Genomic DNA, 57,671 nt, shown 5'->3' on the forward strand with positions numbered 1-57,671 from the left:
GTATGCAGATGCGAGTTGATGAATCAATTGGATCACGAGATTGGAAAGAAATTAGTGAAGTATTACAACCACTTGTTACTACTGACTCGATTCTTTGCTCAGATGGTGCAAATGCTTATAAGAGCTTTACTAAAGAGAATGATTTAACTCACTACAGAATGATCGCTAGCAAAAATCAGCGAGTTATTGGTAAGCAGTTTCATATACAAAATGTGAATAATTATATGATGCGGTTACACACTATGAGCAAGCCTGAGTCAGATTAAATCATTAGGTAAACTAATCCAAAATCACATTAATTAGATGTGAATGAGTATTTGATCTAACAAGCTTTGGGGCATTTTCGGAGCTAGAAAATGCCCCGTGTAAAAATTCAACCTGAGAAGTTCTTGGACCAAGACGTGTTTGCGAGGTCGGCGTCAGCTAATGACTCACCGACCTAATGACTCACCGAAGTCGAAAACAAATTAATAATCACCACTCCAGCCAGAATCAAAGCAATACCGATGACTGCGTAGATATCGAGCTTTTGTCCGTAGACAAGCCAAGACAATGCTGCGACTAGCACTATCCCTGCCCCACACCAAATCGCATACGCCACGCCTAAAGAGATGGTTTGCACTGTGAGAGACAATAGATAGAAAGCACAACCGTAACCAATTAATACTGCGACACTCGTGGGCAAAGAAGTAAACTGCTGCGTTTTAGGTAATAGAGAAGTGGCAACAACTTCAAGCACAATGGCAAGCGATAGCATTACAGGCGCTGGGAGAGAAAAAAGCATGTTCAAACCTACAACGAGAAAATAGGCGGCAAGCTTATGCTCCATTTATTTCCAACAAATGTCCCTTCTACTTAGTTACTGTTTAGAGTTTCGTTAGATTCTCTTAGCAATACCTTTCCCTTCAAACTCACAAATTATTACAAATAGGTAATAATCATTTTCTATTTAAGGGGATTATCAAAACCTGTGACCGCACCTATACTGGCTCCAACAAAACGAGAGAGCGGAAGCAATTAAGCTCGACTACGCTTAACGGGTTGAACCAAATTGCAAAGTTATCTGCTGTACTGACATATAAAGGAAGCATCCAATGACTATCGAAATCAAACCTGGTCAAACTCATATCCAATCTAAAGCAATGGTTGCTTGGAAGGCAGGTGAGCCGCTAAAGCGTGAAACGGTTGACGTTGAACTGCCAAAGGCTGGCGAAGTACTTGTTCGTATCGTTGCTACTGGTGTTTGTCACACTGACGCATTCACTCTTTCAGGTGACGATCCAGAAGGTATCTTCCCTTCTATTCTTGGTCACGAAGGTGGCGGTATCGTTGAAATGGTTGGCGAGGGCGTAACAAGCGTTGAAGTTGGTGACCACGTTATCCCACTTTACACTGCTGAGTGTGGCGAATGTAAATTCTGTAAGTCTGGTAAAACTAACCTTTGCCAAGCGGTTCGCGAAACTCAAGGTAAAGGCCTAATGCCAGATGGCACAAGCCGTTTCTCTATCAACGGTGAGCCAATTTTCCACTACATGGGTTGTTCTACTTTCTCTGAGTACACTGTACTTCCAGAAATTTCGCTAGCGAAAGTAAACAAAGAAGCACCTCTTGAGGAAGTTTGTCTTCTAGGCTGTGGTGTAACCACAGGTATGGGTGCGGTACTAAACACAGCTAAAGTTGAAAAAGGCGACACAGTTGCTGTATTCGGTTTAGGCGGTATCGGTCTTTCTGCAATCATCGGTGCTCGTATGGCGGGTGCAAGCAAAATCATCGGTGTTGATATCAACGAGAGCAAATTCGAGTTAGCAAAACAACTTGGCGCGACTGACTGTATTAACCCAATGAAATTCGACAAGCCAATCCAAGACGTTATCGTTGAGATGACAGACGGCGGTGTTGATTACTCATTCGAGTGTATCGGTAATGTAAACGTGATGCGTCAAGCGCTTGAGTGTTGTCACAAAGGTTGGGGCGAATCTGTAATCATCGGTGTTGCAGGCGCGGGTCAAGAGATCTCAACTCGTCCATTCCAACTAGTAACAGGTCGTGTATGGCGTGGTTCTGCTTTCGGTGGTGTTAAAGGCCGCTCTGAGCTTCCAGAAATCGTAAACCGTTACATGGCGGGTGAGTTTGGTCTTCAAGAGTTCATTACTCACACAATGAGCCTTGACGAAGTAAACGACGCATTCGACCTAATGCACAAAGGTGAATCTATCCGTACTGTTTTACACATGGACAGATAATCCTCCTTGGTCTCGGCACCTAGGTGTCGAGACCACAGTTCTGACTTAAAAATCAGAGCGAAACTGTCTTCACTACCTCCTGCCCGGTGGGTGGTGAAACCTCTAGCTTAAGTTACAGAAAATCAAATACATTAATTCCGAAACCATCAACCTAACGGAGCACAATAAATGACAATCGAAAACATTAGCCAAGCAAAGGTTGCTGGTGGTTGGCACAAACAATACACCCACTTTTCTGCAACGCTTGACTGCGATATGCGTTTCGCGATTTTCTTGCCACCAAATGCAAGCAAAGAAAACCCAGTTCCTGTTTTGTATTGGTTATCAGGCCTAACCTGTACCGATGAAAACTTCATGCAAAAAGCCGGCGCATTTAAAGCTGCAGCAGAGCAAGGCATCGCTATTGTTGCACCAGATACAAGCCCACGAGGTGAGAACGTTGCTGACAATGAAAGCTACGACTTAGGCCAAGGTGCAGGCTTCTACGTGAATGCTACTCAAGCGCCATGGGATAACCATTACCACATGTACGATTACGTGGTAACAGAGCTTCCTGCACTGATTGAGTCTTTCTTCCCGGTGACATCAGTGAAATCAATTTCTGGTCACAGCATGGGTGGACACGGTGCCCTTACGATTGGCATCAAGAACGAAGATAGCTACCGTTCTATCTCCGCATTTAGCCCGATCAGTAACCCAATGCAATGCCCTTGGGGCCAAAAAGCATTCAACCAATATCTAGGCTTAGACATTGAAGAGTGGAAACAGTACGACGCCTCTGAGCTTCTAAAAACGAAAAGCACTAAGCTGCCAATGTTGGTTGACCAAGGCGAAGCGGACAACTTCCTAATTGAACAGCTGAAACCTGAACAGTTAGTTGAAGCCGCGAAAGTAAACAATGCCAATTTAGAGATACGTATGCAGCCTGGTTACGACCACAGCTACTACTTCATCTCTAGCTTTATTGACGAGCACATTGAGTTCCACGCTGCTTACCTAAACAAGTAGTCACACCTATTTAGCCCGCACCTTGCAAAAGCGTGAGGTGCGGGCTTTTTTGTGCCTGCAATATGAGCTAATCCGCGATTAGCACCAATGACCACTTTCAAACACTCTTGCTATACCAACACAAACAATACAAAGATAAAGGTACGAATATGAGCTGGTTTTTCTTGATGATGGGCGTAATGGCCGAAGCACTTTCTCACGTTGCACTTAAAGCCACCGATGGATTTAGCTTGTCTAAACCAGTCCCAGCTTTACTGGTTATCTCAGGTCACTTAGCGGCATTTTTATTCTTAAGCCAAGCCATGAAAGAGATGCCGGTTGGTGTAGTGCACTCTTTATGGGCTGGATTAGCAATTTTGACGGTAAGCTTAATCTCGAGCTTCGTTTACAGCCAACATCTAGACACAAAAGTTTGGATTGGCATGGGGCTTGTTGCCGCAGGCGTGATGTTGATCAACCTATCACAAGGCCACGCGCACTAATTTGCCCAGGCGCTTTTAAATAGAAAACGTCTGAAACGTAAATTATGAACAGTGCGTCAATTCTTTCAAATTTCCTAAAAGAGTGATGCCGCTTTCACTTATACTTACTCTTACAATCGACAAGTCAAACCTGTTACCATAGCACCTTCAACATCACCTATTTTAAAGGTTGCCATGAAAGCAATTAAGACTCTATTTCTACTGATGATTTTAGCTTGCGGTCTATTCACGGCTTGGTTGTTTATTTCAATCCCCGCGACGATAGATAAGCAAACACTTGATGTTCCATTGACGGAACCGTTCAAACTTGTGGCGTACCGTAGTAATCCAAATGATGCGAGTAAGCCATATACTTATCACTACTACGTGATTTCAGATGCTGTTGATATCGATGATATGGACCCGTTTTTGATTACGACAGACCAGTTTGTAAAACTTGGCGAGTTCGACGAAAACACGTTTAAGCTAACGGTAAATGGTAAGATCGAGAGTTACACAAACGATTTGTGGATCAAAAAAACGGACGGTACGCTTCAGCACTGGTATGTCAGCGTTGATGCGAACTACGTCCGTTAACTAGCTACTTGTTTAGCCTTTTTAAAACTGCGCTCTGGCGTCCAAGCCGAGCGCAATGTGCTCCTAGAGAACAATACGTATTCAATCTATGACGTTTGCTCACTTGCTCAAATATTGATTAAACTCAGTCATTGTACGCATCACTCCAGTGGCGATAATGAGTCGATTTCAACACTGCAAATAAGCTAGACAATGCAATCACTATTCCGAGCACCAAAGCACTACTATATCCACTAACCCCTGCTAAACTTGTGGCTAAAGAAGAAAAGACTATCTCTCCAAAAGTCTGTGTTCCCTGAAAGAAAGCAATGTTTGTTGCAGGCTGCAAAGTCTGCTGAGAAAAACGCATTGAATATGTATAGGTGCTTACCGCAATAAAACCCATCCCCAAACCTACAATGACAGATGTTAACCACACACACCATACACCCAAAAGCCAATCTTCGGCGATCGCTATCCAAAGAAAACCACCGAACATAACCAACTGTAAGCCGAACAGCAATGTTGAGCGATATCCGCAACGCTTTATAAGGTTGCTAGCAATGAAACAACCTACAAGCATTACTAGCAAATGACCAACTCCTGTTAGCATTCCTACTTGCGACATAGACCAAGATAAGTCAACCAAGATAAATTTTGACAGCGCCATTGTGATGACTCCACACAAAGTGGCGCACGAACATAGTACCAACGTTGAAGTCGCTCTTGGGGCTTTGAAAAACTTGAGAAGGGATGCTTTTGCTGTTGTACTGCTGTGCTTCACTTTCGGCTCTTGCCAAGTGATAATTGGTATTAGACATACACACACTATTGCGGCCAATAGTAGTAAAGTCACCCGATACCCTACATATTCAAAGGCAACCATTGCAAACGGACCCGCAATTAACATCCCGATAATAATTCCTGAAACCTGAATCGCATTCACTAAACCGAGTTGTGACTTCTCTGTATGATCTGCTGCTAAACCATCGGTCGCAATATCTTGTGTCGCTCCCACAATGGAAATGATCGCGAGTAATAGTGTTACTATGGTCAAGGTCTGTTCAGTAACGTTAATCATCGCTAATGTTATCAGTGTCATTACCATCACCAATTGCATAGGTATGATCCATGACTTTCTTCGCCCAAGAGAGCCTAGCCAATTATTTTCCACTAATGGCGCCCACAAAAATTTAATGGCCCAAAAAATGCCAGCGAGCGGTACCATTGAGATCAATTCTAGTGGTAAACCGAGTGTTTTTAATAGTGTAGGAATAGCATGGAATGTTAAACCAATAGGAATACCCTGAACAAAATACAGACTACAAATAATGACAAAAAAGACATTGCTTTGTTTAGATTTAAAATTCTCACTCTCACCTTTAATATTGCAGCTTTCCATAAAAGTCCTTAATTTCATTTCTGTTCAATAGGTAAATTAGTGTATGGTTTTCTGAGAAAATAAATTATGCTTTACATATAAAGAAAAGTAAATGATAATTATTTGCAACAAGTGATCTAATCATAATCTTAAAGAAATGGAAAATTTATCATCAGAATTTATTAATGACTTCAAATTTTTTAATTTTGATTATCAAGGTAAATCTTTAGATATAATGAAAATTAGTTTTTCTCCAGATAAATTTAGGGAAAACTTATTTTTTCACTTTGATATTGAATATCCAAATTCAGTCAGAGAGTCCGTACCCAAAAGAAAGAGGGAGTTTTTGGCAGGTCGGATATGCACCAAGTACTTGATAAAAAGGAATTTGGGTTACGCAATCGATGTTCCAATCTCCGCAGATCGTTCGCCAAAATGGCCTTGTGGATTAACAGGTTCAATATCTCATACCGATAATAGTGCTATTGCAATAGTGGGTAAAAAAGAACACTCAGACGACAACCTTTCATTTGGTATCGATATCCAGACTTTAATGTCTCAGCAACAGAGCAAAAGCATCCAACCACTTATTGCTGACATAACAGAATTATTGCTATTGAAGAAGCTTAATTACTCTAATGAATATTGCACTACATTGTTATTTTCGGCTAAAGAGAGCATATACAAAGCTATATACCCACATATTATGGAAATAGTCAATTTTGATGCTGTTAATTTAGTCAATATTAATCATCACAAATCAATCCTGACCTTTTCTACGTCCACGAACCTTAACAAAAACTTTAACATCAACAAAATTATCACGTGCAACTATCGCTATGACACCAAGAGAAATGAGATCACAACGCTATGCTTGTATAAACCAAGAAACTAAAAGCTGGCAAAACGTTATCTTGCCAGCTTTCTCTCAACAACAAAAAGCTATGAAATAAAGTGCCAACTTTGAGCTTGCTGTTGAAGGTTCCAAAGCTCATTATAAAGAAGTTTATTTTGCAGCAAAGTGTCGTGCCCCCCTTGCTCAACGATCTTCCCTGAGTCTAAAACAACAATATGATCAGCGTATTGAACTGTTGATAACTTATGAGCTATTACAAGTACGGTTTTATTCTGAACTAAAGCTTGCATTGCAACCTGGATATCTCGCTCATTTTCAGGGTCTAGAGAGGCTGTGGCTTCATCTAAGATAACAAGTGGCGCATCTTTAAGAAGTGCACGAGCAATTGAAAGTCTCTGTTTTTCACCGCCTGATAAGTGTACACCACCAGCACCAATCTCGGTATCAAGCCCCTTTTCCATCTCTGACACTAAATTTTTGAGTTTCGCGAGCTCTATAACACGCCACAATTCATCATCTGTCGCACCTGGTTTAGCAACACGAAGGTTATTCGCCAGTGTGTCATTAAAAATATAATTCAATTGAAACACAATACTGACATGCTGAAGCCAATGCTCAACTTGCATACTTGCAATATCAACCTGACTTCCTTGTTCTCCTATTGAGATTGAGCCTGAATCAAGCTGCCAAAAACGAGCTATCAATGACGCAATTGTCGATTTACCTGAGCCTGATGGGCCGACAAGTGCGGTTACTTTATTGTGAGGGAGCGTTAGGTTTAAACTATCAAAAAGCGGATCTTTTGAACCCGGATAAGTGAAACTCACATCATTAAAGGTGATCGCCATATTTGAAATCTGCGGTCGGCCTTGACCATGTGGCATAGTAGGTAATGACAACACTTCATCAACTCGGTTTACAGCCAGATCTAAATAATTTAGCTCAGCCAAAAACATTGACATGTTAAGTAATGGCCTGAAAAAACGGACTGCTGCAATCAAAAATAATAATACTTCCGGTAAAGCTATTGTACGCTCTAACCAAGCCCAAGTAAGTACAACCAGCAACACAATTAAGCCTGACTCCACCAGTACATTAAAGCTGTATACCGGCCATACAGCAGCCTTCTCAGCTTTTAAGGCTTGATTACGTGTTGATGTTAAAACATCATTTAAACGTGAAAAAGCTTTCCCCATCATGCTATGTGACTTGAGTTCCTTTAAGCCATTCATATACTCCATTACGGCATCATTCAGTTGATGCATCAAATGCTGCATGTGACTCTGCCACTTCCTAGCGTAAGCTCGCGTTAGTAAGTAAGCGAAACAAGCTAATGGCAAGGTTGACATCATGGCCAGCCCCATTCGCCAATCTTTAGCTATCAAGCCTAAGGCAAAAAAGCACAATACTGAACCAGTGGCTATAATTGGTGCATACAAATGAGTAAAAATCCGCTCAATCATATCAATGTCTTTTAGTAAGGTGTTATTAACACTGCCAAAATCAGAACGCTGGAAAAAACCCATTGGCATTTTCCGTAAATGGTCACCTAAACGCTGACGAATTTGCTTTCCTGCATCAAAACCAATAAGAGAAATGTTCACGTGAATGACTCGTGCCAATAGGGCCCGTATGATCATCATGACAGCACATCCGATCACCAACAAAAATTGATGCTGTATATCTGGCTTATCGGCTAACATATCCAGCAGAATATAATAAAGAAAGCCATAGGGAGCAGAAGCAAAGAAAGCATCAAGCACTGTCAGAAATACAGTTCGATTTAAACCTTTCAGAGACGTACCGGTTAAACGCTTTAAGGTATTTATTCTCAACATGACTCTACACCCTCTGACACTGTCATAGTCTCTTGACCCTTTGATGATTGCCCAAAGTGCCAAGCTTTAGTTTCTTGGTGTGCTTCCCACATGGACTGATATAGCTCGCAGCCTTCTAGCAATTCACCATGTGTACCTTCTGACACTTTTTTACCTTTATCCATAACAATAATTTTATCGACATGAGTAAGCGTATTTAAACGATGCGCAATAACTAATACTGTTTTGCCTCGCATTAAACTTGAAATTGCTTGCTGGATGCGAACTTCATTGCGCGCATCAGCATAAGCCGTTGCTTCATCAAGGATCAAAATAGGCGAATCTTTAGCTATAGCCCGAGCAATCGCAATTCTTTGAGCTTGCCCACCACTTAAACTCCCTTGATCAACTATCGTCTCGTAGCCTTCTGGTAATGACAAAATAAACTCGTGAGCACAAGCTGCTTTCGCTGCATTAACTATGTCTTCATCGGAAAGCTCATCATTACCCATGCGAATGTTTTCTTTGATAGTCTGCTCAAAAATATAAACATCCTGAAAAACAAAACTAACAAGCGACATCAACTGATCAAATGGAAAATCTGTTATCAACTTATTACCGATAGTGATCTCACCACTCTGGTATTCAAAAAATCGAGGAATCAACTGAGCCGCTGTTGTTTTACCCGCGCCAGATGGCCCTACAATAGCGGTAATTTTTCCTTGCAAAGCAGTAAAAGAAACATCATCGACAGTACTTTTAATCGCTTTATTATGTCGAAACGTTACATGATCAAAAGTGATACCTGTATGTGCTATAGTTTGCTGTTGAGAGCCCTCACTCTGAGGAGTTATTTCACAGAAGTATTTTATCTTTTCAACTCCTTTTAGCATCTCACTGAACATACCACCAAATTGAATAAGGTTGTAAAGAGGTTCCATCAACCCCACGCCCAGTAATATAAAAATAAATAATGTCGATAGCGTTAAATCACCTTGAGCGTATAACCATACACTAACAGGTAATAAAAAAAGCAAACCAAGATCAAGCGATAACTTAAATAAAGATGCTGGCGTTTTTGTATCTAATAACCAATTCGTCACCAGTTTATGATGCTCATTCACTGCATCTCGATATTTTTGATGCGAATCGACCGTCATGTTAAACGCTTTTACTACAGGTATAGATGCTACAAAATCGACAACACTAATATGCAAATTGGAAACGACTTTATGGTACTCATCTACTCTAACGTTGAAGCCTTTGAACATAAGAGCTTGTAAAACCAAAGCGATAGGTAAAGGTAAGAGAGCTATAAGTGCCAATCGCCAATCGATATATAACAAGAGCAGTGAAGCAACTAAAGGGCTCACAATCGCAGCAGCCATATCTGGTAAATGATGGGCAATAAAAGTCTCAATTCTGTCGACATCATCTGAAATAATTTTTTTCATTGATGCCGCAGCTTGTTTATTACTTTCACCTAATGATAACTGCCCTACGCTATCAATAATTTGTTGGCGTATTTCAAATAATAGTTGAAAAGCGGCTTTGTGCGACAATAATCCAGATGCTAGTTGCAACAGCATTTTCATCACTAATGCAATCGTAGCAAGTAAAACTAATTGCCAGACAATATAGGAGTCAGCAATAGCATCATTGATAAACCCATCAACCAAATGATAAATAATAAAATATGGTACTACCGTAAGTAAAGAATAAACAACGGCTAATACCATAGACGATAAAAGCTTACGGCGTTGGTTTGCAACCAATTGAATTAACCAAGAAAACGGCGTTCCTTTCATTTTTTTGCCTATATAAAGAAATAAAAAACAAAAGCGTAAAATTTCACCTTACGCCCCCAATAAAGAACTAAGACATTTTATTTTTAAGGTAGTCAAACAATGTAGGGCAGAGGTTATTAAGGTAAAAATGCCCACCAGAGAAACGCTGAAAATCAAACTCCCCCGTAGTTGCTAATGACCAATCTAGAATTTCACTTTCTGTTACTTCTGTATCTCCCTCACCCAGCAAAGCACTAAGAGGACAAGAAAGTGTTGGTAAAGAGTCTCGTTGATAGCTTTCTATTGCCTCAAAATCAGCACGAATAATGGGTAGCATTAACTTTCTAAGGGCTGGGTTATCAAACACAACCTCTGATGTTCCCCCCAACCCCATGATTTTGTTAACCAAAGCATCATCACTTTGCTTATGGTAATTGGTCCCTCTACTTTTATGCGGTGGAATTCGTCCTGAAGCAAAGAAATGCGCCAATTTACGACCCTGCTGCTCCCAGCGTATTGCGGTTTCAAACGCCAAAGCGGCACCCATACTGTGCCCAAAAAAGGAGGTGGGGCGATGAGGCAAAAAAGATAAACTTTGCGCAACCTCATCAGCACACTGATGTAAGCAAGTCTTGAGTTTTTCTGATAGTCGATGACCACGACCTGAGAGTTGCACTGCATATACAGCGGTATGCTCATCAATATGGTCACGCCACGGCATGAAATATTCCGCATTCCCTCCAGCAAAGTGAAAACAGATTAGCTGCCTACGTGTGCCTGGTTTGATGAGTTTCAATTGCTTATGCATTTTCACTCTCCTGATGATATTCAACCAACCAACCTTCAATAGAAGGGCTCGTTAACATTGGCTCTTGCGCCGAAATGACTTCAGGATTCCCAATGCACCCCATTAAAGATCGCCATACTGATGCTTGTCCTAGTAAGAACTGTGCTGATGCAGGGGTTGGTGATTCAATATTACTTACCATGCTATGTAATGCTGTTCTGATTGCCTCTGGCCAGTGTTCGTCAATAATTTCTTCTAAGCTTGGCATTTCTTTGTATAGAAACTCGCAAGAAGCGGGCTGATAAAACTCTGGCGCTTGTTGTTTATCGAGCAACTCTCTCATCCCATTTTCCTCAGGGGTTCGAGGTATATGAAAAGCTCTATTCCATAGCACTGGGCCATGTGTGTTAACTAACACCAAATTGCCACTCGGTAACCCCACAGTAATGCGATGCATAATGTGGAAATGGTTATCAGGGTCGCCTGGATCCAACTGGTTCTGAATCTTCAAGATGAGCGGAATCCCAGCAAAAACACCGTGAATTACTTGATAAGGCGGTAATAGCTCCGACTTTAATTTTCTCACCTCAGACCAATCAACATTAGAATGGAACTCAAATGGCGTAACCCCTCCTAATGCCTGTCCCAACATATCGAGCAAGCCGCAAATCACTTGTACTCCACAGGTCGCTTCAATAAAGCAAGGCTGCTGAGTTTCACGCGCTTTCTTTAAGTACTCAACAAAGTGGCGAACAGCTGGCACATTAGGATAATGAGTATTAATTTGGTAATGACATCCGTTTTTCCTCGCTAACTTTAAGCATTCCACGACATCTTTTTCATAAACGGGATGCTCTTGCAGAACATGTATGCCTTTTTCTAATAATGCGCGGGCAAGTTGTGACCCAGCCCCCCCTACAATTGCAGAACGAACAACAACACATGCAATATCAATATCTTGAGGTAATTCTGACACCTCACGATATAAAGGCACACCATACTCCTTAGCTATTGTTAAGGATCGTTCACTTCCTCTTGCTAAAATTCCGGCAAGTTCAAACCCTGGGAATTGGCGTTTAAATGCGGAAAGGTATACCTGACCAAAAAGCGTTCCACATACAACAACACGATATGTTTTCATCACAAAGCTCCCTCTTCAAACGCCAATTCATAATTAGGCTCAATCGAGAGGTCCCAATGACTAAACATATTTTGTTCGTGCAAAAACGAGATTAAATGACCTGTTTCAACTATTTCAGAAAGCCAAAACACCCCATTATTTAAATGAGATGATGATTGCGTTAACAATTGGTGCGCAGTAAAAGCGGCGACCATTCCCGTCATTCGATAGCCATCATTAAACTTACAACGAAGCGTTAAATTAACTGGCTGTTGAGCAATCCAACCTTGCACATCCATTACGCAATATTGCTGAGTACCATACTTCTGAACCATGGATTGACTCAGACTAACTAACGCTGCAGTTTGCTCCTTAGCACTTTCATTTGCTGACATTAATAACTGTCGATCAGCGACTAAATTAAAGGCCGCGAAGTTAGATATTGAAAGTGTGTTAGCGACGCGTTGATGCTCAGCACTCAAATAAGGTAATGCGGTAAATTCTTTTCCCTCAGGTAGTGGTTGATACCCCTCTCTTGTCCCCTCTCTCACCTTTATATCATCTCTAATTACCACCCCGCTAAAAGCATCATTACTCCCTAAGCTTGCAATAAAATCTATCGCAGACGTTGATGTAAATGCTTCAATACCCCCTACATAAAGCTCGATACTGTGCAGTTCTTGTAGCTTTTCTTTGGCAATAAAAGGAAGCAACGAGGTAAAACCGGGAACAAAACCTGCTCCAAAAACACAGCTAACTGGTAAGTCTCGACCCTGCAACTGCTGCTGAACGTGACCGAAAACATCCTGCTCCCCCCCTACATCGACATATAAGGTATGAGTGTCTATTGCAACGCGAGCTATATTGTCTCGAATCGCCGACGCAGGCCCTGCTGCATTTATGATCAAATCATGATGATGGCAAACAGCTGCCACCTCCTTCTGATCATACAAATCAACAATCCTATAATGTGTTAAGTCAGGACGTGGCTGCCGTCCTATTCGCGTAACTTGATAACCAAGCGCACAAAGCGCTTGGTCTATATGTTGTCCCACTTCACCACAAGCTCCGAAGATGGCGACTCTATTCATGCTTTCCTCCTTGCATAGCAACTGTGTTTAAGTGCTTAGCTAGAGGTAATACTTGAGATGATTGCATACAGGTGAAGTGATCACCTTCAAGTGAAATAACATCAATGTCACCAACACTATATTGCAGCCAAAAGTCATGCATATCGGCTTTAAGCGTGGGCAGTAAATAAGTTTCATCTTGCTGACAAGCGAAAGTGAAATCACCACTATAAAAAGATGGTTCATAATGAGTCACAGCCTGCAAACTGTGATGGAACACTGGATAGAGCTGAGAAATATCTCCTACTTTTGCCGTTTGCTGATTTGATTGGATATCAAGTACTGTTTGGAAATAAGCGATACGCTGTGCTTCATTTGCTTTTGCGTAACTCGCATAATTTAGTGAGAGTTTATCAAAGCCGAGCTGTTTAGCTTTAGCCACTACATCTTCAATATTAATTTGATTAGGCTTAGTGGCTAATAAAGCCAAATAAGTTTGCTCAAGCTGAAGTAAATCAATACCGCTCCAAGGGTTTGGTACATTCAGTTCTTTAGCAAGAGCGACATCCGTCATCATAGGGTCATTTACTTTGTACGGAATTTGATAACTACTTGCGATCGTCAATGATGCGAACGGAGAGCCACATTCCATCGCTTGTCTTGCCAGCTCAAAAGCAATTAACCCCCCCATACAAAAACCAAAAAGATGGCATTTAGACAAGTCAAAATTATCTTCCAATAAGGCTTTGTATTGATCAGCTAATTCAACGATCAAATGTTCACTTGGAATGGTTAAATATTGCTGTCTATCCTGAACACTAATGCCATAAACTGGCGCTGTAAGTTGCTCTACGAGTGCTAAGCAAGGCATTACAGTGCCGCTACCATCATGAAGAATAATGATAGGTGCGCCGTCACCTTCTTTAATACGCTGCAAAGCCGTTGAACTATCTTCAATCGCACTGCAGTGCTGCTGAATTGGCGTTTGTTTTCGTAAGAAGATCGCAAGCTCTTTAATAGTGGGGGTTTGCAATACCTGGCGAAGTGTCCCTTCCCAGGGAACAAATTCTTCACCTAATTCTTGGCGGATCCTACTCACCCACTGCGTTATCAATAATGAGTCACCACCCGCACCAAAGAAATCATCATTTGGCCCCATATTAGGGTTACCAATCACATCCCGACATGACGATAGTAATAACGTCTCAAGTTGATCAAGGTCTTCTGATACCTCGTTTTGTAGAGTCTCTTGATGGCCTATAATTTCAGGTAACGCCTTTCTATCTATTTTACCGTTATTTGTAAGCGGAAAACGGTCTAAGACAGCCAATTGTGCAGGTACCATATAACTAGGTAACTCTTTACTAAGCTGTTCTAAGATTTCAGTCTTATCACATTCATGCTTCTGACCATTGAATTGGGCCAGCATAAAACTTTGACCTAATTGATATAAGGCTTCTTGATTATTAGGGAACGCAAATAACTGCTCAGCCCCTACATCCGACATTGCGTTTAACCAACGTTCCTGAGGCATAAATGGAGAATTTAATGCTAAACGTTCATCATTATGAGCGGTCAAGCCATGTTTGAATTCCATTGAAGTCATAAGTTGGTAATTATCTCTTGTCGCCTCAATTACAAGTAACCAAGCCCCTGGCTTCATTAACTCACGTAAGTGATTTAACCCTTCACGCGCAACAACTGCGTTGTGTAACACATTAGAAGAAACAACCAGATCATACTGACCGCAATCAAAACCTTGCTCTAACGCAGGTTGATTGAAATCGTATAAGCGATAATCAACAAAATCATAATCTTGATAACGAAGCTTAGCTTCATTGAGGAAAAATGATGAAACATCAGTAAAGGTATACTCGACATTATGTGCTGCTAGAGCCGGAATAAGCTCGTTACTTGTACCACCAACGCCAGCACCAATCTCTAGGATACGAATTGGCTGAGCACGTTCAGCTAAATGCTTTACTTTACTTAACGCCGCTGTGATCAACATTTTATTCATCATTTTGCTGATCAAGTTATTTTGATAAGTTGATGTCGCGACATCTAACTTGCCATCAGGAAACAACAAATCGAGAGGATCGGCCTTATCTCGCAGTAACTCAGGCAAACATTGACTACTTCGCTCAAGGTAGTTAACTAAGCCTTTATCACCATCCAAACACTCCAGTGCTTCGTAACATCCTTTCCAACATAACGAGATATCATCTTCGCTCACTTGCTGTAGTAAAGCGTATGTTTCTCCATCATGTCGTGCTAGCTGATTTTCAATAAGCGCTTTTAGCCATCGACTTAATAATTGTTTATGACGAGGCGCATAATTACCATCAGCAATCATGTCATCGATGTTTTTCTGTTGATCTTCACCTAATCCTCCACTTGATTGCAATGCTTGAACCATATGGAGCAAAGCGACTCTATCTAAATAATAAACAAAGTCTGTTACCGACTTCTCTGGCACTGTTTGCCGAATAGCTTCTGCCGTCAAAGTTAACTCGGTTTCCGTCTCTGCAAATTGATGCGAGAACAAAGTACTTTTTGCATCATTTTGGTAAATAGCCGGCTCAATGTAAGCTTGAAGGTGATAATTATGCTTATCTCCTCGCGCTAAGACGACAGCTTGAGATACTGATGATTGACGCTCAAGCGCTGATTCTATTTCACCAAGCTCAACTCGATATCCTCGTACTTTTACTTGGTTGTCATCACGACCAACAAACACGATCACACCATCATCTCGGTAATAAGCTCGGTCACCCGTTCGATACCAAGGTGTTCCGGTATTCGCATCTTGGAAGAAATGGGCAGCCGTTTTCTCTTCATCTTGCCAGTACCCGAGCGCTACCCCGCTACCGCCAATACACAGTTCACCAGCAACCCAGTCAGGGCAGGCCATACCTTTATCATCCAGTACAGCAAACATCTGATTTGATAACGGAGTACCGTAAGGAATAGAAGTGTAATAATCAAAGGTAGGATCAATTGGGAAATATATAGACCAAATAGCGGCCTCTGTCGCGCCACCTAAGCTGTATAGTCGGGCGTCAGGTATCAAGGTAGCAATTGCTTTAGGTAATGCGACCGGAATCCAATCACCAGACATCATTACGCATTTAATACTATCCAGCGTAGGTAGTGATTCGTCGGCTAAATATCGCGTTAACATTGTCATCTGCGCAGGTACAGAGTTCCAAACACTGACGTTATGTTCTCGAATTTGACGAGTCCATTCTGCTGGGTTTTGGATATCTTTCTCGCAAGGTAACACCAATGTAGCACCACAAGCTAAGGTACCAAAGATGTCATAAACGGAGAGATCAAAACTTAGTTTAGCCAATCCAAACACCACATCGCTTGCTGTAATTTCAAAGCGACGATTGATATCGACCACAGTATTCACAGCCGCTTGATGACTTACCATGACACCTTTGGGGCTTCCTGTACTACCAGAGGTATAAATAATGTAAGCCAGTCGTTCAGATGACTGAGTTATCTCTGTACTGCCAATGTTATGAACACGACCTTGTAGCGCTTGCGCATCACAAATATTGACGGCCTCAAACCCATCGTCTGCTAGCTGTTGGGCAAGTTCATTTGAGCGCGTCAACACCAACTCTACATCGGCATCAAACAGAATTTGCTTCATACGAGAAACCGGCTGACTAACGTCAAGCGGTAAATACACCCCATCAGCTAATAACGTTGCTAATGTTGAAACAACTTGTTCAACACTTTTATCAATCGCAATCGCAATACGAGCTCCCTTTGGTAACTTGCTCGCCAGTGACTTTGAACGAACGATCAGCTCATCGTATGTCAGTGTTTGTTCGGGCGTAACCAGTGCTGTCGCATCAGGCGTTAACACTGCTTGCTCTAACACCAGTTGATGCAACATAGATTCAGCAACAGGTTTAATCGTATTATTTACCTGTTCGCGAACCTGTTGTTGTTTATTCGGTAAAGCAAGGCGAGTAGCTTGATCCCACTGCTGAAGTCCACCAGCAATGACTTGTTCAATCGCACCTTCAAAACATGTAAACATTGACTCGATCATTGAGTCAGGGAATATGCCGTCAAGTACATCCCAATTGATGTACAAACTGCGGTCTCGATTCATAAGTTGGCAATCAATCCAAACTTGAGGCGTTTGACTAATACCATATGCAACTTCCATCCCCATCTCGTACTGAGATTTGGTCTCTGAAACTTGCTCTCTATTACTACCGACTAATGCACTCGTGAAGACTATTGGCATGCGAGCATAATCAGCACCACGTTGTCGGGCTATTTCACGCATAACCTCAACGCCACTAAACGCTTTATACTCTAAGTCTTGCCACAATTGATTCTGCTGCTCTTTCACTTGTGCTAATAAGGTTCGTGACTCCGTAAGATTCACTTCCAGCAAGTTGACACTCGTGAAATCCCCCACCATGTTGAGTAAATCTGGATGGATCGGTTCACGATTCATTACCGTCATGTTCAAGCAAAAATGTTTTGATTTAGACCACTTAGCTAACACTTCACTAAAGAGCGTCAGTAATAGCGATGAAGGACTAACCCCTTGATGATTACATTGACTTTCGAGTTCAGCCCATTGCTTTGGCGCTAATTGCATTTCATGGCGAGTGAAATGCGGTGTTTCTTTCTTAACTTCCGACGTCAAACCATCATTAATATCAGCGAGGAGTGATAACTCTGGTGCCATTGGCAAATGAGGCACTCGGTCTTGCCAGTATTGTCTCGCTTGCGCATATTTGTCTGTCAGCTTCTGTCGCTTTTCAAACTCCATGACATCTTTGAACGATAAGCTAATAGGCGCTAGCACCAATTCAGACTCATGATAAAAATGAATCAACTCAGACAAAATCACCTGAATACTCATAAAGTCTGCAATCAATAGGTCAATACTAAAATGCAGGTATGATTTACCTTCCGACTCGCTTACTTTTAAGTCAAACAGAGGCCATGCTTCAGTGTCATAAACGCGATGGGACATGTTTGCCCGATACGTTAACCTCGTATCAGTTTGCAAATCACATTCAATCTTATACTCAGGTACTTGTGATAGTATTTGCTGAGTACCATTAGAAAAGACTATAGCTCGCAACATCTCATGGCGTTCAATGAGCTTATTCCAAGCTTGGTTTAGCTTCTCAACATCAAGATGTGCAAATTCGAGCTCAAAGTAACCGTGGCAGCCTGTGCCACCGAACTCAAACACATTTTGCCGTCCAATAAGATAAGCGGCCTGTACATCATTTACCGGAAAAATCTCATATTTATCTTTCGTACTAGGACAAAGAACAGCGCCCAATTCACGCTCTTTTAGTATTGTTATTAATTCACTTTTTACTGCTTTCAGCTGCTCAACAACCTCTTTGGTCATTACACCTTGAGGGGCTCTGAACTTCAAGGCGTCAGCTTCAAGCCAAAACTCGGCTTTCTTAGCTTCTAACTGTTGCAGTAACGCTAATGGTGACATTAATGTTGTTCCTTTTTTCATAAGGTTCCTTCCTCAAAATCAACCTCGTTGCTCTCTTTTTCTGAGGTTTCAAGAGCAAGTGCAATACGTGAAATCGTTTGTAAATTAAACACAGCGTGAAGTGGCAAAGTAATACCGTGCTGTTGTTGGAGTGTGCTAGCTAGCTGAATCGCAACAAATGAATCTCCGCCTAAGGCAAAGAAGTTATCGCTCGCGCTAATTGGCGTATTAATACCAAGAACTTGTTGCATTGCTTGAGTCAGAACAATCTCTTCATCTGTACTTGGTGCAACAAACTCACTCTCATTAGAAATTGAAAGTTCCAAGGTTTTTAATACATTTCGATCGACTTTACCGTTAGCTGTGAGTGGCCATTCTTGAAGTACGGCGTAGCCATCAGGCATAGAGTAACTTGGTAAATAATTTAATAATTGCGGCTGAATAATCGAAAGTTCGACGGCCATATTCGACAACAAATAAGCATGAATCTTAGGACGAGAATCATGATGCTCAATCAATACAATCGCATCTTTCACTCCAGCGCATGACTTAAGTGCTTTCACTATTTCACCGAGTTCAATACGCAGCCCTGCCACTTTAACCTGGTGGTCACGACGCCCAAGGAACTCTATAGTTCCATCAGGCCAGTAGCGCCCTATATCACCGGTTCGATACCAACGTTGTGATTGATGTTCACAGAACTGCTGCTGAGTTAATTCCTTATTACCAATGTAACCTTGGGCGACACCATCTCCCCCAATCCATAGTTCACCGGCAACCCAATCAGGGCAGTCATCACCAATATCACTTGCAACTCTAAAACATTGATTTGGTAAAGGCTTACCATAAGGAATTGAACGCCATTGCTTTTCAACTTGCTGAACAACACAATAGTTCGACCAAATTGCAGCTTCAGTCGCACCTCCCATCGCCACAAATTTGGCAAGACAACTGTTACGACGTAAGCGTTCAGGTAATTCCAGATTGATCCAATCACCTGACAACATAACGCAGCGCAATGAGGTCAATAGCTGACATTCAGCCTGTGACTCATTCCCCATCAAAAGCATTTCTAACAATGCTGGTACGGTATTCCACAAGGTAATTTGATGCTGCTGAACCAACTCTAACCAAACGCCAACGTCTCTGGTTTGCTCATCGTTGATAAGCACCAATTTCCCGCCAACAGACAGCAAGCCAAAAATGTCATATACCGATAAATCGAAATACAAGGCTGATAGCGCTAAGACACTGTCATCTGCAGTTACATTGTGCTGGCGATTGATCGCTTCAATAGTATTCATGGCCGCGCCATGAGTGATCGCAACCCCTTTCGGTGTTCCTGTACTGCCTGAGGTGAAGATCACATAAGCCAACTCATCAAGCGTGCTCTGAAGGGGCTCAACCAAAGCTTCTTCAGAAGCCAGCAAGCTTTCAACATTGATCCCTTGGCCACCATTCTCAAACAACTCGTTGCGGTCACAAATCACGAACTTGATGCATGCTTGCGCCAATACAGACTCAACTCGAACTTTTGGCCAATCAGTTGCTAATGGTACATAAGCCGCTCCAATCCACTGAATTGCAAGGACAGAAGCAATCTGCTCGATAGAGCGCGGCAACATGACACCAACGCAATCACCTTTAGCAATTCCATGTTTTTGCAACTGGTACGCTGCCTGACTCACTTTTGTATGCAGATCTCGATACTTATAGCGCTGACCATTAGCGACAATCGCCGTCGCCTCAGGTGTTGCTTGCATTTTTTCATACACACTAATGTGCATTGCTCGCAGAGGCACCACGTCCTGAGTGCTGTTAACAAGAGTGCGAACTTCTCGCTGTGATGCAGGTAACGCTATTGGCGATGGCTGTGACCAATCACAGTCAGCAAGTTGCTCCAATAATTGGCAATATGAATTAAACATTGCATCAACTACGCCGTCAGGGAACAACGCCTCGACAACATCCCAGTTAAAGTGTAATTCTCCATCTTGCTCAAATACTTGATGGTCAATCCAAACTTGGGGTGTTTGAGATACGCCCCATACAGATCGGGTAATGCCTAACTCAGAAGACTCATCAAGGCTAGTGTCCGCACCTAGTGCACTAGTGAACACCACAGGCATACTCAAATCAGTCACTTCTTTTAACTTGGCTAACTCACGTATCACCCAAACAGCAGAAACATCGGCGTATTCCAAGTCTTGCCATAACTGCTGTTGCAAACGCTCAGCACTTTGCAACCAACTTTCACCTGCAATTTGATTGGTCTCGAGTAACAAGAGTGAGGTGAAATCCCCCATAATGTGCTGAATATTGTCATGGACAGGCTTGCGATCAAACAAAGTAACATTGATGCAATGCGATGAGGATTCGGACCATTTTGCCAATAATTGCGCATAACAGTTAAGCAACAAACAAGACGGCGTGATCGCACACTCTCGTGCTTTCTCTGTTAAACGGCTCCATAATTCTTTAGACAAGCAGGATTGGCGTCGAACGAAGCTTGGCTTCTCTAATTGATTTGGCTCCATGCTTAACGGCAGACGCGGAGCCTCCGGTAAACTAGGCAGTCTGCTTAACCAATAACTCTTCGCTATTATTTGGGATTCATGCTCTTCTTGCAGATAAACTTGCTGTTGATAATCACGGAACGTAATCCCCAACTCTGGCAAGTCGGCTTCCAAATCACGATATAAAATTCCAAGCTCAGCAAAGAAAATCCGCATGCTAAGACCATCAAGAATGACATTGTCTAAGCCGATACATAGCCGTTTTTTCCCACATTCAGACTCAATGAGTGTAAGGTGGAAAAGCGGCCATACCTGAGGATTTAACACTCGATGAGATAGCACCTCACGTTGATGAGTAACAACTTCTTCCCATTGCTTTTCAGTACAAGAGACCATTTCCATCGGACAGTAAAGTGCTGACGGAATACAAACTTGTTGCCCTTTGTCATCAAACACAATACGAAGGGTGTCATGACGCTCAATTAAACGCATAAGCGCTTGCTCTAGACGCGTCACTTCAAAGCCATCAGCTTCAAATTCAGAATAGAAATGTGTGCCAACACCGCCCATCACAAAGCCTTCGTTTCGCCCCATAATGTAGGCTTGTTGAACATCAGTCAGCACAAAAGGTTGATAACGTTCATTCTCGTTATGCACTAACGTGATTTGTGATGAAATTTCACCTGCATCAAATTCTAAATGGCGAGCAAAGTCGCTCAACACAGGAAGTGAAAAGACATCGGACAACTTCACACGATTAAAGCCAACCTCGCCCAATGCCCCCGTAATTCTTGTTGCATGAAGACTATCGCCTCCTAACAGGAAGAAATTATCTGCACGTGATGGTGTTACACCAAGAACTTGCGCCCAAACCTCTGCAACACACTTTTCATTGTCGGTTACGCAATCCTGTTTATCTTCATGAGTAACCATAGCAATATTGGCTGCTGATAAGCGCAGTTGAGCACGGTCAATTTTGCCATTGTTTGTTAAAGGCATTGTTGAACAAACGACAATGTGTCGAGGCAACATATAATTGGGTAGCTGTAATGCTAACCAGTCAGCCAGTTGAGAGGTATCCGACACAGCAAGAGTTTCAGCCTGGCGCCCCGTCATCACTAATAAGTTCGCTTTATTTACTGCAGGCAAGACATCCATGCTTAGTGATGAAGTTTGCAAACTAGTTTGCCATTGTTGGGCATCAAGTAGAGGTGAAGACTCCCCTCGGCGACAATCATGATAAGGGCTTTGATCTACGCTTCTCATTAACGCTTCTGGCTGCATTAATGTCACCGTTAATAATGCAAGAGGGCTCAGCGCTTGCGTCTCTATCGCAACAAAATGACCACTTGGTGCGATAAGTGAAGACATTAGGTTAATCCCTTCATTCACATCATTAAAACGATGGAGTGCATTGTTACTGATCACCAAATCAGCTTGATGCCTTTCAACGTCGCTTAATGCACAAGCAAAAGCATGATCCCCATAGCCCGCTAATCGGAATGTCGCTTGATCAAGAACCGACTTAGCTTGTTCAGCTACGCAGTAACTTACCTGGCTAGCGTCACATTGATTCAATATATGTGATGCTAAATGACCCGTTCTACCATTGAGTTCGACAACGTTTACAGCTCGACCCAATTGCTTAGAAAGTAAGACTATTGTTTCAACAATATATTGTTCCGTTGATGAAAAATCAGGGTGGATTAATGCTAACGCTTCAGGTGTCAACACCGGGTCATCAATAAGCGTAATTTCACTCACCTCGCCCTGCATCAAATCAACATACCAATCAACCTTATTTTCTAATGCCGATAAGATTGAAGCATGAACAGGCATATGCGCGACCTTCTTTTGGTAGGCAACCATTGGACTAACGACTTCTTGCTCTTGACGCCAATATCCCCGCTCAGCTGACCATTGCTTTGTTTCAACGAGAACATGCAACCAGCTTTCAAATACAGCTTGAAAACGAGGTGTAATATGCAAACTACATAGCCACTCATCCAGCGTCAGTGACGCACCCGGTTTAACGTTATTTGCTATCACCATCTTATCGAGCACCAAACGCATAACATGCGTTGCCATTGCTTGCTCAATAGCGGTGTGATCGACAGGCTTTGGTGGTGTGGGTTGCGATACCTTTGTATCAAGCAGCGTCATATCAGCTTCATACTCAGTTTGAAGAGCACTCACCTCACCTTGCTGTTTAGAAACAAAAAGTTGAATATGTTTCTGTGGTTTATCTAGCAATAGCGCTATCGCTTTTTGCACCCCAGAAAATTGCTCTGCCGCATGTTCAACGTCCCCAAGTTCAATCCTAAAGCCATTAAGTTTGACCTGGTTATCTCGTCGCCCAATAAACTCAACGATCCCGTTAGACCAAAAACGTCCCATATCACCAGTTCGGTAATACTGTTGCCCATCATGGAAAATAAATTGTGCTGCTGTTCTTTCAGGGTCAGCAAAGTACCCCTCTGCAACCCCCTGACCACCAATCCAGAGCTCACCAATCACCCAATCAGGACAATCTCGGCCCAAGGTATCCATCACTCGGTAACTTTGATTACTCAATGAATAACCGTATGGGATGCTTGTCCAATCCGTCTCTACGTAATTGACATCAAAAGCATTAGACCAAATCGCAGCTTCTGTTGCCCCTCCTAATGCCGTCAATTGAATTGATGGGTTCAAAGCATTTAATCTTGGTTGTAAATCCAAACCAACCCAGTCGCCTGACAACAGAACATTTGTCATTGAGCTTGGCAATTGACGAGTGTCATTTTCAGCTGCAATTAACAACATTTCGAACAGTGCAGGCACACTATTCCATATCGTAATTTGATATTCATGAATCAATGAAATCCACGCTTTTGCTTCTTTTCGTTCTGACTGTTGAGGAACAACAACGCAGCCCCCTACAGAAAGTGGTCCAAAAATATCAAAAACAGATAAATCAAAGTTCAGTGCCGATAACGCAAATGTTCGACAGTCACTAACCAACTGATAACGCTGATTAATATCATCAATAGTATTGGCCGCAGCTTGATGGGTAGTAATAACGCCTTTAGGAATACCGGTAGAGCCAGAGGTATAAATAATATAAGCAACATCGTGTGGTGATACCGAAGCAATTTGTGTTGCTATGATGTGCTCTTGCCCACGTTCATCAATATCGAGTAATGACCAACCAGCCATTGCTTCTTGGTTGGTAATTGCCTCCACAGCATCCTGATTTATTACAACGATTTTAATTGCTGCTTGCTCAATAATTTGATTCAACCGAGCGACTGGTTGCTCAATATCGAGGGGGACATAACTAGCGCCCAATAAGTGTATTGCCAACACCGCGACAACTTGTGATGCTCCCTTTGGCAATAAAATCGCCACACGATCCCCAGACAGTACACCTTCTTGCTTGAGACGATAGGCAAGTTCACCAGCACTTTCTGACAACTGGCGATAAGACATCGACGCTTTATTTTCAATAACCGCAATGGCATCAGGTTGCGCCTCTGCCAATTCAAAGAATCGCTGATGGAGAGTGCGAGGGGCGTACGAAATCACGTCACTGCTGTTTCTCGAAGCACGATCTTTTCTTGCTTCTTCGGTTAAAAACGCGGGCACCGTTTGTTTCAGCATGTTAGGTCGCTGCGCTATTTCAGTGATTAGCCTCCCCATACTAGCAAACATCTGATCGACCATATTGGCTGGGAATAAATCATCGACTGTATCCCAACTTATTATCAACTCCCCTTTTCTCTCCATTACCTGACAGTCAATCCAAACCTGAGGCGTCTGAGAGATGACATAATTCATCTCACCCAGACAACTATCGCCAAGGAAGTCATTACCTAGGTTACTAGTGAAAACTATCGGCATGGCAACTTGAGAGCCTCTCTGCTTGGAAAGCTCTCTTAACAAGCGAATGGCATCGAAATCACTATGGTCAAGATTCGCCATAAATTGGCGATTCAATGCACTTGCATTATCTAAGATATTGGATGCTTCTCCATCACGGCATGCTAATAGCATCAGCGTAGTAAAATCAGCAACAACACCCGACACATCCATGGCAGTATGACGTCGGTTGAAAATCGTAAGATTTAAACAAAAATCCTTATTATCACTCCAGCCTCTTAAGGTCTCCGCATAACAACTCGCCAACATCATTGAGGGAGTAATACGGTGTTGACGGCATGCTTGCTGTAATGCTCGCCATTTATAGGCAGCTAAACGCCATTCACGGTGAACAAACACAGGTTGTTTGATTTCTTCCGGTCGTTTTGCCAACGGTAATTGCGGCGCCGAAGGCAAGCTAGGCAGTTGTGCTAGCCAATATTGACGATCAGCCTCTAGATGCGCTTGCTCACGTATTGCTGATAGATATTGAGGGAAATGCAGGGTTGGTTGCGCAAGTTGTTCACAATTATCATCGAGATAGAACTGAGCTAGATCATCAAGCAGGATTTGAATGCTTAATGCATCAGCAACAACCATATCAATATTGAAGTGAAGACGACTACCTCGCGGACTATGACTTAAATTAATTGCCAAGCCAGATTCATTTTCTAAATCCAGAATCTGCGCTTCTAAATTACGCCTCAGACCCGCCTGTTTACTTGTTGCCAATTCACAGTCAAGAGTTCTCCAATCATATTCATGGATTTGCGTTGGAGCATTCGCTGTAATATAGCCAAGACCATCGCTATTCATCCTCATTCGTAACATGCTATGACGGGCATATAGGCGATCAAGCGCTAAACGAAGTTTGTCACTATCGATCCATTCACTATCAAGCTCTAAGTAGACCTGGCATGCAACCCCACCAAGAGTTTGTGTGCTGTTCCTACCTTGCCAATACGCTTGTTGAACACTAGTCAACTCGAAAGGGTGAGTTAATACTGTTTCAGTATCTTGTTCTTTTTTAGCATCTAGATACTTTTCAGTAACTTGGTCACAACTTACTGATGATTGCCATAATGCAGACCACGCAGCTAAAGTTGGCGCTTCATACATCCGAACAAGTTCAAACACAACATTGTGCTTTTTCGCTTCATCAACAAGATCCATCATCTGCAATGAATCCAAGCCTAAGCTAATCAAATCAGCGTCTAAGCCTATTTCTCCTGGCTCGATAAGTAGAACATCGCTCAGCCATTCAGTTAAGAATGCTTGATGATCAATGATTGATTTCGTGGGTAAAGTGGCTTCCTCTATATTACTTTTGCTACCTGTATTTTGCTGTTCAACCCAGTATTTCTCTCGTTTAAATGGGTATAGCGGTAAAGCCAATAAAATTTCGGTTGGATAAGTCACTTTCTCACTAAAGTGCGACCAGTCATAATCAGCACCATTGCACCATTGTTCAAGTTCGGCTGGTAATGCCGACGGAACGAAAGATTGACCTACGGCAATTTGTTTTAATTTACATAGTAAGTCTTCGATATCTGCAAATGGAACACATCGCCGGATTGGTAAGTGATGCTCGCGTTTATCTCTCCAAGCATGGAATAGCTCAACAGCATTGTGACGGTGTGATTCTATTGTTTGAATCCAAGCTTTAGCCAATTGGCTAAGACTATCAATATGACTTGCTGTTAAGGGAAGGAACCCTATCTGTGGTAATACATACTCAGATTTGTCCGTCACATCTTGATGATTACGAATAATAATGTGACCCAAAGTCCCAGTAAAACTAAAGGAACTAACCCCCATGCGTCTTAACGGTATTGGACGAACGTCGTTCTCAAAAATATAACGTTCAATCCAAGGCCGTAGCTCAGGATTAAACGACTTAAACGTTGGGTGAGGGAAAACAGTTTGTGCACGCATTTGAGCAATCGCCCTAATCACCCCCGCAACACCAGCAGCAGATTCTAGGTGACCAAACTGCGCTTTGCCTGCAGTCAAATGCAGCGGTTGAATACGACTCTGATAAACACCATCAATGGCACTTAATTCGATAGGGTCGCCAAGCGGTGTGCCGGTGCCATGCATTTCAATTGCATCAATATCATTTTCTGTTCTTCCACTGCGCGCTAGTACTTCTTTCAACAGTGTTTGCTGTGCAAGTGGGTTAGGTGCCGTCAAGCTACTACTCTCACCGTCTTGTGCCACACCTGTAGCCTCAATAACCGCTAAAATAGGGTCACCATCTCTTATCGCTGCATCATAATCTTTTAGCAGTAGTAACCCTAAACCCTCAGCACGAGCATAACCATCAGCATCAGCACTAAAAGTAGCGCATCGCCCGTTCGGAGAAAGCATCCCTGCTTTTTGTAAAGCACTCTCTATTTGAGACGAGAGAAGAAGGTTTACACCACCAGCAATTGCAGATTCACAACGCTTTGATTGAATATTTTGGACAGCCATATCAATGGCAACGATAGATGATGAACAAGCGGTATCTATAGTAATAGCTGGGCCACTTGTACCGTAATATTTAGCAAGTCGACCCGAACTACCACTACGACTCGTGCCAGTAATTAAATAACTTTTTAAAAACTCAGGAGCGTTTTGATTAGCCAACAGATCACTATAATCTTGGCTTCCCTGGCCGACAAAAATACCTAATGGCAACCCTTTTAATTTCGAAGGTAACCAACCCGCTTGTTCAAAAAGATGCCAACTTGACTCCATCAACCAGCGTTGTTGTGGATCGAGCAAGCAGGCTTCTCGAGAAGACATAGCAAAGAAATTAGCATCAAACTTGTCTATGTTATCAACCGCACCTATGGGTAAAGAAAATGTGCGTAACTCATCACTCACACTCGCTAGTGCTGATTCGCCTTTAATTAGCCAATCTGCGTACTCAACCCAACTTGCGTTTTGTTGCTTTGGTAAACGACTGCTAATTGCAATAATCGCAATATCAGTTGACCGAGATGAAAACTCCTCCACCAACTCTTTTGGGGACTGCTGCCTGTGTTGCTGTTGAACAAACTGACTAAAAGCGGATAGATTTGGATAAGCAAATAACTGTACAGGTGAAATCGAGATACCAAGCTGACTCGAAATTTGTGCGCACCACTGTGTCGCAAGCAAACTTGTCAGTCCGACATCAGTGAAACCTTGCTTGTCACCAAATAGCTCAATACCGACAATAGCTTCAAGGGAATTTCGCAAATATTCAGAAATGTCAGTAATGAAAGCGGGAGTGGCTGGTAGCGACGATATATATAGTGGCTTTAATTTTTGTGCTTGGAGCTCTGATAGCATCAAGCTTCGACGGATCTTACCGCTAGAAGTTTTTTGTAAGCAACCTCTTGCGATGAGGGTAACTTGACTCACTGACAAACTATGATTTTTAGCGATAAGCGACTTAATTGTTTTTGAAATTTTTATTAATTGTCTTTGTTCTGTATGGCGATGCACTTCGCATAACCCATGAATTTCACCTGACTCAATATCTTGAACAAAGCAAGCCCCCCCAACCTCGATGTCATCACACATGCTCTCAATCGTAGATTCTAGGTCGTTAGGCATATGGTTTTCACCAGAAACAATAATGACATCTTTGAAGCGGCCGCAAATATACAATTCACCTCCCCACTTAAATGCCAGATCTCCGGTGCGCAGATACTCCCCATCGTCACAACTTGCATTTATCGATGCATTAAACGTTTGTTGAGTGAGCGAAGTTTTATTCCAATAGCCTTTCGCCACGCTATTACCGCGAACCCAAACTTCACCAACCTGTCCCAACTCACAAGCAGCACCGGTATTAGGGTCAACAATCTCAACTTGCCAAGAATTAAACTGGCTACCGCTACTCACTAACTCCCGCCCCGACATAGATTCAACAGCATGTCCTTCAGCAAGGCAGCCAACATCAAAAGTCTTCATTACTGCAGAGGTATTCGCAGGTTTATGGCTCACAATAAGCGTGGCTTCTGCCATTCCATATGCAGGTAAGAATCTAGATGACTGGAAACCTGACGATTCGAACTTTTGAGAAAAGCTCCTTATCGTTGAAGCTCGAATTGGCTCAGCGGCATTCATCACGACCTTCAAAGATGAGAGGTCCAGCTCACTGGCTTGGAGATCTGAAATAGAATCAACACACAGTTGGTAGGCAAAATCAGGCGCAGCGGTAATTGTGGCTTGATACTGCTCTATCATGTTTAACCATTTTGCTGGTTCTACAGAAAATTGACTTGGCCGGATAAAACTGCACGTACCACCAGACAATAAAGGGAACATAAGACCGTAGAACAAGCCTAGATCATGATAAAAAGGTAACCAATTTGCGGTATGGATATGCTGTATAGTTGGTTCTACTTGAAGCATAATGTCGAATTGATGATAAATATTTTTATCATAGTTACAAACCGCTTTTGGGCTTCCCGTTGAGCCCGATGAATATTGCAACATAACGGGGCCTGTAGGTGGGCACAGGTCATTCCAACAAAGTGGTTGTTTCTCTCCGAATAACTCATCCAGATATACAACTTCTCGGTTTATATCCCAACCAAATTTTTCAATTTCTCCTTTGGTCGCTGACAAAGCAACAATGAGGTTTGGTTCACAGTCATCCAGGATATGCTCAATATTAGATTTAACTCGCTGTAACCGTTTAACACCAGGCAAATTGACAGGTACCGCAGTAACCCCCACCATCAGACAGGCTAGGTACGAAAAAATAAAACTTGAGTCCCCTGGTAATAATAATAACGCTCTTTCCCCGGAAAAATATTTTATATTTCGAGCAACTTTACTCACTTCATAAAATAGTTCTTGATAACTATAGCTCTGATGTTTTTCACCAGTGCAATCATTCAGTGCTATTTCTAATGCATTATTTTCAAAATTATGCATTAACCTTTGCTGCACCCAGCCAGCTACAATTTCTTGCATTATTTTTTTCCTACACGAATAATTTGTAGTTATCCCCCTCAAACAGAGGGGGAGTATATTATTGGAGAACTACCATTTTAGATTGACAGTGGCACCAATTGTCGCTGGGTCACCAGAGCGGCCGTACCATTTTTCATTTGGCCCATCCCCCATAGGGAAGGCACGTGTCAGGTATTCTTTATCTAATGCATTTTTCGCCCAAAGAGTCAGGTCAATATTATCGCTTGTGTAACCACCTCTTAAATTCAGAACGCCATAAGCATCTTGTTTAGTCGTGTTAGCACTATCGAAATAAAAATCACCCGTTACGTTATAATCAGCGTAAATAAAGTAGTTTTCTAAGAAGTTATAATCCACACCTAGACTATAAGTATATTTAGGGGAGTTGGCTGGGCGATTACCACTATAATCATGTTGACCGGTGAAGCCACCATTCATGTCGTAATCCTTGCTAACAAAATTATCGAAGCTTGCATCATTAAACCCACCGTTAATCCAACTCGTTAAACCAGGCTGAATTAACCACGACAACTCAAATTCAGCGCCCTTACTAACGGTACCTCCTGCATTTTGGGTAAAGGACTTAGGGTAAATCTGCTGTTCAACTTGTTGATCTTTCCAATCAATCAAGAATACTGACGAATTAAAGCGAATACGATTATCTAACCATTCACTCTTCATTCCTAATTCATAGTTTATTGTGTATTCAGGATCATACTTTGGTGAAATAGTTGGCGGAGTTAGCATGTTAAACCCACCACTTTTATAACCGCGCGCGATGCTCGCAAACATCATAATGTCGGGGGTGGCGTAGTAATTTAGCCCAGCTTTAGGCAACCATTCATTGAAACTAGCTTCATCTGAGCCATTTGAGTTTGAAAATTGCGTATTCCAAAGGTCAAGATAATCAAACTTAACTTTCTGATAGTCATAACGTAAACCAGCAATCGCTTCCCATTTTTCAGAGAATCGATAGTTAATATTACCAAATACTGCGTAATTACTTACCTTTGATTTTGTTTTGGTTTTATTAAACATACCAAACTTTTTCATGCGCATATCAATGTCATTTTTGGCAGTTTCATCAAAGAAGTACAGACCACTCACCCAGCGAATGGCATCATTTTGATCAGAGCTCAATCGGAATTCTTGTGTCATGCGAGAGAAGTCTGAATCAATAAACAGTTCTTGGTCATCAACTTGAGTAAAGTCTAAATCTTGATTGTCAACTTTATCCTCTTTGGTATAAGCCGTAATAGACGTAAAATCGAAAGTATCTGCAGCATAATTTGCACGAATTGAACCAGTCAGGATATCGGCTTTCGCTTGCCCCTCTAAGTTGGAATAGACTTTATGGCTATCTTGATTAATCTGGTCTAGTGTAGCGAATGACATATTGCCATTGTTACGATTTTGGGCATCGACAGTAGCAATTACATCCCATGACTGATCAACGGGTACCCAACGAACTTTTAATCGACCATTAAAGTCTTTTACGTTATTAACGTCGTCTTTACCGTCAAAGTCCCTTGTAAAATAGCCGTCATCCGTCGAATATTGAATCGCAGTACGGTATGCCCACTCATCGCTATCTGCAATAGCACCGCCCGAAATAAGATTGCCCTTAATTTGGTTGTAACTTCCGTAGGTTAACCCGGCGCTACCTTCAGTGAAAAAGTCAGGATCCTTTGTATGGATGCTAATAACACCTGATGAAGCATTTCGTCCATATAGGGTACCCTGTGGCCCACGCAATACTTCAATACGTTCAACATCGAGTAATTCTGTGTCAAACGTTTGATACATGACACCATCAATTAAAAACAGTACAGATTGTGAGCCTTCCATAGTGGGGGTAATTCCTCTCATAGAAAGAAAACTCGCATCGGAAGGGTTACCCGCTTTAATCATGGAGACATTTGGGGTTCTTTTTACAATATCAAACGTGTTTTCGATACCAGCTCTTTCAACATCGTAATCCGATAACACCGAAATACTGATCGGGGACTTTTGTGATTCTTCGGCTACCTTTCCAGCCGTCACCACCATTACTTCTAATTTATCAGGGTCAACAGCTTCCCCTAAAACAGTAAAGGAACTTAATGATAAACACACACTAAATGCTAGCTTAGATACTTTTAACGCCATAGGTCCAACCTTTATCCATAAATAAGTAATATCTAATAAAAAACAAATGAATATAGTAGTAGTAATGCAAACGATTCTCATTTGGGTTGGGTATATTTCCTTGTATCGCGAATAAATGCAAATAACTAACATTTATAAAAAGAGGCTTACTTATTATATTTATATAAAACTCATTTAAATAAGGGGAAAATGCCATTTGCAGGCACAGTTTTTTAGTAGAAAAGGGATTTAAGGTTATTGATTGACTTCCTAAGCGATCGCTAAAATAAAAACTAAAGATAATTAATTTACTATTTTAATAATAACACTCAACCTATGATTGTGTTTACTAAGGCATGGGGTTACCTCTTACACCTCCTTTAATGATTGGAGTGTTATCGACACCTAAGATGATATAAGCTGACCAAATTCTCGACGTCTAACAAATCAAAACCATAAAGGATCATCTGTGGAATTTACGCTCGATAAATTTAATGGCATCATCATCAATCCAGCAACAGTCACATATGATGTTGACTCATTCCATGCTGAACTCAACAAGATCACCGAATTTTCAAAGCAAAACAACAAAGGCATCATTTGGATCAGTTTACCAATTGCATTATCACACCTTATCCCTGTAGCGACTGAACTTGGTTTTGTATTCCACAACTGCTTAGAAGACGAAATTACGCTGATTCACAAATCCGAGATTGTTGAATTTGTGCCTTTTATTCCCACTCACACCTTAGGTGCTGGCGCATTGATCACCAATGAACACAACCAAGTACTGATGATCAAAGAGCATGGTATGACGGGCTATAAATTACCTGGCGGCCACATTGAACTAGGCGAAAGTATTGAAGAGTCTGTGGTTAGAGAGACCATGGAAGAGACTGGCATCAAAGCAGAGTTTGTATCGGTAGTTGGCATGGCAACCCGCCATCCATATCAGTTTGGCAAATCAAACCTCTACTTTATTTGCCACCTTATCGCTCAAACTCAAGAGATTGCGATTCAAGACACGGATGAAATTGCAGAAGCTAAATGGGTGGATGTGGAAGAGTTCATCAACAACACTGAGAACTACCCTTTCAACCGTCAGATGGTTGCTTCTTTGGTCGGCAAGCAAGGTTTGGAACTGACTCAACTCGAAGGCAATTCTGGGCCTACGTACAAGCCTGAGATATTCTTTTCTAAAAGCGAATAATAAAAAGTTTGTTCGAGCAGTTTACACCATGAAAAAAGTGCCATTAATAGGCGCTTTCAAAGAGGCAATATCTGAGTTAAATAAATTAATATCCACCGTCTCGGCAAACTTCTTGATGCCTAAATAAATTAAGTAAAATGCCCCGACCCACTTTATAGCGATAAACGCAACCTCTGATTGTGCAAGAACAGCACCAAGCCCAACACCAACTATCGCAATATTGAACATGTTCCCAACTTGTAACCCAAGATTTGAAATCACGCTTCGGCGAAAGCCGTATTTCATTGTTATTGACATCATATTCACGGCCTCTGCACTAGGAGAAACAGCTAAAACAATGCACGCCATCAAAAACGCAAACCACAAATCAAAATTCATTTAAGCTTCCTTTTAAAGTGACATCGACTCTAGACTTAAGCCGCAGTTGTAGTTGTAGTCATTTTACTCACCACACAAAAGTAGAAAAACTAAGTTTGTATATATTCATTCGTAAGGGAACCTATAGATACTCGATTTCTTGAAAGCCTTGTCGCAGTCGTAGAGGAAGGGTCAATAGCCGCTGCAGCTCGTGCCCAAGGCATAACACTGGCAGCCATTAGTCAAAGGATTCAAACGTTAGAGGGCGAGTTTAATTGTAAGTTGTTTAGACGATCCGGAAGTACTGTTCAGGCCACACATGCCTGTTTGGCGGTTGTCCCAAAGCAAAATCGATTATCAGGGAGACTCGTGATCTTATTGAAGTTGCACAAGGGTCGGGATTAGATGGCACGTTAAGAGTAGGAGCTAACACAACGTCATTAACCGCGTTTATTCCATCGACTCTCAAGTCCATTCGCGAAGTTGCACCGCAGGCTAAATTTCATATCATTCCTGGGAATTCTATCGACTTAAATCGGAGCCTTATCAATGGCGACCTTGATGCCGCGATTATCGTGCACCTCCCTCAGCTATCCCAAAAACATTACGATGTAGAGAACTGAGAAATGAGCCTTTTGCATTAATTCATAGCAAAACGATTCAAGGGTATATTGCAAGTATACTGAAAAACAACGCTTATATTAGATATGACCCTACCTGTTGGGGCGGGCAGATGTCGGAACGATTCATGAACGACACGGGGGTGACTAAGAATACCATTTTTGACCTGGATTCCCTTGAGGCGATTGCTCAACTGGTGGTGGAAGAGGTTAGAGTATCAATTGTTCCAGTCTGGCCTGGTTTGGAACTCTTTGATGAACACATCACCATCACACCAATAACCAACAAGAAATACAGCCAGAAGATGGTATTACTGAGTGCATACCACCCTAGACAGCCCAAACTTCTCGAATTGTTTGTAAAACATTTAGGTGAACTCGACTCGATTACACTGCAAAAAAGTGAGTCAGAGCATTCTGGATCGGGGCAATAAAATGGGAATAAGCGCCGTTGATAGGGCGCTTTGTACTGAGTCCCAATAGTCCCCTGAATCCATTTTAGTGTAATCAGAAAAAGCCTGGCGGATTCGTATCGTAGCTGATCAGTAGGTTTTTGGTGTTTTGGTAATGATCGAGCATCATCTTATGTGTCTCACGACCAATGCCCGATTTCTTGTAACCACCAAGCGCTGCATGTGCTGGGTAAGCATGGTAACAGTTAACCCAGATACGGCCCGCTTCGATATTACGACCCATGCGATGAGCAAGGCAACATCAGCAAAACTTCACGCATACTTGGCATCAGCCGTAATACGATTTATCGAAAACTAAAAAGCTTAGGCATTCTCTAATAATGAACACTGTTGATCATAGCTAGCCCTTTCATTATCGAAAATAAAATTCACTTCGAGTGAGACATTTTGCCCTCTGACTCGTAATGCATCGAAACGAAAGAGGGCTCAAATGCAAACAATAAACGTAGTGTGGCTAAAGCGCGACTTAAGGCTCACCGACCATGCACCTTTACAACACGCTTTATCAGGTCAACACCCAACGATATTGCTCTACATTTTCGAACCAATGCTGCTAAACGATGCCCACTATTCTGAGCGACATTGGCGGTTTGTTTGGCAGTCTCTACAATGCATGAACCTGTCACTGAAGGCGTACGGACATCAGGTCTCAATACTTTATGGCAGTGCAATGGACTGCTTTGAAGCGATTCAATCTCGTTACCAAATAAAAAATGTCTTCTCTCACCAAGAGATAGGATTAAATTGCACTTTTGAGCGCGACATACAAGTCTCTGATTGGCTTAAAGAGCACGACATCCCATGGCAAGAGTTCGCACAAGGCGCTGTCTTGAGAGGATCGAAAGACAGAATCGGTTGGGACAAGCATTGGAACAGTGTCATGCGCGCCTCTATAGAAGAAAATCAATTAACTTCAGAATCTCTACATACCCTTAATGCTGATGAACTAGAACTCGCTATGGACCCCCCACAAGCATGGTTAAGCAAAGTTAACGGCATACAAACGGGTGGAAGTGCACTGGCATGGGCAACGTTACACGACTTCTTTGAGCGCCGTGGTCGAGATTACTACCGCAGTATCTCAAGCCCAGAAGCCTCGCGACATGCCTGTACACGTCTATCTCCATATTTAGCTTGGGGCAATATATCGCTGCGTGAGGTCTATCAGCACCTATTGGGACACTGGCAAGTCGCTGGGTTTCGTCGCAGCTTGATTGCGCTCTCTTCAAGGCTTCACTGGCATTGTCATTTCATGCAGAAATTTGAATCGGAATGCGCGATGGAATATCGCTGTATCAATCACGCCTATGAAGCGCTCTTACAAAAAGAAACGGTAAAAGATCCCACACATCTACAGGCATGGAAGATGGGGATGACAGGCGTGCCATTGGTCGATGCCTGTATGCGCTGCCTACATCATACGGGGTACATTAATTTCCGCATGCGCTCAATGCTGGTGAGCTTTCTCACTCACCATATGAACATGGACTGGCGTGATGGTGTCACACACTTGGCGCAAATGTTCCTCGATTTTGAACCCGGCATTCATTACCCACAGTTTCAAATGCAAGCCGGGGTAACAGGCATCAACACCATCCGAATTTACAACCCAACAAAGCAAGCCCAAGAGCACGACTCTGATGGGGACTTCATCCGAAAATGGGTTCCAGAGCTCTCAGATATACCCACTCCACTTCTATTTGAGCCTTGGAAAATGACGCCAATGGAAGTAATGATGCATGAGCTTGAACCAGATTCCCCTTACCTTAATCCAGTCGTCGATCTCGAAGTTAGCGCCAAGGAAGCACGCGTGCGTTTATGGTCATGGAGAAAGCTAACGGAAGTGAAACAAGAGCGAAGTCGTATCTTGTCACGCCACGTTAGGCCACCGAAGAAACAAAGCAATTCAACACGAGCGAGCTAAGACAACGAAGTCCCTCTTTTAATTACTTACAAAAAGAGGGGTAATTTGTTGGGTTAAAGAAAATTAATTGTGACCGTCGTCATATAATGAGTAATAGACTCGCGGTCACAAACTCGAAAAGAAAAATCGCTGTCTTAAGAAAACATTAAACTCTCCAAAGCATCATTAAAACTAATAAATACAGAAAGTTAGCAATTGCTAAATGATGATTTCCATGTCCATCTAAACGTTGCGAGCAAAGCCAAAATTGCACATAATGCAATCTTGTTTATATTTTTGATCTCCCTATTCTTTTTGTGTTCATTTTTTTGCATTTTCCGTTCACTTATCTTGTTTAAAATCTCTGCAAAACTACCACTATTTAGCTAGAGAGATCATATGTTTAACAGTATACGAACGCGAATTGCGGTAAGTGCAGGCGGGGCGATGGCTTTCACCCTCTTGATCGCAATGGGCATGACCACTAGCGCTTTTACTGATGTGAACAAACAAGTCACAGAGAAAGTAAAACTTCAGTTAACCGATGCTACGACAACCGATTTACAAAATACGGCACTTCAGCAAGGGTTAAACATTTCCAACCAACTTAACCCGGTACTAGCCAACTTAACACAAGCACGTTCAATCATTGAGTTGAGTTCAGAAACGGACGCTAGCGCAGACCTTATCGTTAAACAGTTTACTGCCGCGCTAGAAGCACAAAACAAAGCCGTATTTGCCGGCTACATGGTGTGGGAGAACAAGACTTGGCCACAACAAACCGATCTCAATGGCGAGATCAGCTTGGACAGCGAATTAGGCTTTAATAGTCAGGGCTATCTTGCCCCTTTCTTCTCTCCCAATGACCAAAACAGCTTTGATGCGGTCGCAATGGAGAGCTTCAGCAATACCGAGCTAAACAGCAATGGCGAACGCAAAGACGACTGGCACTTAATGCCTTATCAAACCGGTAAAACATTCGTAATGGAACCATACTTCTATCCGGTTCGTGGTAAGCAAGAACTTATTACTACTATCAGCCAACCAATCAAACAGAACGGTAAGATCATCGGCTCACTTGGCTTCGATTTGTCACTTCATGAACTGCAAAGCCAGAGTGAAGGTCTTGCTCGTCAGCTATTCGACGGACAAGGTAAAATTCTCATCACTTCATGGAAAGGTATTACTCTAGCCAATAGCAGTGCTGGAAACATGGTTGGTAAAAAAGTCTCACCAGAGCTAGAAAAAGAGTGGTCGCGCGTTCAGTCTATTGCTAAACAGTCTGGGGCTGGGTTGGTTACATTTGGCGGAGATGAGTACGCCATAACGGCTATCGAGACCAGCGACGCACCGTGGGTAGTCATGGTATCGATTCCCAGTAGTCACCTTACAAAAAGTGTCGACGAGTACACCCAGTGGAGTGATGAACAGAATTCGAAAGCGCTTGAAAAAGGTATATGGGCGGGGGTCGTCGCCGTTCTTCTAGGCATTATATCTATGGCATTGATCGCCAACTCTCTGGGGAAAGTTCTCAATAACTTGGTCGAGCGATTCAAAGATGCCGCACAAGGCGAAGGCGATTTAACCTACCGCATCGAAGTAAAAGGAAAAGATGAGACCGCGCAACTGGCTCACTGGTTTAACACCTTCCTATCTCGTATACAAGGGATGCTACTTACTGTGATGGCAACAGCAGACCAAGTCGATAAAAACGCGACTGAAGGTCAAGCCCGTGCAGAGGTTTCCCGTGACCAGTTGAATGCTCAGGTAAACGAAGTGAACTCACTCGCCACTGCAATCAATGAGATGAGTGCAACTGCGCAAGAAGTGGCGAACTCAGCCGTGCAAGCCGCTGCCGCAGCTAGCCAAGTACAAAGTAATAGCCTTAACGGCATGACACGTATGGACAATGCTGCCAGCGCGGTTGATAGCTTAGCAGTTCAGGTGAATGATGCGCAGCAACAAACGCAAAACTTAGTCGATTCGAGCACTGCGATTCAAGGCATTTTGAGCGAAATTGGTGGTATTGCAGAACAAACTAACTTGCTTGCTCTGAATGCTGCCATTGAAGCTGCACGCGCAGGCGAAGCAGGACGAGGCTTTGCCGTGGTGGCCGATGAAGTACGTAACCTAGCAAACCGTACCCAAGGTTCGACCGAAGAGATCCGTTCGATGCTAGCTCGCCTAGAGCAAGAGACCCAATCTATCGTGGTCTTGATGGAGCAAAGCCAAAAGCAAGCGAACGATACCAAAGGCGAAACTCAAGCCGCTCATTTAGCGCTGTCTGAGATTAACCAAGCCATTGAAGTCATCAACGACATGAACAATCAAATCGCTTCCGCCGCTGAAGAGCAAAGTTCAGTATCTGAAGAAATTAACCGTAATGTCGTCATCATTAACGACACCGCCGTGGAAGTGATGGACACCATGACATCATCGGTAGAAATCAGTAATGAACTGACAGTAAAAGCCGGAGATTTACACGGAGAACTGAGTAAATTTAAGCTCTCTTAATTCGCTCTCTTCCATAAAAACAAGGCCGAGAAACGTAATGTTCTCGGCCTTTCTATTTATTGTTCGCTCTCGAACTCAATGCATCTCACCGAGCAAGAGCTAATTAGAATCCAATTCAACCAGCTGATTGAGTACCTCTTTGTCCAATACTGGATGATGCTTACTCGCGAGCAACAGTACGATGTCTACCGCAGGTAACGGTGGCATGTCGTCGAGAATCTTCAAATCAGGCGTGACACTGAGCTTACCCATCGCACCAATTGCTAACCCCGCTTTGACGATTGCACGCTGCGCTGAAGCCGTATTACTACAAGCCAAAAGCTGGTATCGCGTGTCTTGTTTAGTTAAACCATTCACCGCCGCAGCATGATATTTACAATCCGTCTGGAACAGAGCAAGTGGGACAGGTTTAGAATCATCAAACACAAAATCAGGACTGCTTATCCAAACGCCCACATCATTGGTTAGCCAATATCCCTCTTCACTACCGGGAGCGCGGGTCACAATCGCAGCATCAAGCCGACCATCATCAAGCCACTCTCTAAGCGTAATGCTCGGCAAGCTAAATATCTGAATGGAGCACGTGGGTTCCGCGTTCTGCAACAGCTTAATCACGTTCGGCAAGATGCTGTCGTTATAGTCTTCAGGGCAACCTAATCGCAGAGGCTGTTTGTCTTCATAACGCTTCACTTGTTTCAATGCCGTATTGTGGAGTGCGACGAGCTGCTCAGCATGGGCACGCAATGCCAAGCCCGCTTCAGTCAAAACCAGGTTGCGCCCTTCCTTTTGAAACAGGGTGACGTTCAGTTCTTCCTCTAACTTACGCATCTGAGCACTAAAGGCCGATTGGGTGCGATTAATCTGCTTCGCAGCACGTGTAAAACTGCTGGTCTCCACAAACGCGAGAAAGCCTCGCAACGCATCAATATCCATATTGAAATCACCACCCATCGTTTTTATTAATGTATTGCATCAAAATTATCCGTTAGTGCGCCGTAATACAATCCCTTAAGCTCAAATGCATACCCACCAAACGCAAGGAAGCATTTATGCAGCTTTATATCGCTAATCAGAACTACTCCACTTGGTCACTGCGCGCATGGCTAATATTCACTCATTACAACCTCAACGCAGACGTCATCAAACTTAAGCTGTTCACCCCATATTTTTATGACACGTTAGCAAAAGTGACACCAACTGCAAAAGTGCCGACTCTGGTTGATGGTGACGTTGCAGTGTGGGATTCACTCGCCATTCTCGAATACGTTAATGATGCCTACCTAAACGGCACTGCCTGGCCAACATCCGTTGCAGAGCGCGCGTTAGCCCGAGCTATCTCGGCAGAAATGCATTCTGGTTTTTTCAACATCAGAAATGAATTACCAATGAACTGCCGAGCCAAAAGAAAGCTGGTTTTGAGTGAAGGTGCCCAGAAAGATATCGCTCGCATCGATGCCATTTGGTCTGAGCAAATGGAGCGATACCCAGAAGGCTGGTTATTTGGAGAATGGTCGATTGCCGATGCGATGTTTGCACCTGTAGCACTGCGAGTCGAAACCTACGGCATCAAGCTTTCGGATAAAGCCCAACAGTATCAACAACGTGTGTTGAATAGTCCGTCGATAAAGAAATGGTTGGCAGAGGCGAGTTTAGAAAAAGATATCGTTGAAGAAGACGAGGCTGGAGAGCCTGTTTAGTTTGGAGCGAATGAGTCTCGAATAATTTCGAGACTCATTGTTTTCATAAGGGAAGACGATTTACGAACTCGCTATTCGGCAGCTACGCTCTCTTGATGAAGGTTCGCTTCAAATTCCAATATGTCACCCGGTTGGCACTCTAACACTTCACACAACTTGTCTAGTGTCGATAACCTTACCGCTTTGGCCTTGCCATTCTTTAACACCGACAAGTTGGCTTCAGTAATACCTACCTCTTTTGCCAATGTCTTTAATCGCATTTTTCGCTTGGCCATCATAATGTCTAAATTAATGCGGATAGTCATGACAAGTCCTTTAAATCGTTTGGCTGTGCTCATCAGCCAGAATATAACCTTCTTTCATCACCCATGAGATGATTAAAATGATTATACCTACTATCAGGGTCAAAAAATCCATTCCCTCAAAACTAATCGCAAAGATGCGCTCTCCGGGTGGATTATTGAACGACAAAATCACTGACATCAATGAACCATAGACAACGGAGCCGAATACCCAATAGAACAAGCTATACCCGAGCTTCTGGTAAGACATTGCATTTTCTAGTGAAAAAATTTCGCCTCGTTCATAGTTACGGAATAAACGTATCAGAACCATTAGGGCATATATCAAGATGCTAGACATCGCTAAGCTTGTGAACGCAGCCACCATTCTTGTTGTCATAGTAAGCGGCAACATCGTGTAACTCCCGATGTCATAAGTGAGATAAAAAATACCTGTCGAACTTATAAAGTCATAGGGGGTTTCAACGGTCAACCAAAAGTAGCACACCATGATAGGAGTAAGTACAAGAAAGGACTGCAATAGCATGCGGACACGTCGGCTTTGTTTTTGGATGTTAGGCATAGTTAATGTTCCTGTTAAGTTGACAGGTTAAATACTAAAAGCAAATCAAACTCAGAGCAAGAAGGTGTTATTGTTTTACGATAATTTATTATCAAATAACAAAGTGTATAATTGGTGTTCTTAAACTTGCCTTGGAAGCCGAGGGCCCTAAAACAAACAAACATAAATCCAATAGTTCACCAAAAACACGATTTAGAGCACAACCAAAAAATAATAGGTGACTTATCTGATTAGCTAGCACTTTAATCACTTAAAATGGAAGTTGTATGTTGTGAAGCAAGATAAATTTAGAGGTAAACGTAGTCGGTCAGCTCGATAATATTCATCCTTGACAGGTTTTCTCAAGCGCACAACGAAAATGAGCCCGTTTAAAAGGCTCATTTAAGTACCTCTTGTTGTTTTATTATCTTCTTTTATTCTGCTCTACCAGCTTCTCATTCCATGCTGTATTGCCATCACGCTTAGAGACTTCATACTCCGCACAGAACTGGGATATGGTCATGTTGTTGTCGCCAGTGGCAAGCTTGAGAGCCAACTGAACTTGTTGCAGCTTGCTTTGCAGTCGCAAGATTTGACCAGCATTTGGGCTTTTCTCTTTGGCGTATTTTAAAGCCGCATGCTTACGTTCCGCCGCGCCAGCCCTACGATCCGCTTCTGATAACAGATACTTTAGCTGCGCAACACTTTTGCCCTTCTTAAAGGCAGGATCAAGCAGCTCAACGCACTCATCAAACGATGGATTAATAACGTATGGGTCTACTTTGTGTGCCTGTTGGCGCATCCACTCTAGTGCGAGTTTTTCATCTGACATAATCAAATCTTTTCCAAAGAAATAGTCCTATATGGTATCGCTCAATAGCGAATGGCTGCAATAGCAAATTAAATTATCTCAAGCCTTTAAACATATCGCTAAAGAAAGCATTGGTACCACACATCAAGAAGTACCCTCTCTCCAAATATTGGCGTTAGAAACTCAATATGGGCTAATCACACCGTTAAAAATCGCCAAACCAAATGCAAGAAAAATAAAATTAAAAACATTTAAATCAATAATTTATTGATATTAATCCGTGTAATTCAGCCGTCAAATTACACGATTTCTCTGCACTCTTTCATAGTTTTGTACATTGCTCATTCTAGACAATAAAACTGGCCTACTTTGTTTAGATGCATGGGTGGACATATAAATCAGAACAATGAGAAGAGAGGTAGATTCCTGCGCAGGATACTTAAAACTCGAGATGAACAAAATTAAGTACAAGATGGTCATCGAAGTAAAATCCGAACGGGAAAGCTTTTACCCGTTAGCCTTCCCTTCTGTAATTATCTTTGGCGGAGAGCAGAAGTACATGAAATCAATGAAGGCTTCGGTCAATGTTTCTTTATAAGAGCACAACGTTTTAGCCGAAACCATAGAGATGCCGCAAGCCTTATTGGAGTTCAGTGGGCCTTTCTATTGCGATACTTTGGATGATATTCAAATACATAACTTTAGATCGGTTTGAATACACAACAGGTGCTTCTAACAAAACAACAACGGAGTAGTACTTTCTTGGTGCTACTCCACAACTTAACGCCTTCCAATCAGTTACAGTAATCCCAAAAGACTCACCTTTCATGCAGACGTAATGGTAGCTCATGATACGGATAATTTTCCTGATCGATAAAAAGCCCATGTTCGTACATATTGGATCATAAACACAGATTCATTTAATCAAGTAGGAAGAGAAAGGTATGAAGGAAATCACCCTGTCAAAGAAGGATCTTCAAGCCATGGAGCAGCGAGAGCGCACTCGTCTAGTCAACTCATTGTCAGGATTCAAGAGTGCGAATTTGATTGGCAGCTGTGACAGTCAAGGAGCAGCAAACTTGGCTGTGATAAGCTCGGTGGTACATTTAGGCTCTCACCCTCCACTATTTGGTTTTATTGTCCGCCCGTGTAAAAGACGCCGCCACACCTTGGACAACATTCTCGAGACCAAACACTTCACAATCAACAGTATTGGCGCTGATTTTTTCAAGAAAGCTCACCAAACCTCTGCACGATATCCTAAAGAAGTATCTGAGTTCGAGTCGGTCGGCCTGACACCTTATTATGACGATGACTTCTCAGCACCGTTTGTATTAGAAAGCGCTTTGAAAATTGGGTTGGAATTGAAAGAACATATTCAGATAGAGAGCAATCACACCCAAATGTTGATTGGCGAAGTCGTCACGCTTCACGCCCCAAAAAACGCCTTTATGCCCGATGGATACTTGGATTTGGAGGCTTTAGACACAGTCACCATATCGGGGTTAGACAGCTATCATGTAACCCAAAGACTACAACGACTAAGTTACGCCAAACCCGATGAACCTTTATTTCCACTCACCCGCGAAGGCGATCCCACCTCATGGTAGGCTCTTCAACCTAACCCAAAGTCATTTTATTCAGAAATTGGCGACGAAAAGTGGTAACTTCCTCGGCTTAGGTTTATAAGGCACTAAGCCGTACCTGACAGTATTTACGTTATACACTCATTTCTAAGGACTACTTTGAAGTTAACCCACTTTAAGTACAAAACCCGCAGAGGCCCAGACTACCGACACGGCGATCAGGTGTCTTTCATGGACATTAAACAGACTTTCGGTATGGGCAGTATTCGTGTGGGCGCTTGGGTAACTAAAGAGGAGAAGGACTTAGCTGCGAACTTGATATTCGATTCTTTAGCAGACCTGGCTTATATTTTGGCTCTGCCACCTGAAGCGATAGGCTTGCGTGGCACACTAGGACTGGCATTTGGCAGTGGTGGCAGAAAAGGCGTGCAAGCGCATTACGCACCCAACCAGCGTGAATTAGCACTCGCGAAAAACGCAGGTGCTGGTGCGCTGGCCCACGAGTTTTGGCATGCATTTGATCACTACATCGCTGAAAAGGCGTTTGAGATTGGCGATACTTCAGGGCCTCGTAAACACATCATGTTTGCCAGCGATTGTTGGCTATACGACAGAAAGGTGCGACCCCATCCATTAAACGAGAGTCTGATGTCGCTGTTCGATGCCACGCTACTCAGCGAAAATCACTTGGATAAACACGATTACGTTGCCCGAAGTGTCATAGCCGACAAAGCGACGTCAGCTCGTTACTTCTCCTTACCAACAGAGATGATGGCGCGTGCTTTTGAGTCTGCCATTGAATCTTGCTCAGATATCGAAAACTCGTACCTAGTCGATGGCACAACAAAGCCGGATATGTTCCCCCTCTATCCAGACCTCGCGCATAGAAAGGAAATCTACAACGCGATACAAGGCTATTTTGCACCGCTAGGCCGCTCTTTGAGCACTTAGCTCTTTAAGTAAGTAACGTTTAGGACAGCTAGATCAATAGATGATCCAAGGCTCAAAACTGTTTATAGTCGATACACTTCAACATATATAATTCAGAGGCTGAAATGATCCATTGGCCATCTTTAGTAAAACTCGACGGCGATGATGAACTGATTTACGTCGCATCCGAGAGTGACTTTCAAGCAGAATGCTCAGACATGATCTTGGGCGAAGATGATTACCTCATTGATTCTGAAGGTAACAGCTATTCACTTAAATCCAACTCAAATAAACTATCTCTCACCAAACGACCTGAGCAATATTCGATTGAAAGCGTGACCAAACTGATTCGCAATCATGAGTTCCAGAAAGCCGAAGTGTGCCTAATGAAAATTCACTTCCCAACTATTGAAGAAGCGATTGAGTCGCTCGCTTTTGAAGCCCATTAATATCGACTCAGAAAGTCAGTGCTTCAATTATCCCAAAACAAAAACAGCGCCAATTCAGGCGCTGTTTTTCGTTGTCGTCTTGGCTATTTCAACAAGAGCTAATTACACTAAGCGATAAAAATCTGTGCTAGTGCGTAGCCTAAACAACATGCACCTACGACACCGATTAAACCCACCGACATGAATGAGTGGTTGAAGTACCACTTGCCAATCTTAGTTGTGCCAGAGACATCGAAGTTCACCGTTGCGATATCTGATGGGTAGTTCGGGATGAAGAAGTAGCCGTAAACCGCTGGCATCAAGCCGATAAGCAGCGCTGGGTCTAACCCTAGGCCAAGACCAACAGGCAACATCATACGTGCCGTTGCCGCTTGCGAGTTCACAACAACCGATACGATGAATAGTGCTAGTGCGAACGTCCAAGGGTAGTTAGTGACCATTTCAACGATGCCAGATTTGAACTGAGGCATTGCGTATTGGAAATAGGTATCTGACATCCAAGCGATACCGAAGATAGCAATCGCCGCCACCATACCCGATTTAAATACCACACCATTTGGCACGTCACGTGGGTCAGTTTTGGTTGCCAGTAAAATGATACCGCCGAAGCAGAGCATCATCATTTGGATGATGACCGACATCTTGATTGGCTTGTCGCCGTCTACAATGGTTCTGATCTCAGGCACCATCGCCACAATGACGATCACGACAATAGAAAGTAGGAAAATTAATACTGCGTTACGAGCCGAAGTAGGTAGCACCTCATCTAAAGATGTTGCTGTGGTGCTATCAATGCGCTTTTTCCACTCAGGATCTTTTAAACGCTCTTGGTACTCAGGATCGTCATTCAGTTCTTTACCGCGCTTTAGGCTATATAGAGAAAGCAGAAAAGTACCGAATAGCGTTGCAGGCACCGTCACCAATAGAATCGAAAGCAAAGTGATAGAGTGTTGAATATCCGATAGCTGCGCCAAGTAATAAACCACGGCTGCCGAGATTGGCGATGCTGTGATCGCTAGTTGAGATGCAACAGAAGCTGCTGCCATCGGGCGCTCAGGACGAATCCCGTTCTTCAATGCCACATCACCAATGATAGGCATGATTGAATAAACCGCGTGGCCAGTCCCCAACAGGAACGTCATCGAATAGGTAACGAATGGGGCTATCATTGTGACGCGTTTCGGGTTCTTTCTCAGTACCCTCTCCGCGACTTGTAACATGTACTTCAGGCCACCAGCCGCTTCAAGGATCGACGCACAAGTCACGACCGCGAGAATAATCAGCATCACAGTGACCGGTGGCGATGTTGGGGGCATCTTGAAGATAAAGACCTCAATCACCAAACCAATGCCCGAAACAACCCCTAAACCAATACCGCCATAACGAGAACCGATATAAAGGACAATAAGCAAAAATAGAAACTCAAAATACAACATAAGCAACCCTGCTAAAATGTGGACTAGAGTTATTCTGTCTTTATGCTCAATGCGTTACTTATTGGTAGATCACACAATCATTGAGCGTTTTAATGGATTGTTTTTTATAAGATTATGGTCACGATAACAGACCAATAAGTATCAAGAATGTAATTTTTCGTTCGAGCATAGCCGCTAGATTGTTATGCATTCTGATGTTCATTGTTTCTGTTAGAACATCGAAATATATAAAATTAACCTATAAGATCTTTTGGCTATTAAAACAACAAGATGCATATCACCTTGATCGTAAAAAAACCAAACTCTGAGTACTGCTTGCAATAAAACTTCTCGTTTTTTCACAAAGCTTTGACTCGCCTATACCTAGTGGCTATGTAAAAATACTCACCCTTATGACCACAACACATAAAGAACCACGGATATGAAATTCCAAGCAGCTATTTTTGATATGGATGGCCTACTCCTTGATACTGAGCGCCTGTGTATGCAGATATTTGAAGAAGCATGTCACGCGCAGGGTGTCCCTTTTTTAAAGGACGTTTACTTAGGCATCATCGGCTGTAACGCAAAAACTATCGAACAGATCTTTAGAAATGGTTATGGCGAAGATCTTGATTATCCGGCTCTAAATAATGAATGGCGTACACGCTATAGCGCAATTGTTAAGAACCAAGCGATTCCGGTCAAAGATGGCGTGATAGAGCTGCTGGAATGGCTAAAGTCGAACGACATTCCAATCGCAGTGGCAACCTCAACTCAGCTAGATATCGCAAAGAAGAAGCTTGAGTTAGCAGGCCTAGATTCTTACTTAACTTCACTAAGCACAGGCTGCGAAGTCACTAATGGTAAACCTCACCCAGAGATCTACTTATTGGCGGCCGAACGCCTAGGTGTTGCACCTGAAACTTGCTTGGCGTTTGAAGATTCAAACAACGGTATTCGAGCATCAATGGCTGCCAATATGATCAGCTTCCAAATCCCTGATTTAGTAGAGCCATGTGATGAAGTAAAAGCGCTTGGGCATACCATCAGCCCTTCTCTGCATGATGTATTAACACAGCTTCAACAAGCTGCCGCTTAAGCTCTCACTACCTTTGATAATGCTTTTATCAACGTAGACAAGCCTCTCTATCAAGCCGACTCACAGAGTCGGTGTTTTTGTTGGTATAGTTTTTATAAAAGATAAAAACTCGCGCTTGAAGCTGTTACAGTCGATTTGAAATAAATGTTAGGTATTAAGCAACATCAGTAACGGAGACAGAGCCGCGTGAAGGAAAAGTTTGAAGACCAACTGCTTGATTTTGCAAAGCAAGAAATGACACAAGATGCAGCGCACGATATCAGCCACATTAAGCGTGTCGTTAAAACTGCAAAGGCATTGTGTGCTCAAGAACAAGCTAAGCTTGAAGTCGTGTTACCTGCGGCTTATCTTCATGATTGCTTTACCTTTCCTAAGAACCATCCAGACAAAGCTCAAAGCTCGAAAATGGCAGCAGACAAGGCGATCGCTTTCCTTAAGTCTATCAATTACCCCGCAACCTATCTTGATGAGATCCATCATGCCATTGTCACCCACAGCTATAGCGCCAACATCACACCGGAAACCTTAGAAGCGCAAATCGTCCAAGATGCAGATCGCCTTGATTCTCTCGGTGCAATTGGTATTGCTCGCTGCCTGTACGTGGGTCAAAGCTTTAACGCTGAACTTTACAACCACGAAGACCCATTCGCGACTCAACGTGACTTAGATGACAAGCATTACAGCGTCGATCACTTCTACGTGAAGCTGTTTAAGCTCGCTAAAACCATGAATACCGAATCCGCCAAGTTAGAAGCTAACAAGCGCACCGACTACATGCGCGGCTTTCTTGCTCAGTTAGGTGCGGAAGTTTAGCGGTTTAGGAAAACACCACTCGACAAGGAGAAAAGATATGGAAATAAACCGCTTTAAGGCATCCGACGCCGACGAAATCGTCACTTGGTTCACATCGCTCGAAGACTACGTGCTTTGGGGAGGGCGAACCTTTGGTTGGCCATTTGAAGCCGAATCGATTATCAAACGCTCTCAAGAGCCTCAAGTTGAGCTTTATACCTTCTCTGAATCCAGTGCTCTCTCTGAACCGAGTTCAAACAGTAATCACACTAAACTGATCGGGTTTATGGAGTTTCAACGTATGTCAGACAATGAACTTCGCTTCTGCCGAGTCGCCATTCATCCAAATCAGCGTGGCAAAGGATTTGGACAGTCCATGATAGAAAGTGCATTAGACGCTGCGAAACAAATCCCAGATGTCACCACCATCAGCTTAGCGGTCTTTCAGCAAAATATCGGAGCAAAACGTTGCTACGACAAAGCGGGCTTTCAAGTGGTCGACAAAGAACCAAAATGCAAAGAATTCAATGGCAACACCTGGCCTCTGTATCAAATGGAATTAAAGCTCAGCTAGCGTGTTTTACTCGGCTTGTTCGTTTTAATTAACAGACTTACTTTAATTAACAGAATCGTTTTAATTGCCAGATTCGACCCTATATCTTAGAAAATCGTATTAATTTGGAACCTTCCATGACCCAAGAAAAATTCGACACCATTTACCAACGAGCAGCTCACCGTAAAGGCGGGGTAACAGAACTCGAAAAGATTGTTCGTGCACCTCTTTCACAAGACGATTTATCAAAAATCACCGATGACCGTTGGCTGGCAGCCTTCACACAAAAGATATTCCAGTGTGGTATTTCATGGGGTGTAGTGAGGAAGAAATGGCCGCAATTTGAAGAAGTGTTCTTTGAGTTCGACATCGAAAAAATGCTAATGCTGCCAAATGAAATGTGGGAGCACAAAGCGCAAGACCCGCGTATTATTCGTCACCTCACCAAAGTAATGACGATTCCTGCTAATGCCATGATGATCCGCAATGCCAAACGTGAAGCGGATTCTTTCTCTCAAATGGTAGCCGACTGGCCTTCAGAACGGATTACAGAGCTGTGGGATTACCTAAAGAAACACGGCAAGCGATTGGGCGGAAATACAGGTGCCTACACCCTACGCCAAATGGGTAAAGACACCTTTATCCTCTCTTCTGACGTTGAAGCGCACCTGAGAAGTACAGATGTAATCGACAGTGGACGTAACACCAAGCGAGCCCAAGTTGCGGCAAGTAAAGCATTCAATGAATGGCAGCAGCAATCAGGTCGTAGCCTGAGCGAAATTAGCCAGATCGTTGCGTACAGTTGTGGTGATAATCGCGTCTAGTTTTAAGAAGAATGGCTTAAACCTTCAAATTGCACACAGTTCTCTGCAAACTAAATGTTATAAGCCATTAACAAATAAGCGCGCATCGCACTTTCATCCGGTGGCATTGTATAGATAAATGTATACAATATAGAATAATACTCATGAATTACTCTCGACCAACTCGACTCGACTAAACAAGGGCCCTTATCTCTATGACAGCTCTCAAAAACTCTGTCTCCAAAGGTGTAAAAACAAAAGTAACAGGCCAGACTCAAGACGATGTTGTTTACTGCCATATCTTCGACGCAATATTAGAACAAAGGCTGCCACCAGCCACAAAATTAAGCGAAGAAGCCCTAGCAGAAATCTTCGGAGTTAGCCGCACAATCATCCGCCGCGCCTTGCTTCGCCTCTCTTTAGAGCAAGTTGTGGTGATCCGTCCTAACCGAGGTGCCATGATTGCTGCACCAACAGTAGATGAAGCTAAACAGATCTTTAAAGCGCGCGAAGTCATGGAGCTTGCTATCATAGAGCTTGCCGTTAAACACGCGACTAAAGCTCAGATCGATGAGTGCAGAAAGCTGGTTGCGAAAGAGAACTGCGCCTTTGAACAAGACGATTATGGTTCCGGATTGCGACTGTCCGGTGAGTTCCATATCAAACTTGCTGAAATGGCAGAAAACGCACCACTGCTCGCTTTCCAACGCAGCTTAGTCTCACAAACGTCCCTGTTGATCGCTCAATACGAAACCGGTAACCACTCAAACTGCTCTCAAGACGAGCACGAACAGTTACTTGATGCTATTGAGTCCGGCGATGAAGAACAGGCGGTTGACTTAATGAAAGAACACCTAAGCCACATCCGATCTAAGCTCAACCTAGACAGCAGCACCGCATCAAGCGACTTGCACGTTGTGTTCTCTGATTTACTTAAGAACAAATCATAACGAGCTAACCATTCCGATCCAGCTCTAACAACTTTCTGTTAACAACTTTTTGTTAACAAGATGGGAGAGAAGTAAGCCTCTGTGTTTACTTCTCTTTTTTGTGCCCTCTACAAAATGCTAAACACAAAGATCGGTTCATTTTCAGCTCTAAATACCACCCAATCAGACCTAAATGACGAATTTGCTCTCGTTTACATAACCCCACAAGCACCAAAAACCTTGCCTTTATCTTGTATACATAGCCAACAATTCATCCACAGCATAAAACTGAACGCCTCTAGAAAACCCCATATAAAACATAGCCCTAAAAACAAAATTAGATTGTATACAATTACACCAAGCGCCTCATTGTTGCATTTTTGTAAATAAATAGTTGACCACAGGGTCAGGATGGATAATTATTGACCTAGAAGTCAAAAAGAATACACATGGAACAATGTCGATTTACAAGGAGGTCTCTTGATTACTTTTTTGCTCAATCAGGAAATAAGACGTGAAGACAATCTGTCGCCGAATATGACAGTGCTCAATTACCTTCGTACCAAGATAAATAAAACAGGTACCAAAGAGGGTTGTGGGTCAGGTGACTGTGGCGCATGTACCGTCGTTCTCGGTGAAGTAGTTGATGGACAACTGCAATACCGTTCGGTGAACTCTTGCCTTACATTTGTGTCAGCGTTACACGGTAAGCAGCTGATCACAGTAGAAGATCTGCAAAACCGAGATAAGTCATTACACCCGGTACAGAAAGCGGTCGTCGATTTTCACGGCTCCCAATGTGGTTACTGCACACCGGGCTTCATCATGTCTATGTTTGCGCTTGGTAAAAATAAGCCAGATGCGAGTAAAGAAGACGTCATGGAATCATTGGCAGGTAACCTATGTCGTTGTACTGGCTACCGCCCTATTGTTGATGCTGCAATGTCGCTTTCAACAGACCAACCTTTGATTGATCAATTTGCTGAACTCGAGCGCAAAACCATCGAGAAGCTAGAAAGTATTCAAGACACCGAAGCCAACTTACGCCTTGGCCATCTCACTGCTTTTTCCCCGAGAAGTACCGATGAGTTGGCCAAGCTTTTCCAAGCTCACCCGAACGCTAAGCTGGTTGCTGGCGGTACGGATTTAGCACTGGAAGTAACGCAATTCCATCGCGAAATTGAAACACTGATCAGCGTAAACCTTGTTGAAGACATGAAGGTATGTGAAGAGACAGACACCGATTTAATCATTGGTGCCAACCTTCCAATCAGTGACTCTTACTCACTACTGAAAAAACACTACCCTGATTTTGGTGAAGTGTTACACCGCTTTGCTTCGCTGCAAGTACGTAACCAAGGCACCATCGGCGGCAATGTTGCCAATGCTTCGCCTATCGGTGATACGCCTCCCCTGCTGATTGCACTTAACGCGAAAATCAAACTACGCTGTGGTGATGAGTCACGCATCATGCCGATCGAAGATTACTTCATCAGCTACAAGGTGACAGCTCAAAAAGAGAGTGAATTCATTGAGCAAATCATCATCCCTAAACCAGCCAATGACAGTTTTCGAGCTTACAAGCTATCTAAACGTTTAGACGATGACATCTCTGCTGTATGTGGTGCGTTTGATATTCAAGTCGAAGAAGGCAAGGTAACACACGCTCGTATCGCCTTTGGTGGTATGGCTGCAACGCCTAAGCGCGCAACCCGTTGTGAAAATACGTTATTAGGCAAACCATGGACAGACGCTAATATTAAGTTAGCGATGCAAGAACTGTACAACGACTTTGAGCCGCTATCTGATTTCCGTGCAAGCCACGAATACCGTTCATTGTCGGCGGCTAACATGCTGCGTCGCTACTTCATTGAACAACAGAACAAAAACAACCAAATCGAAACAAGGGTAACGTCTTATGTCTAAATCAAATTCCTCTGTTCACGAGAGCAATGCGATGACCCACGAAGAGATGGTTGCCATTGCAAAACAAGACCTAAAAACTGGCGTGGGTAAAAGCGTTAAACACGACAGTGCAGCCAAGCAAGTAACGGGCGAAGCGGTATACATTGATGACCGCCTAGAGTTCCCAAACCAACTGCACGTGTACGCACGCCTGAGCACTCAAGCACACGCGAAGATCACTAAGATCGACGTATCACCGTGTTACGAATTTGAAGGTGTGGCCATTGCTATCCAAGCCAAAGACGTACCGGGTGAGCTGGATATCGGTGCAATCCTACCGGGTGATCCACTGCTTGCTGACGGTAAAGTAGAATATTACGGCCAACCCGTGATTGCGGTAGCAGCAAACGATCTAGAAACGGCACGTAAAGCCGCACATGCAGCCATTATTGAATACGAAGAGCTACCTGCCATCCTTGATGTTAAAGAAGCGCTAGCAAAAGAGCACTTCGTGACAGAGAGCCACATTCAACAGCGTGGTGACTCAAAAGCAGCATTGGCAAAAGCGAAACACGTGATCTCTGGTGACCTAGAGATCGGCGGCCAAGAGCACTTCTACCTAGAAACTCAAATCAGTAGCGTAATGCCAACCGAAGATGGTGGCATGATCGTCTACACCTCAACACAGAACCCGACCGAAGTTCAAAAGCTGGTTGCGGAAGTGATTGGCGTACCGATGCACAAAGTCGTGATTGATATGCGTCGTATGGGTGGTGGTTTTGGTGGTAAAGAGACTCAAGCAGCCTCTCCTGCGTGTATGGCAGCGGTGATTGCGCACCTGACAGGCCGACCGACCAAAATGCGCCTGCTGCGTAATGAAGACATGCAGCAAACCGGTAAGCGTCACCCGTTCTATAATCAATACACCGTCGGTTTTGACGACAATGGTGTGATTCAAGGTGCTGACATTACCGTTGCAGGTAACTGTGGTTACTCACCAGACTTATCAAGCTCTATCGTCGACCGTGCAATGTTCCACTCAGACAACGCTTATTATCTAGGCGATGCAACTGTGGTTGGTCATCGATGCAAAACCAACACCGCATCGAACACTGCGTATCGTGGCTTTGGTGGCCCACAAGGCATGATGACTATCGAACACATCATGGACGAGATTGCACGGTACCTGAAAAAAGATCCTTTGGAAGTACGTAAGGCGAACTACTACGGCGAAGAAGGCCGTAACATAACTCATTACTACCAAACCGTTGAAGACAACTTTTTACCTGAGATAACCGAACAGCTTGAACGCAGTAGTGACTATCATGCACGTCGTAAAGAAATTGCTGAGTTCAACAAGCAGAGCCCTATCTTGAAGAAAGGTCTTGCTATCACACCGGTGAAATTCGGCATCTCGTTTACTGCGACTTTCTTGAACCAAGCAGGTGCGCTTATCCATATCTACACCGATGGCAGTATTCATTTGAATCACGGCGGTACGGAAATGGGGCAAGGCTTGAACATCAAAGTGGCACAAATCGTTGCACAGGAGTTCCAAGTCGATGTCGAACGTATACAGATCACCGCTACAAACACAGACAAAGTTCCGAACACATCACCAACCGCAGCCTCATCGGGCGCCGACCTCAACGGTAAGGCCGCGCAAAACGCAGCAATAACCATTAAGCAGCGCCTAATCGATTTCGCCTCTGCACACTTCAAAGTGTCTCCAGAAGAGGTAGTGTTCAAGAACGGCATGGTGCAGATCCGCGATGAGATCATGACTTTCAACTCATTTGTTGAACTGGCTTGGTTTAACCAAATTTCGCTATCGAGCACTGGCTTCTACCGCACTCCGAAGATCTATTACGATCACGAGAAGGCGCGCGGTCGTCCATTCTACTACTACGCCTACGGTGCTTCTTGTTCAGAGGTCATCATCGATACTCTCACTGGGGAGAACAAGATTCTGCGTGTTGATATTCTGCATGACGTGGGCGCTTCACTGAACCCTGCGATTGACATCGGCCAAGTTGAAGGCGGCTTTGTGCAAGGTGTCGGCTGGTTAACGACAGAAGAGTTGGTATGGAACCAACATGGACGCTTAATGACCAATGGCCCAGCAAGCTACAAAATCCCTGCGATTGCTGATATGCCAATTGATTTCAGAACGCACCTTTTGGAAAACCGCAGCAACCCAGAAGACACAGTATTCAACTCGAAAGCCGTGGGTGAGCCACCTTTCATGTTGGGGATGTCGGTATGGAGTGCATTGAAAGATGCGATTAGCTACGTGGCCGTTGATGGAGCGATTCCTAAGCTCAACACACCAGCAACGCCAGAGCGTATTCTGATGGCGATACAGGAAGTCTCTGAAACAGCCCCGACTTCGGTCGATGCTCAATCAGAAACGGCTTAAAGCTGATAGATATGTCTAGGGCGTAATAAACAGCTTAGGAAGCACAGAAGGGATTTAGGAGGACATATGTTTAAGGATAATTGGATTCACGAACTGGCAAAACTGGAAGAGAACTACGAACCATGTGTCATGGTGACGGTTCTTGAAGATCGAGGTTCTGTGCCTCGTGATGCCGGAACAAAAATGCTGGTTACTCGCGATCGCATCATTGCGACCATTGGCGGCGGCCACCTTGAACATGTTGCGACTAAAATGGCGCGTGAGATGCTTATTGCCAGTGAGAAATCGCTCAAAGTGGAACGTTTTAACCTAGGCGCTCGTTTGGGCCAGTGTTGTGGCGGAATGGCAACGCTAAGCTTTGAGCCGATTGGTACTCAACAGAACCATCTCGTGCTGTTCGGCGCTGGCCATGTTGCCAAGGCGCTGCTGCACATTGTCGCGACCCTACCCTTCCGTGTGACCTGGATTGATGAACGTGAAGAAGTGTTCCCGGACACGCTTCCTCACGGTGTCAAAAAGCTAGTCACAGACGATCCGGTTGGCGAAGTTAAACACATGCCACCGAATAGCTACTACCTAGTAATGACCCACAACCACCAGCTTGATTTCGATTTAACGAAAGCCATTATCGACCGTGAAGACAGCCGTTACTTCGGCATGATCGGCTCGCTGACTAAGCGTAAGAAGTTTGACTTCCGCTTAGAACAACGTGGTTACAGCCAAGAACAAATTGAAACTATGATTTGCCCGATTGGCATTAGCGCTGTGAATGGCAAACATCCAGCTGAAATCGCGGTATCGGTTGCGGGTGAACTGATCGCACACTATCAGGGCCAAGCGCTTGAACAAAAGCGCCCAACCAAACAATATCAAAATCAGGATTTGACCGATCAACACAGTCAATCAAGCGATGTAGGCGAACCTCCTTTGGAAGAGAAGATCGCCTAATACAAGTCGCAAAGCTTCGGTAGCCATAACGTTACTGAAGTCATTAAAAGGAAGTAAACATGACAACGCAACGCAAAGCTTATCGCGCCAGTATTTTACACAGCGTAGCCGACCCAAAAGACGTCGGTATCGATGAGTCTTACGACTATTTTGAAGACGGTGTTTTAGTAGTTGAGAATGGCCACATCGTCGATTTGGGTCATGCCGATGACGTATTGGCACGTCAGCCTAAAACACTCGAAGTAAAAGAATACAAAGACAAACTGATCACCTCTGGTTTTATTGATACGCACATCCACTACCCTCAAACGGGGATGATCGCATCTTACGGTGAGCAGCTACTTGATTGGTTAGAGAACTACACCTTCCCAGAAGAAAAACGTTTCAAAAACCCAGTCTACGCGCACAAAGTGGCGAAGCTATTTCTAGACGAACTGGCGAGCAACGGCACCACGACAGCACTCGTGTTCGGCACCGTGCACAAAGAGTCGGTTAACGTTTTCTTTGAAGAAGCTGAGAAACGTAACCTACGTATGATCGCGGGTAAGGTTTTAATGGATCGCAATGCGCCCGATTACCTCACCGACACTCCTGAGTCTGGCTATGAAGATTCAAAAGAACTCATCGAGAAATGGCATAACCGTGGCCGCTTGTTGTATGCAGTGACACCGCGCTTTGCGCCAACCAGTACCCCGGAGCAACTGGAAACTGTAGGGAAATTGTTAGAAGAGTATCCAGATGTGTACATGCACACTCACCTTTCTGAAAACAAGAAAGAGATCGACTGGGTTCTAGAATTGTTCCCAGAACGCGACAGCTATTTAGATGTGTATGACCACTATGGCTTACTACATAAGCGTTCAGTATTTGCACACGGTATTCACCTATCAGACTGCGAATGCAAACGCCTAGCGGATACCGATTCTGCAATCGCCTTCTGCCCAACTTCCAACCTGTTTTTGGGCTCTGGATTATTCAAGCTGCCAAAAATGGAAGAGCACGGTATTCGTGTTGGAATGGGGACAGACGTTGGCGCCGGTACCAGCTTCTCGATTCTGCAAACCATGAGCGAAGCGTACAAAATCATGCAGCTTCAACAAGAAAAACTTCACCCTGCTAAATCGCTGTTTTTGGCAACTTTAGGTGGCGCACGTTCTCTGCATTTAGAAGATAAAATCGGTAACTTAGAAGTAGGCAAAGAAGCCGACTTCGTGGTACTGGATCTGCACGCGACACAACTGATGCGCTTCAGAATAGAACAAGCGACCAAGCTTGAAGAAAAACTATTTGTACTGATGAGC

The 57,671-nt window shown here is 43.3% G+C and carries 41 protein-coding genes and 2 pseudogenes (1 of these 43 running past the window's edge); 26 read left to right on the forward strand and 17 right to left on the reverse strand.

Annotation, left to right across the window (positions count from 1 at the left end; all coding sequences use genetic code 11):
* Positions 1 to 236 (forward strand): annotated as a pseudogene (locus ACTRWI_RS10005) (IS1595 family transposase); the annotation flags it as partial.
* A 203-nt stretch (positions 237 to 439) separates the two neighbouring features.
* On the opposite strand, the gene ACTRWI_RS10010 reads toward ACTRWI_RS10005, so the two are convergent.
* Complete coding sequence (locus ACTRWI_RS10010; protein ID WP_499130984.1) at positions 440 to 784, reverse strand: DMT family transporter; 345 nt, start codon at positions 782 to 784, stop codon at positions 440 to 442.
* Between the two features lie 310 nt (positions 785 to 1,094).
* On the opposite strand from ACTRWI_RS10010, the gene ACTRWI_RS10015 reads away from it, so the two are divergent.
* The 4 genes from ACTRWI_RS10015 (at position 1,095) to ACTRWI_RS10030 (ending at position 4,309) form a co-directional block, all read left to right on the forward strand.
* Entirely contained in the window at positions 1,095 to 2,243 is a 1,149-nt protein-coding gene (locus tag ACTRWI_RS10015; protein ID WP_499130986.1) for an S-(hydroxymethyl)glutathione dehydrogenase/class III alcohol dehydrogenase, read from the forward strand.
* Positions 2,244 to 2,411: 168 nt separating this feature from the next.
* Entirely contained in the window at positions 2,412 to 3,251 is an 840-nt protein-coding gene (gene fghA / locus ACTRWI_RS10020) for an S-formylglutathione hydrolase (RefSeq protein ID WP_499130988.1), read from the forward strand.
* 149 nt (positions 3,252 to 3,400) lie between these two features.
* Entirely contained in the window at positions 3,401 to 3,733 is a 333-nt protein-coding gene (locus ACTRWI_RS10025; protein ID WP_004737544.1) for a DMT family transporter, read from the forward strand.
* Positions 3,734 to 3,907: 174 nt separating this feature from the next.
* Positions 3,908 to 4,309 (forward strand): hypothetical protein, encoded by a 402-nt coding sequence (locus tag ACTRWI_RS10030; RefSeq protein WP_499130992.1) that lies wholly within the window; start codon positions 3,908 to 3,910, stop codon positions 4,307 to 4,309.
* 124 nt (positions 4,310 to 4,433) lie between these two features.
* On the opposite strand, the gene ACTRWI_RS10035 is transcribed toward ACTRWI_RS10030, so the two are convergent.
* A complete protein-coding gene (locus ACTRWI_RS10035; RefSeq protein ID WP_499130996.1) occupies positions 4,434 to 5,708 on the reverse strand; it encodes an MFS transporter in 1,275 nt (424 codons plus the stop codon).
* A 118-nt stretch (positions 5,709 to 5,826) separates the two neighbouring features.
* Here ACTRWI_RS10035 and ACTRWI_RS10040 point away from each other — a divergent pair, with 118 nt between their 5' ends.
* The gene (locus ACTRWI_RS10040; RefSeq protein ID WP_499130999.1) at positions 5,827 to 6,564 is read left to right on the forward strand and encodes a 4'-phosphopantetheinyl transferase family protein; all 738 of its coding nucleotides are present in this window, start codon (positions 5,827 to 5,829) and stop codon (positions 6,562 to 6,564) included.
* Positions 6,565 to 6,611: 47 nt separating this feature from the next.
* Here the strand turns inward: ACTRWI_RS10040 and ACTRWI_RS10045 are convergent, their stop codons facing one another.
* The 8 genes from ACTRWI_RS10045 to ACTRWI_RS10080 all read right to left on the reverse strand — a co-directional run bounded on the left by ACTRWI_RS10045 (position 6,612) and on the right by ACTRWI_RS10080 (position 32,132).
* Positions 6,612 to 8,363, reverse strand: a complete 1,752-nt coding sequence (locus tag ACTRWI_RS10045; protein WP_004737540.1) for an ABC transporter ATP-binding protein — start codon at positions 8,361 to 8,363, stop codon at positions 6,612 to 6,614.
* Positions 8,357 to 10,150, reverse strand: a complete 1,794-nt coding sequence (locus ACTRWI_RS10050) for an ABC transporter ATP-binding protein (protein ID WP_105024165.1) — start codon at positions 10,148 to 10,150, stop codon at positions 8,357 to 8,359. Before ACTRWI_RS10050 ends, ACTRWI_RS10045 begins: the two co-directional genes overlap by 7 nt.
* 67 nt (positions 10,151 to 10,217) lie before the next feature.
* On the reverse strand, positions 10,218 to 10,937 hold the full coding sequence (locus ACTRWI_RS10055; protein ID WP_004737538.1) for a thioesterase II family protein: 720 nt from the start codon (positions 10,935 to 10,937) through the stop codon (positions 10,218 to 10,220).
* A complete protein-coding gene (locus ACTRWI_RS10060; RefSeq protein WP_004737537.1) occupies positions 10,930 to 12,057 on the reverse strand; it encodes a Gfo/Idh/MocA family oxidoreductase in 1,128 nt (375 codons plus the stop codon). Before ACTRWI_RS10060 ends, ACTRWI_RS10055 begins: the two co-directional genes overlap by 8 nt.
* Positions 12,057 to 13,127, reverse strand: coding sequence for an NAD-dependent epimerase/dehydratase family protein (locus tag ACTRWI_RS10065; RefSeq protein ID WP_499131003.1), 1,071 nt, complete (start codon positions 13,125 to 13,127; stop codon positions 12,057 to 12,059). Before ACTRWI_RS10065 ends, ACTRWI_RS10060 begins: the two co-directional genes overlap by 1 nt.
* Positions 13,120 to 18,630, reverse strand: coding sequence for an amino acid adenylation domain-containing protein (locus tag ACTRWI_RS10070; protein WP_499131005.1), 5,511 nt, complete (start codon positions 18,628 to 18,630; stop codon positions 13,120 to 13,122). Before ACTRWI_RS10070 ends, ACTRWI_RS10065 begins: the two co-directional genes overlap by 8 nt.
* Positions 18,627 to 29,984: an amino acid adenylation domain-containing protein gene (locus ACTRWI_RS10075; protein WP_499131008.1), complete on the reverse strand. Its 11,358-nt coding sequence runs from the start codon at positions 29,982 to 29,984 to the stop codon at positions 18,627 to 18,629. Before ACTRWI_RS10075 ends, ACTRWI_RS10070 begins: the two co-directional genes overlap by 4 nt.
* A 69-nt stretch (positions 29,985 to 30,053) precedes the next feature.
* Positions 30,054 to 32,132, reverse strand: a complete 2,079-nt coding sequence (locus ACTRWI_RS10080) for a TonB-dependent receptor (RefSeq protein WP_499131011.1) — start codon at positions 32,130 to 32,132, stop codon at positions 30,054 to 30,056.
* Positions 32,133 to 32,580: 448 nt separating this feature from the next.
* Here ACTRWI_RS10080 and ACTRWI_RS10085 point away from each other — a divergent pair, with 448 nt between their 5' ends.
* Positions 32,581 to 33,321 carry an NUDIX hydrolase gene (locus ACTRWI_RS10085; RefSeq protein WP_499131013.1) on the forward strand — a complete coding sequence of 247 codons (741 nt, stop codon included), beginning with the start codon at positions 32,581 to 32,583 and terminating at the stop codon, positions 33,319 to 33,321.
* A gap of 21 nt (positions 33,322 to 33,342) precedes the next feature.
* On the opposite strand, the gene ACTRWI_RS10090 is transcribed toward ACTRWI_RS10085, so the two are convergent.
* On the reverse strand, positions 33,343 to 33,699 hold the full coding sequence (locus tag ACTRWI_RS10090; protein WP_499131015.1) for a LysE family transporter: 357 nt from the start codon (positions 33,697 to 33,699) through the stop codon (positions 33,343 to 33,345).
* Between the two features lie 174 nt (positions 33,700 to 33,873).
* On the opposite strand from ACTRWI_RS10090, the gene ACTRWI_RS10095 reads away from it, so the two are divergent.
* Genes ACTRWI_RS10095 through ACTRWI_RS10105 form a run of 3 tightly spaced genes read left to right on the forward strand, consistent with a single transcriptional unit; the run spans position 33,874 to position 34,732 of the window.
* Positions 33,874 to 34,083: a LysR family transcriptional regulator gene (locus tag ACTRWI_RS10095; protein ID WP_499131052.1), complete on the forward strand. Its 210-nt coding sequence runs from the start codon at positions 33,874 to 33,876 to the stop codon at positions 34,081 to 34,083.
* Between the two features lie 47 nt (positions 34,084 to 34,130).
* Positions 34,131 to 34,301 (forward strand): hypothetical protein, encoded by a 171-nt coding sequence (locus tag ACTRWI_RS10100; protein ID WP_499131054.1) that lies wholly within the window; start codon positions 34,131 to 34,133, stop codon positions 34,299 to 34,301.
* A 20-nt stretch (positions 34,302 to 34,321) separates the two neighbouring features.
* Positions 34,322 to 34,732 (forward strand): type 2 periplasmic-binding domain-containing protein, encoded by a 411-nt coding sequence (locus ACTRWI_RS10105; RefSeq protein WP_499131056.1) that lies wholly within the window; start codon positions 34,322 to 34,324, stop codon positions 34,730 to 34,732.
* A gap of 73 nt (positions 34,733 to 34,805) precedes the next feature.
* Here ACTRWI_RS10105 and ACTRWI_RS10110 read toward each other — a convergent pair.
* Positions 34,806 to 35,003, reverse strand: a pseudogene (locus ACTRWI_RS10110) (aldehyde dehydrogenase family protein); the annotation flags it as partial.
* A gap of 26 nt (positions 35,004 to 35,029) precedes the next feature.
* On the opposite strand from ACTRWI_RS10110, the gene ACTRWI_RS10115 reads away from it, so the two are divergent.
* From ACTRWI_RS10115 to ACTRWI_RS10125, 3 genes are all read left to right on the forward strand, one after another.
* Positions 35,030 to 35,089: a helix-turn-helix domain-containing protein gene (locus ACTRWI_RS10115; RefSeq protein ID WP_499131058.1), complete on the forward strand. Its 60-nt coding sequence runs from the start codon at positions 35,030 to 35,032 to the stop codon at positions 35,087 to 35,089.
* A 112-nt stretch (positions 35,090 to 35,201) separates the two neighbouring features.
* Positions 35,202 to 36,695 (forward strand): cryptochrome/deoxyribodipyrimidine photo-lyase family protein, encoded by a 1,494-nt coding sequence (locus ACTRWI_RS10120; protein ID WP_499131017.1) that lies wholly within the window; start codon positions 35,202 to 35,204, stop codon positions 36,693 to 36,695.
* A 378-nt stretch (positions 36,696 to 37,073) separates the two neighbouring features.
* Positions 37,074 to 39,188: a methyl-accepting chemotaxis protein gene (locus ACTRWI_RS10125; protein ID WP_499131019.1), complete on the forward strand. Its 2,115-nt coding sequence runs from the start codon at positions 37,074 to 37,076 to the stop codon at positions 39,186 to 39,188.
* 99 nt (positions 39,189 to 39,287) lie between these two features.
* Here the strand turns inward: ACTRWI_RS10125 and ACTRWI_RS10130 are convergent, their stop codons facing one another.
* A complete protein-coding gene (locus tag ACTRWI_RS10130) occupies positions 39,288 to 40,121 on the reverse strand; it encodes a LysR family transcriptional regulator (protein WP_004737525.1) in 834 nt (277 codons plus the stop codon).
* A gap of 116 nt (positions 40,122 to 40,237) precedes the next feature.
* Here ACTRWI_RS10130 and ACTRWI_RS10135 point away from each other — a divergent pair, with 116 nt between their 5' ends.
* Positions 40,238 to 40,885 carry a glutathione S-transferase family protein gene (locus tag ACTRWI_RS10135; protein WP_499131024.1) on the forward strand — a complete coding sequence of 216 codons (648 nt, stop codon included), beginning with the start codon at positions 40,238 to 40,240 and terminating at the stop codon, positions 40,883 to 40,885.
* A 71-nt stretch (positions 40,886 to 40,956) separates the two neighbouring features.
* Here the strand turns inward: ACTRWI_RS10135 and ACTRWI_RS10140 are convergent, their stop codons facing one another.
* The 3 genes from ACTRWI_RS10140 to ACTRWI_RS10150 all read right to left on the reverse strand — a co-directional run bounded on the left by ACTRWI_RS10140 (position 40,957) and on the right by ACTRWI_RS10150 (position 42,560).
* Positions 40,957 to 41,190 carry a helix-turn-helix domain-containing protein gene (locus ACTRWI_RS10140; protein WP_499131026.1) on the reverse strand — a complete coding sequence of 78 codons (234 nt, stop codon included), beginning with the start codon at positions 41,188 to 41,190 and terminating at the stop codon, positions 40,957 to 40,959.
* A gap of 10 nt (positions 41,191 to 41,200) precedes the next feature.
* Positions 41,201 to 41,749 (reverse strand): DUF2975 domain-containing protein, encoded by a 549-nt coding sequence (locus ACTRWI_RS10145; protein ID WP_004737522.1) that lies wholly within the window; start codon positions 41,747 to 41,749, stop codon positions 41,201 to 41,203.
* Positions 41,750 to 42,152: 403 nt separating this feature from the next.
* The gene (locus ACTRWI_RS10150) at positions 42,153 to 42,560 is read right to left on the reverse strand and encodes a hypothetical protein (protein ID WP_004737521.1); all 408 of its coding nucleotides are present in this window, start codon (positions 42,558 to 42,560) and stop codon (positions 42,153 to 42,155) included.
* 923 nt (positions 42,561 to 43,483) lie between these two features.
* On the opposite strand from ACTRWI_RS10150, the gene ACTRWI_RS10155 reads away from it, so the two are divergent.
* The 3 genes from ACTRWI_RS10155 (at position 43,484) to ACTRWI_RS10165 (ending at position 45,504) form a co-directional block, all read left to right on the forward strand.
* Positions 43,484 to 44,149, forward strand: a complete 666-nt coding sequence (locus tag ACTRWI_RS10155) for a flavin reductase family protein (protein ID WP_499131029.1) — start codon at positions 43,484 to 43,486, stop codon at positions 44,147 to 44,149.
* Positions 44,150 to 44,284: 135 nt separating this feature from the next.
* Positions 44,285 to 45,076, forward strand: a complete 792-nt coding sequence (locus ACTRWI_RS10160; protein ID WP_499131031.1) for a CLCA_X family protein — start codon at positions 44,285 to 44,287, stop codon at positions 45,074 to 45,076.
* Positions 45,077 to 45,180: 104 nt separating this feature from the next.
* Positions 45,181 to 45,504: a DUF4144 domain-containing protein gene (locus ACTRWI_RS10165; protein WP_105024145.1), complete on the forward strand. Its 324-nt coding sequence runs from the start codon at positions 45,181 to 45,183 to the stop codon at positions 45,502 to 45,504.
* 107 nt (positions 45,505 to 45,611) lie between these two features.
* Here the strand turns inward: ACTRWI_RS10165 and ACTRWI_RS10170 are convergent, their stop codons facing one another.
* Positions 45,612 to 46,940 carry an anaerobic C4-dicarboxylate transporter gene (locus tag ACTRWI_RS10170; RefSeq protein ID WP_499131033.1) on the reverse strand — a complete coding sequence of 443 codons (1,329 nt, stop codon included), beginning with the start codon at positions 46,938 to 46,940 and terminating at the stop codon, positions 45,612 to 45,614.
* A 421-nt stretch (positions 46,941 to 47,361) separates the two neighbouring features.
* Between ACTRWI_RS10170 and ACTRWI_RS10175 the strand changes: the two genes are divergently transcribed.
* The 9 genes from ACTRWI_RS10175 to guaD form a co-directional block, all read left to right on the forward strand.
* Positions 47,362 to 48,021, forward strand: coding sequence for an HAD family hydrolase (locus tag ACTRWI_RS10175; protein WP_499131035.1), 660 nt, complete (start codon positions 47,362 to 47,364; stop codon positions 48,019 to 48,021).
* Between the two features lie 234 nt (positions 48,022 to 48,255).
* Positions 48,256 to 48,834, forward strand: coding sequence for an HD domain-containing protein (locus ACTRWI_RS10180; RefSeq protein ID WP_499131060.1), 579 nt, complete (start codon positions 48,256 to 48,258; stop codon positions 48,832 to 48,834).
* A 37-nt stretch (positions 48,835 to 48,871) separates the two neighbouring features.
* Positions 48,872 to 49,387 carry a GNAT family N-acetyltransferase gene (locus ACTRWI_RS10185; RefSeq protein WP_499131037.1) on the forward strand — a complete coding sequence of 172 codons (516 nt, stop codon included), beginning with the start codon at positions 48,872 to 48,874 and terminating at the stop codon, positions 49,385 to 49,387.
* A gap of 116 nt (positions 49,388 to 49,503) precedes the next feature.
* Positions 49,504 to 50,190: a DNA-3-methyladenine glycosylase I gene (locus ACTRWI_RS10190; RefSeq protein ID WP_499131039.1), complete on the forward strand. Its 687-nt coding sequence runs from the start codon at positions 49,504 to 49,506 to the stop codon at positions 50,188 to 50,190.
* A 194-nt stretch (positions 50,191 to 50,384) separates the two neighbouring features.
* Complete coding sequence (locus ACTRWI_RS10195; protein WP_499131041.1) at positions 50,385 to 51,119, forward strand: GntR family transcriptional regulator; 735 nt, start codon at positions 50,385 to 50,387, stop codon at positions 51,117 to 51,119.
* Between the two features lie 459 nt (positions 51,120 to 51,578).
* On the forward strand, positions 51,579 to 53,024 hold the full coding sequence (xdhA, locus tag ACTRWI_RS10200) for a xanthine dehydrogenase small subunit (protein WP_499131043.1): 1,446 nt from the start codon (positions 51,579 to 51,581) through the stop codon (positions 53,022 to 53,024).
* Between the two features lie 31 nt (positions 53,025 to 53,055).
* Complete coding sequence (xdhB, locus tag ACTRWI_RS10205) at positions 53,056 to 55,422, forward strand: xanthine dehydrogenase molybdopterin binding subunit (protein WP_499131062.1); 2,367 nt, start codon at positions 53,056 to 53,058, stop codon at positions 55,420 to 55,422.
* Positions 55,423 to 55,488: 66 nt separating this feature from the next.
* The gene (gene xdhC, locus ACTRWI_RS10210) at positions 55,489 to 56,370 is read left to right on the forward strand and encodes a xanthine dehydrogenase accessory protein XdhC (RefSeq protein WP_004737505.1); all 882 of its coding nucleotides are present in this window, start codon (positions 55,489 to 55,491) and stop codon (positions 56,368 to 56,370) included.
* Between the two features lie 59 nt (positions 56,371 to 56,429).
* Positions 56,430 to 57,671 carry the 5' portion of a guanine deaminase gene (gene guaD / locus ACTRWI_RS10215; RefSeq protein WP_499131046.1) on the forward strand. It continues 93 nt past the right edge of the window, so the window shows 1,242 of its 1,335 coding nt (coding positions 1-1,242); the start codon lies at positions 56,430 to 56,432; its stop codon lies off the right edge, out of view.

Source organism: Pseudoalteromonas sp. G5_S1_14_S5 (assembly GCF_054968605.1).

Excerpts from the sequence above, each read along its gene's own strand:
- ACTRWI_RS10090 (WP_499131015.1), bottom strand. The coding sequence starts at position 33,699 with ATGAATTTTGATTTGTGGTTTGCGTTTTTGATGGCGTGCATTGTTTTA.
- ACTRWI_RS10025 (WP_004737544.1), top strand. The coding sequence starts at position 3,401 with ATGAGCTGGTTTTTCTTGATGATGGGCGTAATGGCCGAAGCACTTTCT.
- ACTRWI_RS10195 (WP_499131041.1), top strand. The coding sequence starts at position 50,385 with ATGACAGCTCTCAAAAACTCTGTCTCCAAAGGTGTAAAAACAAAAGTA.
- ACTRWI_RS10060 (WP_004737537.1), bottom strand. The coding sequence starts at position 12,057 with ATGAAAACATATCGTGTTGTTGTATGTGGAACGCTTTTTGGTCAGGTA.
- xdhB (WP_499131062.1), top strand. The coding sequence starts at position 53,056 with ATGACCCACGAAGAGATGGTTGCCATTGCAAAACAAGACCTAAAAACT.
- ACTRWI_RS10155 (WP_499131029.1), top strand. The coding sequence starts at position 43,484 with ATGAAGGAAATCACCCTGTCAAAGAAGGATCTTCAAGCCATGGAGCAG.
- ACTRWI_RS10015 (WP_499130986.1), top strand. The coding sequence starts at position 1,095 with ATGACTATCGAAATCAAACCTGGTCAAACTCATATCCAATCTAAAGCA.
- ACTRWI_RS10070 (WP_499131005.1), bottom strand. The coding sequence starts at position 18,630 with ATGAAAAAAGGAACAACATTAATGTCACCATTAGCGTTACTGCAACAG.
- ACTRWI_RS10080 (WP_499131011.1), bottom strand. The coding sequence starts at position 32,132 with ATGGCGTTAAAAGTATCTAAGCTAGCATTTAGTGTGTGTTTATCATTA.
- xdhC (WP_004737505.1), top strand. The coding sequence starts at position 55,489 with ATGTTTAAGGATAATTGGATTCACGAACTGGCAAAACTGGAAGAGAAC.
- ACTRWI_RS10165 (WP_105024145.1), top strand. The coding sequence starts at position 45,181 with ATGATCCATTGGCCATCTTTAGTAAAACTCGACGGCGATGATGAACTG.
- ACTRWI_RS10135 (WP_499131024.1), top strand. The coding sequence starts at position 40,238 with ATGCAGCTTTATATCGCTAATCAGAACTACTCCACTTGGTCACTGCGC.
- ACTRWI_RS10170 (WP_499131033.1), bottom strand. The coding sequence starts at position 46,940 with ATGTTGTATTTTGAGTTTCTATTTTTGCTTATTGTCCTTTATATCGGT.
- ACTRWI_RS10175 (WP_499131035.1), top strand. The coding sequence starts at position 47,362 with ATGAAATTCCAAGCAGCTATTTTTGATATGGATGGCCTACTCCTTGAT.
- ACTRWI_RS10125 (WP_499131019.1), top strand. The coding sequence starts at position 37,074 with ATGTTTAACAGTATACGAACGCGAATTGCGGTAAGTGCAGGCGGGGCG.
- ACTRWI_RS10035 (WP_499130996.1), bottom strand. The coding sequence starts at position 5,708 with ATGAAATTAAGGACTTTTATGGAAAGCTGCAATATTAAAGGTGAGAGT.
- ACTRWI_RS10040 (WP_499130999.1), top strand. The coding sequence starts at position 5,827 with ATGGAAAATTTATCATCAGAATTTATTAATGACTTCAAATTTTTTAAT.
- fghA (WP_499130988.1), top strand. The coding sequence starts at position 2,412 with ATGACAATCGAAAACATTAGCCAAGCAAAGGTTGCTGGTGGTTGGCAC.
- ACTRWI_RS10130 (WP_004737525.1), bottom strand. The coding sequence starts at position 40,121 with ATGGATATTGATGCGTTGCGAGGCTTTCTCGCGTTTGTGGAGACCAGC.
- ACTRWI_RS10065 (WP_499131003.1), bottom strand. The coding sequence starts at position 13,127 with ATGAATAGAGTCGCCATCTTCGGAGCTTGTGGTGAAGTGGGACAACAT.
- ACTRWI_RS10190 (WP_499131039.1), top strand. The coding sequence starts at position 49,504 with ATGACCCAAGAAAAATTCGACACCATTTACCAACGAGCAGCTCACCGT.
- ACTRWI_RS10050 (WP_105024165.1), bottom strand. The coding sequence starts at position 10,150 with ATGAAAGGAACGCCGTTTTCTTGGTTAATTCAATTGGTTGCAAACCAA.
- ACTRWI_RS10180 (WP_499131060.1), top strand. The coding sequence starts at position 48,256 with ATGACACAAGATGCAGCGCACGATATCAGCCACATTAAGCGTGTCGTT.
- ACTRWI_RS10150 (WP_004737521.1), bottom strand. The coding sequence starts at position 42,560 with ATGTCAGATGAAAAACTCGCACTAGAGTGGATGCGCCAACAGGCACAC.
- ACTRWI_RS10030 (WP_499130992.1), top strand. The coding sequence starts at position 3,908 with ATGAAAGCAATTAAGACTCTATTTCTACTGATGATTTTAGCTTGCGGT.
- ACTRWI_RS10075 (WP_499131008.1), bottom strand. The coding sequence starts at position 29,984 with ATGCAAGAAATTGTAGCTGGCTGGGTGCAGCAAAGGTTAATGCATAAT.
- ACTRWI_RS10010 (WP_499130984.1), bottom strand. The coding sequence starts at position 784 with ATGCTTTTTTCTCTCCCAGCGCCTGTAATGCTATCGCTTGCCATTGTG.
- ACTRWI_RS10145 (WP_004737522.1), bottom strand. The coding sequence starts at position 41,749 with ATGCCTAACATCCAAAAACAAAGCCGACGTGTCCGCATGCTATTGCAG.
- ACTRWI_RS10120 (WP_499131017.1), top strand. The coding sequence starts at position 35,202 with ATGCAAACAATAAACGTAGTGTGGCTAAAGCGCGACTTAAGGCTCACC.
- ACTRWI_RS10185 (WP_499131037.1), top strand. The coding sequence starts at position 48,872 with ATGGAAATAAACCGCTTTAAGGCATCCGACGCCGACGAAATCGTCACT.
- ACTRWI_RS10140 (WP_499131026.1), bottom strand. The coding sequence starts at position 41,190 with ATGACTATCCGCATTAATTTAGACATTATGATGGCCAAGCGAAAAATG.
- ACTRWI_RS10045 (WP_004737540.1), bottom strand. The coding sequence starts at position 8,363 with ATGTTGAGAATAAATACCTTAAAGCGTTTAACCGGTACGTCTCTGAAA.
- ACTRWI_RS10055 (WP_004737538.1), bottom strand. The coding sequence starts at position 10,937 with ATGCATAAGCAATTGAAACTCATCAAACCAGGCACACGTAGGCAGCTA.